The sequence below is a fragment of the Jiangella ureilytica genome (assembly GCF_004348545.1).
GTDB classification, from domain to species: domain Bacteria; phylum Actinomycetota; class Actinomycetes; order Jiangellales; family Jiangellaceae; genus Jiangella; species Jiangella ureilytica.
Genome location: NZ_SMKL01000043.1, coordinates 1 through 48658, shown reverse-complemented (window position 1 = coordinate 48658; position 48658 = coordinate 1). Strand labels below are relative to the sequence as shown.

The following is a 48658-nucleotide window of genomic DNA, read 5'->3' as shown; positions in this document are numbered from 1 at the left end:
GGGGAGGGGACCGTTCGGGGGAACGCTCGTCCGGCATGTAGTGAGCGTGACCGGGCGGGCCGTCCGGTGTGGCAGGATCTCGGCATGGCGATGACAGCATCCGTGAAGGACGAGCTGGCTCGCCTCGAGGTGACAAGGACGTGCTGCCGCAAGGCTGAGGTGTCGTCGCTGCTGCGCTTTGCCGGCGGCCTGCACATCGTCAGTGGGAAGATCGTCATCGAGGCCGAGTTGGATACGGGGGTCGCGGCCCGCAGGCTGCGACGTGACATAGCGGAGGTGTTCGGCCACGAGAGCGATCTCGCCATGGTGGCCGCCGGGGGGTTGCGCAAGGGGAGCCGTTACGTCGTGCGCGTGGTGCGCGACGGCGAGCGGCTGGCGCGGCAGACGGGGCTGATCGACGGCAGCGGGCGGCCGGTCCGCGGGCTGCCGCCCCAAGTGGTGAACGGGGCCGACCACGACGCCGAGGCGGCCTGGCGGGGCGCGTTCCTCGCGCACGGGTCGCTGACCGAGCCGGGACGCAGCTCCGCACTCGAGGTGACCTGCCCGGGGCCCGAGGCGGCGCTCGCGCTGGTCGGCGCGGCGCGGCGGCTCGAGATCTCGGCCAAGGCGCGCGACGTGCGCGGGACCGACCGCGTGGTGGTGCGCGACGGCGATGCCATCGGCGCGCTGCTCACCCGGCTCGGCGCGCACGACAGCGTGCTGGCCTGGGAGGAGCGGCGCATGCGCCGCGAGGTGCGGGCCACGGCGAACCGGCTGGCCAACTTCGACGACGCCAACCTGCGCCGGTCGGCGCGGGCGGCCGTCGCCGCCGGGGCCCGGGTCGAGCGGGCGCTCGAGATCCTGGGCGATGACGTCCCGGAGCACCTGCGCCAGGCCGGCGTCCTGCGGCTCGAGAACAAGCAGGCCAGCCTCGAGGAGCTCGGCCAGCTGTCCGACCCGCCCATGACCAAGGACGCCGTGGCCGGCCGCATCCGCCGGCTGCTCGCCATGGCCGACCGCAAGGCGGCCGACGAGGGCATCCCCGACACCGAGGCGAGCCTCACCCCGGACATGCTCGCGCCGTGACCGAGCCCGCCGCCGACGGCGGGTGGGCGATGCAGATCGTCGTCCACCTGCCCCGGCCCGGCTCGCCCGAGGGCGACCCGCCCACCCGGCGGGCGCTGCTCGAGGCGGTCGCGACGGCGGTCGGCCGGCTGGTCGGCGCCGCCTGTGCCGACGACGCCGATCCGGAGTGGACGGCCGCTTTCCGGGCCTACGAGGACGACCGGATCCGCAAGGTGGTCCGGCGCGCCCGCGGCATCGCCTGGCGCCGCGTGCAGGACCTGCCCGGCGTCGGCGTGGTGCACGACGGCGCGAGCGTGCGGGCGCTGCTGCCGGGGCCGCTGAGCGAGCTCTCCGGCGACGTCCGGAAGCTGCAGGTCGGGGGCACGGAGGTGACCGACGACGGTGACGACGGCGCCCCGGGCGGCCCCGCGGTCGCCGCAGCGCTCGCCGTCGTCGTCAACCCGGGTGTCACCATGACGGCGGGCAAGACGGCGGCGCAGGCGGGGCACGCCGCCCAGCTCAGTTGGCACGCGATGCCGGCCGGTCGGCGCCACGACTGGACGGCGGCCGGCTGCCCGGTACGCCTCGTCAGCGTCTCGGAGGACGGCTGGCCGGCGGCGCTGGGCCGGGCCGCCGTCGTGGTCCGCGACGGCGGCCTCACCGAGGTCACCCCCGGAACGACGACCGCCGTCGCCTGGTGGTGACTCAGGGGCGGGGCGCGGCGCTCCCGTTCCCGTCGGGCGCTGTCGCGGCGCCGTCGCGCGGGCTGCCGTCCAGCCGCCCGACCGCGCCGGACGCCGCGCGCTTGATCAGCTCGTCGAGGTCGAGGCCGGTCGCGTTCTTCAGCATCTCGATGGTCTGCACGATGTTGTCGGTGACCTGCCGCGGCAGCGCGTTGATGCCGTCGGTCGACACCACCGTCAGCTTGTCGATCGCGCCGAGAGGGGCGGACACCTCGCGGGCGATGCTCGGCAGCACCTCCATGAGCATCTGCAGCACCGCCGCCTCGTTGTACTGGGCGAACGCCTCGGCCCGCTTGTCCATGGCCTCGGCCTCGGCGTGCCCGCGGGCGAGGATCGAGGACGCCTCGGCCTCGCCCTCGGCGCGCAGCGCCTCGGCCTCGGCGACGCGGCGGGCCTTCTCGGCCTCACCGCGCTTGGCGCCCTCGATGGCGTCGGCCTCGGCCAGCGCGGCCCGCCGGGCCTTCTCCGACTCACCGACCAGGCGGGCCTCCTCGGCGCGGCCCTCGGCGGCGGCGATGGCGGCGGCCTTGCGCGCCTCGGCCTCGGCGATGTCGGAGTTGCGCTTGGCCTCGGCCGCCTGCTCGACGCGGTAGCGCTCGGCGTCGGCGGGCTTGCGCACCTGGGTGTCGAGCTGGCGCTCCGTCAGCGCGGCCTGGCGGACGGCGACCTTCTCCTGCTCCGCGAGGATCGCCTGGTCCTGGTCGGCCTGGGCCAGCGGACCGGCGGCGGCCGCCTTCGCCGAGGCCGCGTCGGTCTCGGCCTTGATCTCGGCCTGCCGCAGCGCGAGCCCGCGCTGGGCGACGGCGATCTCCTCCTCGGCCAGGATGCGCGCCTGCTCGGCGGCCCGCCGGGCGTTGGCCTCGGCGATGGCCGCCTCCTGCCCGATGCGCGCGGCCTCGGGGCGGCCCAGGTCGGACAGGTAGCTGCCGTCGTCGGTGATGTCCTGGATCTGGAAGGTGTCGAGGACCAGGCCCTGGCCGGTGAGCGAGTTCTCGGACTCGTCGGCGACGCGCTGGGCGAACGCGGCGCGGTCGCGGATGATCTGCTCGACGCTGAGGCCGCCGACGATGGAGCGCAGCGCGCCGGCCAGCACCTCCTGGGTGAACGTCTCGACCTCCTCCTGCTGGGTGAGGAAGCGCTGCGCGGCGGCGCGGATCTGGTCCTCGTTGCCGCCGACCTTCACGATGGCGACGCCCTCGACGTTGAGCTTGACGCCCTGGCCCGACACGGCGCCGCGGATCTGCACCGACAGCCGGCGGCTGGAGAGGTCGAGGATGTGCAGCTTCTGCACGAACGGGATGACGAACGTGCCGCCGCCCATGACCACGCGCTGCCCCGACAGGTCGGTGGAGACGATGCCGGTCTCGGGGTTGCGCACCGCCTTGCCGCGCCGGCCGGTGACGATGTACGCCTCGTTGGGACCGGCCACCTTGTAGCGGCTGGTGATCAGCAGGACGATCAGGACCAGCAGGACCACGAGTCCGATGACGGTGATGGTCGTCTCGTTCATGTGTGGATCTCCCCGTTGACGCAGCGGCTACAGGCGGGCGACGGACACGGCGGTGGGTGACAGCACGCCGACGACGGTGACCGCGGCACCGCTCTCGATCGTCTCGGCGGCGCGGGCGTTCAGCCGGGTGAGGTGGCCGCCGACGCTCACGCTGACCACGCCGAACCCGGACTCCGGGATGGTCGAGAGCACGACGCCGTCGTAGCCGACGATGTCGCTGGTGCGTGGCGTCTGGTCGGTGGCGCCGTTCTTGAGCGTGCGGGTCAGCCACGCGGTGAGCGCGGCCACGAGCGCACCGGCCACCGCGCCCAGCCCCAGCGTGGCCGGCGTGCCGAGGTCGGCGGACTGCGCCAGCGAGGCGCAGAAGCCGAACGCCGACACGAACGCGGCCACGGCGGCACTGGAGAACCAGTCGCCGCCGACCGGGAGGACGCCGTCCAGGAACTCGCCGGCCAGCAGCGACACCAAGAGGAAGGCGAGCCCGGCGAAGCCCAGGACGAGATAGATGGTCACTCAGAGCTCCCCCTGCCGGCCGCGCGGACGGCCCGATGGTAGCGGGCGCCGGTCGCGGTGCCACGCCGGGTACTAGCATGCGGATGACGGGCCACTCAACGTTTCCGGCAGCGATGCCCTAATGTTTCGTCTGGGTCACCACGACGGGGTGGACGACCGTTTCTGTACGCCCCTGAACCGTGAGGAGTACCTCCTGATGACCGTTCGTGTAGGCATCAACGGCTTCGGCCGCATCGGGCGCAACTTCGCTCGCGCGGTCTTCGCGCAGGGCGGCGGCGACATCGAGATCGTCGGCGCCAACGACCTCACCGACACCAAGACGCTGGCGCACCTGCTCAAGTACGACTCCATCCTCGGCACGCTGGCCGACGTCTCCTACGACGGCGACACCATCAGCGCCGGCGGCCAGTCGTTCAAGGTGCTCACCGAGCGCGACCCCGCCCAGCTCCCCTGGAAGGACCTCGGCGCCGACGTCGTGCTCGAGTCCACCGGCTTCTTCACCGACGCCGCCAAGGCCAAGGCGCACGTCGAGGCCGGCGCGCAGAAGGTCGTCATCTCCGCCCCGGCGAAGAACGAGGACGTCACCGTCGTCATGGGCGTCAACGAGAACGAGTACGACGCCGCCGCGCACACCATCATCTCGAACGCCTCGTGCACCACGAACTGCCTGGCCCCGCTGGCCAAGGTGCTGCACGACACGTTCACCATCGAGCGTGGCCTGATGACGACGGTGCACGCCTACACCGCCGACCAGAACCTGCAGGACGGCCCGCACAAGGACCTGCGCCGCGCCCGCGCCGCCGCGCTGAGCATCGTCCCGACCAGCACGGGCGCCGCGAAGGCCATCGGCCTGGTGCTCCCGGAGCTCAAGGGCAAGCTCGACGGCTTCGCCCTGCGCGTCCCGGTGCCCACCGGCTCGGCCACGGACCTCACCGTCACGCTGTCGCGCGAGGTCACCCTCGACGAGGTCAACGCCGCGTACAAGGCCGCCGCCGAGGGCGCGCTGGCCGGCTACCTGCGCTACACCGAGGACGAGATCGTCTCCGCCGACATCGTCACCGACCCCGCGTCGTGCATCTACGACGCCGGCCTGACCCGCGTCAACGGCGACCAGGTCAAGGTCGTCGGCTGGTACGACAACGAGTGGGGCTACTCCAACCGGCTGGTGGACCTGGTCCGCTACGTCGGCACCTCGCTCTGAGCGCGATGAGGGGAATCGACGAGCTGGGGGACCTGCGCGGTCAGCGGGTCCTCCTGCGCTCCGACCTCAACGTCCCGCTCGATGGTGAGGCCATCACCGACGACGGCCGGGTCCGCGCGTCGGTGCCGACCATCCAGCAGCTGACGGCCGCGGGCGCCCGGGTCGTCGTCATGGCGCACCTGGGCCGGCCCAAGGGCGCGCCGGACCCGCAGTACTCCCTGGCGCCGGTGGCCAAGCGGCTCGGCGAGCTGCTCGGCGCCGACGTCGCGTTCGCCACCGACGTCGTCGGCGAGAGCGCGCGGAAGACGGTGGCCGCGCTGGCCGACGGCGAGGTCGCCGTGCTCGAGAACGTGCGCTTCGACGCGCGCGAGACCAGCAAGGACGACGCCGAGCGTCAGGCCTTCGCGGCCGAGCTGGCCGAGCTGGGCGACCTGTTCGTGTCCGACGGCTTCGGCGTCGTGCACCGCAAGCAGGCCAGCGTCTACGACCTGGCGCAGCGGCTGCCGCACGCGGCCGGCCTGCTGGTGCGGGCCGAGGTGCAGGCGTTCTCGAAGGTCCTCGACGACCCCGAGCGCCCGTACGTCGTGGTGCTCGGCGGCTCGAAGGTGTCCGACAAGCTGGGCGTCATCGACAACCTGCTCGACAAGGTCGACCGCCTGCTCATCGGCGGCGGCATGGCGTTCACGTTCCTCAAGGCCCAGGGCTACGAGGTCGGCGGCTCGCTGCTCGAGGACGACCAGGTCGACACCGTGCGGGGCTACCTCTCACGGGCCGAGGAGCGCGGCGTCGAGCTGGTGCTGCCGGTCGACGTCGTCGTCGCGGCCGACATCAGCGAGGACGCGGCCACCGCCGTGGTGGCGGCGTCGGCCATCCCGGCCGACCAGAAGGGCCTCGACATCGGCCCCGCCACCATCGAGCTGTTCCGCGGCAAGCTGTCCGACGCCAAGACGGTGGTCTGGAACGGCCCCATGGGCGTGTTCGAGCTGGCCCCGTTCGCCGAGGGCACCCGCCAGGTCGCTGTCGCCGTCTCCGAGGTCCAGGGCACCAGCGTCGTCGGCGGCGGAGACTCCGCGGCCGCCGTCCGCCGGCTCGATCTCGACGAGGGCGCGTTCACGCACATCTCCACCGGCGGTGGCGCCTCGCTCGAGCTGCTCGAGGGCAAGGAACTGCCCGGCCTGACCGTACTGGAGTCCTGATGGCGACGACGCCGCGCCGGCCGCTCATGGCCGGCAACTGGAAGATGAACCTCACCCACCTCGAGGCCATCGCGCTGGTGCAGAAGCTCGCCTTCTCCCTCAACGACGACGACCTCGAGAAGGTCGAGGTGGCGGTGCTGCCGCCGTTCACCGACATCCGCTCGGTGCAGACGCTCATCGACGCCGACCGCTACAACATCGCCTACGGCGGCCAGGACCTCTCGCCGCACGACTCCGGCGCCTACACCGGCGACATCTCCGGGGCCATGCTGGCGAAGCTGGGCTGCACGTACGCGGTCGTCGGCCACTCCGAGCGCCGGCAGTACCACGCCGAGACCGACGAGCAGGTCGCCGCCAAGATCAAGGCCGCCTACCGGCATGGGCTCACCCCCATCCTGTGCATCGGCGAGCCGCTCGAGGTGCGGCAGGAGAGCCGGCACGTCGAGCACACGCTGGCACAGCTCGACGGCGGCCTCGACGGGCTGGGCGCGGAGCAGGCGGCGAGCATCGTCGTCGCGTACGAGCCGGTCTGGGCCATCGGCACCGGCGAGGTCGCCACGCCCGACGACGCCCAGGAGATGGCCGCGGCCATCCGCGAGCGGCTGGCGAAGCTGTACAGCGCCGATGTCGCCGCGGCGGTCCGGGTGCTCTACGGCGGCTCCGTGAAGGCCTCGAACGTCAAGCCGATCATGGAGCAGCCCGACGTCGACGGTGCTCTGGTGGGCGGCGCGAGCATCAATGCCGACGAGTTCGCGCTCATCGCCCGCTACCACCGCAACCCCTGAGATCCACCTCGATCGTGTCCCCGTCACCGGGCTGGTTTCGACCGCCGGGGGCGGGGACATGATCATGTACGGCGGCGAGGTACCATTCGGCACGACAGGCTCGAACGCGTAGTCTTGGACCGTGCGGCCGGCGCTCTGCCGGCCCGCCGATCCGGAAGGACATAGGCACACCACCGTGGAACTGGCATTCTCGATCCTGCTGGTCATCACCAGCGCGTTGCTGATCCTGCTGGTGCTCATGCACAAGGGCAAGGGTGGCGGTCTGTCCGACATGTTCGGCGGCGGTGTCTCGTCCTCGGTGGGCGGCTCCTCGGTCGCCGAGCGCAACCTCGACCGGCTCACGATCGCCCTGGGTCTGGTCTGGGCGGCCGCCATCGTCGCGCTCGGCCTGCTGAACGCCAGCTAGCAACGTCAGGGAGGACGCACCGTGGTCGGAGGCAACGCGATCCGTGGCAGCCGGGTGGGCGCCGGGCCCATGGGCGAGGCAGAACGAGGCGATTCCGCACCCCGCCGCAGGGTCACGTACTACTGCGAGCATGGCCACGAGAGCTCGCCCAGCTTCGCCGCCGAGGCCGTCATCCCCGAGTCCTGGGACTGCATCCGCTGCGGCCTGCCGGCCAGCCAGGACCGCGACCACCCGCCGGCCGCTCCGCGCACCGAGCCGTACAAGACGCACCTGGCGTACGTGAAAGAGCGGCGCAGCGACGAGGACGGCGCGGCCATCCTCGAAGAGGCGCTGCAGGCGCTGCGCAAGCGCCGCTCGCTCTGAGTCAGTTCTGCTCCAGGAACGCCGCCGCCGCGCGGCGCATGTCGTCGCGCAGGTCCGCCGGCTCGAGCACGATGACCGCGCCGGCCAGTCCCAGCAGGTAGATCCTCGTCTCGAGGGCCGACTCGAACGTCATCGCGACCTCCGCCCAGCCGTCCTCGTCCGGCGCCGTCTCGGTGTCGACGACGGCGTTGGGCGCCCAGCGCAGCCGGGTGGCGGCGTCAGCGCGGATCCGCAGCCGCACGGGGTAGCGGCGCAGCCCGGCGAAGTACCGCTCGCCGGCCCGGCGCCAGTGCTCGGCGAGGTCGAAGCCGTCGGGCCGGTCGAAGCGCTCGTCCGTCGCGTCGGCGCCGGTGATGCGGCCGAGCCGGTAGGTGCGCAGGCCGTCTCCGTCGTCGGTGGTCTTCCGGGCGACGAGGTACCAGGCGCGCTTCTTCGCCACCAGTCCCAGCGGCTCGACGACGACGGCGTCCGTGGCGCTCCCGTACGTGAGGCGGACCCGGGTGCTGTCCCAGACGGCTCGCTGGAGCAGCGGCAGCCATGGTGACGGCTCGCGGTGCTCCTGCCAGTCGGCGTGGTCGACCAGCACCCGCTCGCGGGCGAGGTCGGCGTGCGGGCGGGCGTGTGCGGGCACCGTCGCCAGCAGCTTGGCGGTGGCCGTGCCGGCGGCCGCGTCGAGGCCCAGGTCGGCCAGCACGTGCGCCGTCGACGCGACGAACAATGCGGCGGTCTCGGCGGGGGAGAGGCCGGTCAGCCGGGTGCGGTAGTCGGCCGCCAGCGACCACCCGCCGGCACGGCCACGGTCGGCGTAGACGGGGAAGCCGGCCACGCTGAGCGCGTCGAGGTCGCGCTGCACCGTCCGGGCCGAGACCTCGAGCCGCCGGGCCAGCTCACCCGCCGTCAGCCGCCCATGCGTCTGCAGCAGCAGGACGATCTGGACCAGGCGTTCGGCGCGCACGCCTCTTAATATGACAGACGGTGTCCTATTAGGGCTCTACGGTGGTCCGTATGACGTGGAGTGCGGACCTGCTCGAGCAGCTCGAGTTCTATTGGACCTTCCATTTCCGGCCCCGGCTGGCCGGCCTGACCGACGACGAATACCTGTGGGAGCCGGTCGACGGGGCGTGGAGCCTGCGACCGGTGGGGCCGGGCGGCGCGCTGGAGCCGGAGTTCCTGCAGCCCGAGCCGCCGATCCCGCCGGTCACGACCATCGCCTGGCGTGCGGTGCACATCGGCCGCGACGTGCTCGGCAAGCGGGCGCGGGCGTTCTTCGACCCTGACGCCGCCGACGCGGACATGTACGACGCCCGGCACTGGCCGGCCGCTCTGCCCGGCGACGCGGCCGGGGCGCTGGCGATGTTGGACGAGGGGTACCGGCTGTGGCACGAGGGCGTCGCGGCGCTGGACGACGAGGCGTTGCTGCGGCCGCTCGGCCCGCGCGGCGCCGCGTACGCCGAGGACACCATGGCGAAGCTGGTGCTGCACGTCAACCGTGAGGTCATGGCCCACGGGGCGGAGATCTGCCTGCTCCGCGACCTGTACCGGGCCTACGCCGACCGCCGCGACCCGGTGGTGGCGGCCGCCCTGCGCGGCGACGCGCCCGCGGTGGCGCGGGCGACGGCGGACGGCGGGGCGGTGCGGCCGACTCTCGTGGCCGAGGCCGCCGGCCTGCACCACTGGGACGTCGTGCGGGCACTGGTCGCCGCCGGCGCGCCGGCCGACGGTGCCCTGCACTATGCGGCCGGCGCGGGTGAGCTGGAGGTCGTGACGCTGCTGGTCGAGCACGGCGCCGACACCGGCGCCGTCGACGACCGGTTCCGCCTGACACCCGCCGCCTGGGCCGACTACTTCCAGCACCCCGAGGTGGCCGCCTACCTCTCCAGGTAGACACTCCGACGATCATCGGTCGGTCAGGACGTCGCCGCGGGTGGTCCTGCGGTAGAGCACCGTTCTGGTGGTGCGGGTGCGCGACACGAGCCCGGCGGCGCGCAGCACGGTCAGGTGCTGGCTGATGGCGCCGGCGGTGAGCCCGAGCCGGCGGGCCAGCGCCGTCGTCGTCGTGGGTTCGGCGAGTGCCGTCAGAATCGTGGCGCGCGTGCGGCCGATCAGGGCGGCGAGCGCGTCGGGCGGCGGCGGTGGCGTGGTCTCCCAGAGGGTGGCGACGCCACGGACCGGGTAGGCGATCATCGGCTTGTAGCGGTCGTTCCGGCCGGTCATCTTGTGCACCCGCGGCCAGCCCATCGCGTGCGGCACCAGGGTCAGCCCGGTGCCGCCCAGGGGCCCGGACCAGTTGAAGGGATCGGCCGCGGTCAGCCGGTTCCCGTCGAGGGCGACCGTCTCGTGCAGGTCCGCGAACAGCGCCTCGAACCCGCCGTCGGCCAGTCGTCGTGACCGCCACAGGACGTCGGCCTCGAGCAGTCGCAGGATGCGAGGCCAATGCTCGGCCAGCGCCGCGTCCCAGTACGCCTCGAGCGCGTCGGCGATGCGGACGAGCGCGGCCGCGGGATCGGCGCGGATCCGGCCGGCCACCCGCGACGGAACGTCCGGGACGTCGGCGAGGTCGGCGACGACGCGCTCCGGCTCGGTGCGCCGGACCGCCTCGAGCTCGGTGGCGATGTCGGGCTGCGGCTCGACCGGCGTCGGCGAGATGAAGTCGGCGATGAACCCGTGCACGGGAGCGATCGCGAACAGCTCGCTGAGATCGAGATCGGCGACCAGCGTCCGCGTCGTCCGCACCCAGGGCAGGTGCAGCGTGTGCTCGTCCGGCGCCCGCAGCGCCACCAGGCTGTAGGCGAGCTCCAGCAGCGGCGAGAACGCGAACCTCATGCGGGCCACGTCCTCGGGCAGCAGGCGCCACTCGATCACCCGAGCCCCTCCCGCCGCCGCCGGGTTTTAGTCCACGCTAAAAGTCTCGCGCTTTCGCGGGGACTTGGCCAGAGTCGTCGACCATGCGTGAACCGACCACCGTCCCGTCCGCACCTGCGGCGGCGTGGGAACGTCTCGAGGCAGCCCTCACGGGCACGTTGCTGCTCCCCGGCTCCGCGGCCTACGAGTCCGCCCGGCACCCGGCGCGGCTGCAGCCGGTCGACCAGCGGCCGGTCGGCATCGTCCGGGCCGCCGACGGCGCCGACGTCGCGGCGGCGATCGCGTTCGGGCGTGAGCACGGCGTCGCCACGGTGCCGCGCAGCGGCGGGCACTGCTACGCGGGCCGGTCGTCGACCTCCGGGCTGCTGGTCGACGTCACGCCGATGGACCGGATCGAGGTCGCGGACGGGCGCGTCACCGTCGGCGCGGGCGTGCGGCTCGGACCGCTCTACGACACGCTGGAGCCCCACGGCCGGACCGTTCCGATGGGCACCTGCCCGACGGTGGGTGTCGCCGGTCACGTGCTCGGCGGCGGCCTGGGGTTCCTCGGCCGGGCCCACGGGCTGGCCAGTGACCGTCTGGTCGCGGCCGAGGTGGTGCTGGCCGACGGGCGCCTGGTCTGGTGCGACGAGGCCCACGACGCCGACCTGCTCTGGGCGCTGCGGGGCTCCGGCGGCGGGCAGTTCGGCGTCGTCACCAGCCTCGTCCTCGAGACCGTTCCGACGCCGGCGACCACGTCCGCGTTCCACCTGACGTGGCCCTACGAGCACGCCGCCGCGGTCATCGGCGCGTGGCAGGCGTGGGCGCCGCAGGCGCCGGACGAGGTCGTCCCCGAGCTGCGCCTGGTCGTGCCCGGCGACCGGCGCACGGCGCCCGAGGTGAGCCTGTTCGGGATGGTGCTCGACGCGGACGCGCAGGCCACGACCGGGCTGCTGGCGAACATCCTCGACGCGGTCGAGGCGGAGCCGACGTGGGTGTTCCACGAGCAGGGCCCGTACCTGCCGGCCGTACGCCGGCTCAACCTGCTCGGGTCGGACCTGCCGCCGGGGGCCGTGCCCACCGACCTCAAGGCCGGCCGGTCGGAGTTCTTCCGGCAGGCCTTGCCGTCCCCGGCGGTGTCAGCCCTGGTGGAGCGGCTGCTCACCGACCGGATGCCCGGCTACGCCCGCGAGTGCACCTTCTTCGCCTGGGGCGGCGCCTACGATCGCGTGCCCGTCGATGCCACCGCGTTCGCGCACCGCGAGGAGTCGTTCCTGCTCGACGTCACCACCGTCGCCGACGACCCGACGCCGCAGGTCCGCTCGGCGGCGCAGACCTGGCTCGCCGGCACCTGGGACGTGCTGCATCCGTGGGGGGCCGGCGGCGCCTACACGAACTTTCCCGCTCCCGGCCTGGAGGACTGGGCGGCGGCTTACCACGGCACCAACCTGGCGCGGCTGCGGGCGGTCAAACGCCGCTACGACCCCGGCGACTGGTTCCGGTTCCCCCAGTCCGTCGCTCCCGCCGAGGCGTGATCAGGCGGCGCGGGCCTGGGCGACGGCGGCCTTCGGGGGCTTCGCGTCGAACGAGTACCTCCGCTTGCTCTTCCGCTCGAGCAGGCCGGCGTCGGCCAGCCGCATGAGCACGACCGGGCACACCTTGCACCGCGGCCGATCGCGGCAGCACTTCTTCTTCGCCTTCACCGACGCCATGCCGGGAAGGATAGGCGTCCCTTCCCGGGCGCGTCACCTTCCGGTCAATGCAGCTCAGGGCGACGAGAGACGGCCCAGGCCGGGCGGAAGCTCCGCCGCGGCCGTCCGGTCGAGCAGCCAGCGGGTCGCTCGCCGGCCCTGGGCGCCGGCCGCCGGGATCTGAACGGGGCCGGACCCGCCGAGCGCCATGCGCACCGCCGGGGCCTTGTCGGCGCCCGCCACCACGAGCCAGACCTCGTCGGCGGAGCGGATGACCGGCATGCTGAGGCTGACCCGCTCCGGCGGCGGCTTGGGGGCGCCGCGCACGCCGACGACAGCGCGGTCGTCGTGCAGGGCGGGGTGTTCGGGGAAGAGCGACGCGACGTGGCCGTCGGGGCCGACGCCCAGCAGCAGGACGTCGAAGGCCGGTGCTCCCGAGTGCGCCCGCTTCTCGGTCTCGCGCGCCAGAGTCTCCGCATACTGCGCGGCCGCGTCCTCGGGCGTCAGGTCACCGGAGCGGGCCGGCATCGCGAACACCCGCGACGGGTCGACGGGGACGTGGTCGAGCAGCGCCTCGCGGGCCTGCGTCTCGTTGCGCTCCGCGTCGCCGGTGGGCAGGAACCGCTCGTCGCCCCACCAGATCGACAGCGACGACCAGTCGACGGCCGCGCAGGCCGGCGAGGCCGCCACCGCGCGCAGTGTCGCGATGCCCGCCGTGCCGCCGGTGAGCACGAGGGACGCGTCGCCGTGGGTGGCCTGCGCGTCGACGAGCCGCGTGATGAGGCGGGCCGCCACGGCCTGCACGAGCACGTCGGTGTCGCGGTGGATCACGATCGTCGGAGTGGTCATCGCCTGGCCTTCGCCTTGGTCCGGGTGATCTTGCCGGTCTCGTGGAGCTCGTCCAGTCCTTCCTGGATGACCTCGCCGTACACCTCGTCGGGGTCGAGCCGGCGCAGTTCCTCGGCCAGCGACTCGCCCGCCGAGCGGCGGGGAAGGGCGACCCGGCGGTCGGCCCGGCCGGGCACCGTCAGCGTCGCGACCTCGTCGTCGGGCCGCTCGATGCCGATGGCGCCGGACGGCCGCTCCAGCTTGACGCTCAGGAGCCCGTCGACGCCGCTCGCCTTCGTGCGCGTGACCGGGACCCGCAGCGTGTGCGCCAGCCAGCCGGCCAGCAGGTCGGCGCTCGGGTTGTCGGGCCCGCCCACCACGCGGGCCGCGGTGACCTCGTCGTGCGGCGGCTGGTCGAGGGCGGCCGCCAGCAGCGCCCGCCACAGCGTGAGCCGGGTCCACGCGAGGTCGGTGTCGCCGGGCCGGTAGCTCTCGGCCCGCTCCTGCAGCGCGGCGAGCGGCCGCTTGCAGGCGGCGGCGTCGGTGATGCGGCGCTGCGCCAGCCTGCCGACGGGGTCGTCGGCCGGCACCGCGGGCGACTCCGCCGGCCACCAGGCGACGACGGGGTTGTCCGGCAGCAGCAGCGGGACGACCACGGACTCCGCGTGCGACGTCAGCGGCCCGAAGAGCCGCAGCACCAGCACCTCGCTGGCGCCGGCGTCGCCGCCGACCCGGATCTGGGCGTCCAGCCGGGCCGATCCGCGCGACGTGCCGCGGATGACGGCGATGATGCGGCAGGGGTGCTCGTGGCTGGCCTGGTTGGCCGACTCGATGGCGTCCTCGGCGTCGGTCTCCTCGGTCACGAGGACCAGGGTGAGGACCCGGCCGAGCGCCACGGCGCCGTGCTTCTCGCGCAGGTCGACCAGCCGCTTGCCGACGGCGCCGGCAGTGGTCGAGGGCATGTCGATGATCATGGACGCCTCCAGGCGCGACCGTCGCGCGCCAGCATCTGGTCGCTCGACGCCGGGCCCCAGCCGCCAGGCGCGTACCGCTCCGGCCGGCCGCCGTTCGCGGCCCAGTACTCCTCGATGGGGTCGAGGATCTGCCAGGACAGCTCGACCTCCTCGTGCCGCGGGAACAGCGGCGGGTCGCCGAGCAGGACGTCGAGGATGAGCCGCTCGTAGGCCTCGGGGCTCTCTTCGGTGAACGAGCCGCCGTAGCCGAAGTCCATGGTGACGTCGCGGACCTCCATGGCCGTGCCCGGCACCTTCGAGCCGAACCGGATGGTGGTGCCCTCGTCCGGCTGCACCCGGATGACCAGAGCGTTCTGGCCCAGCTCCTCGGTGGCGGTGGACTCGAACGGCAGGTGCGGCGCCCGCTTGAAGACGATGGCGACCTCGGTGACGCGGCGGCCCAGCCGCTTGCCGGTGCGCAGGTAGAACGGGACGCCGGCCCAGCGGCGGGTGTCGATGTCGAGGCGGACGGCGGCGTAGGTCTCCGTGGTGGAGCCCTCGGGGATGCCGTCCTCGTCGAGGAAGCCGTTGACCTTGAGCCCGCCGGCCCAGCCCGCCGCGTACTGCCCGCGTGCGGTGTACTCGGAGAGGTCCTCGGGCAGCCGGACGGCGGAGAGGATCTTCTCCTTCTCCGCGCGCAGGTCCGAGGCGTTGAACGAGACCGGCTCCTCCATGGCCACCAGCGCCAGCAGCTGCAGCAGGTGGTTCTGGATGACGTCGCGGGCCGCGCCGATGCCGTCGTAGTAGCCGGCCCGGCCCTCGATGCCGATGTCCTCGGCCATGGTGATCTGCACGTGGTCGACGTAGTGGGCGTTCCAGATCGGCTCGAACAGCTGGTTCGCGAAGCGCAGCGCCAGGATGTTCTGAACCGTCTCCTTGCCCAGGTAATGGTCGATGCGGAAGATCGAGTCGGGCGGGAAGATGCTCTCGACGGTGGCGTTGAGCTGCCGGGCGCTCTCGAGGTCGTGGCCGAACGGCTTCTCGATGATCACCCGGCGCCACTGGTCCGGCTCGTCCGGGTGCGCCAGGCCCGAGCGGTCCAGCTGCTTGCTGACGATGTCGAAGAACGACGGCGGGATCGACAGGTAGAACGCGTAGTTCCCGCCGGTGCCCTGCTGCTGGTCCAGCTCGCGGACGGTGTCGGCCAGCCGGTCGAACGCGTCGTCGTCGGAGAAGTCGCCCGGCACGAACCGGAACCCCTGCGCCAACTGCCGCCACGTGGCCTCGCGAAAGGGCGTGCGCGCGTGCTGCTTGACGGCGTCGTGCACGATCTTGTCGAAGTCCTGCGCGGCCCAGTCGCGCCGGGCGAAGCCCACGAGCGAGAAGCCCGGCGGCAGCAGACCGCGGTTGGCGAGGTCGTAGACGGCCGGCATGAGCTTCTTGCGTGCGAGATCGCCGGTCACGCCGAAGATCACCAGGCCCGAGGGCCCGGCGATCCGCGGCAGCCGCTTGTCGCGTTTGTCGCGCAGCGGGTTCTGGTAGCTCACCTCAGGATGCCCCTCAGGGTGTCGATGCCTGCCTTGCGGTCGGTCAGGTGCAGCCGCAGCACCGGGCGGCCGTGGTCGGCGAGCACCTGGGCGTCGCCGGCGGCCTGTGCGGCGATGAGCTGCCCGAAGGTGAACGGCCGGTCCGGGATCGCGAGGTCCTCGGCGGGCGCGCCGGTGATCTGCAGGTACACGCCCTGCGCCGGCCCGCCCTTGTGGTACTGGCCGGTGGAGTGCAGGAAGCGCGGGCCCCAGCCGAACGTCGCCGGCCGCTCGGTGCGCCGCTCGAGCGGCACCCGCACGTCGGCCAGCCCCGCGTCGGGGCCCTCGCGGTCGAGGTAGGCCATGACGGCGAGGTAGCCGTGGGGCGCCAGCTGTCCGAGCAGCGCGTCGACGGCGCCGTCCAGCGACGTCACCCCGTCGAGGAGCCCGGCCGAGCCGCGGACCTCGATGCCGCCGTCGGTGAACGCGGCCGGTTCCGGCTCCGGCGTGGCGTCGAGCAGCCCGCGGGCGGCGACCTTCGCGCTCTCGACGTCGGGCTGGTCGAACGGGTTGATGCCCAGCAGCTTGCCGGCGACGGCGGTGGCGTACTCCCAGAGCAGGAACTGCGCGCCCAGCTCACCGGCGACGACGACACCCTTGGCGGGCGGGTCGGCGGGGGAGCCGACGATCGCGGGAAGGACGTCGTCGGCCGGGTGCGCCACCTCGGGGTCGCCGAGCGAGCCCGACGCGATCGGCAGGATGCCGGTGCCTTGCTTGCCGGTGGACTCGGCGATCAGCTGCTCGGCCCAGTCGGCGAGGCCCACGATGCCGGAGCCGGCGTCGGCGATGGCCACCTTGTCGCGGCCCTGCTCGTGCGCGCCCGCGAGCGCGGCGCCCAGCCGCAGCGCCGGGTTGTCGGTGACGTCGCCGGCCAGGTGCTCGGCGACGGCGGCCGCCTCGTCCAGCAGCGCGGCGATGTCGGCGCCGGCCAGCCCGCTCGGGACCAGGCCGAACGCCGTCAGGGCGGAGTAGCGGCCGCCCACGTTCGGGTCGGCGAGGAACACCTTGCGGTAGCCCTGCTCGTCCGCCAGGTCGGCGAGGCCTGAGCCGGGGTCGGTCACGACGACGATGCGGCTGGCGGCGTCGATGCCGGCCGCCTCGAACGCCGCGGCGAAGACCCGCCGCTGGCTGTCGGTCTCGACCGTCGAGCCGGACTTGCTCGACACGACGATGACGGTGCGGTCGAGCCGGTCGGCCAGTGCCCGCGCGACCGAGCCCGGGTCGGTGGTGTCGAGCACGGTCAGCTCGACCCCGGCCGATCGGGTGATGACCTCGGGCGCCAGCGACGAGCCGCCCATGCCGGCCAGCACGATGCGGTCGAGGCCCTCGGCCCGCAGCTCTGCCTGCAGCGCCTCGATCTCGGCCAGCAGCGGCCGCGACGTCTCGTGCAGGTCGGTCCAGCCGAGCCGGATGGACGCCTCGGACTCCGCCTCGGGACCCCACAGGGTGGCGTCCTTCGCCGCGATGCGCGAGGCGACCTTCTCGCCGACCAGGCCGTCGACGACGGTGTCGGCGTCGACGCCGTACGTCATGACGGAGAGAGCGGTCACTTGGCGGCCTCCAGCTTGGCGTTGACGGACTCGAGCAGGTCGTTCCAGCTCGTCTCGAACTTCTCGACGCCCTCGCGCTCGAGCACGGCGCTGACGTCGTCGAGGTCGACGCCGGCGGCGCTCACCGCGGCCAGGGTCTCACGGGCGTTGTCGATGTTCGGGGTGACGGTGTCGCCGGCGATGCTGCCGTGGTCGGCGACCGCCTCGATGGTGGCCTCGGGCATCGTGTTGACGGTCTCGGGGGCGACGAGGTCGTCGACGTAGAGGGTGTCCGGGTAGTCCGGGTTCTTCGTCGATGTCGACGCCCACAGCGGCCGCTGCCGCTGGGCGCCGGCCTGCTCGAGCCTCTGCCACCGCTCTTGCCCGACGACCTCGAGGTAGGCCGCGTAGGCGAGCCGGGCGTTGGCGACGGCGGACTTGCCGCGCAGGGCCAGCGCCTCGTCGGTGCCGACGGCCTCGAGGCGCTTGTCGATCTCGGAGTCGACCCGGCTGACGAAGAAGGACGCGACCGAGGCGATGCCGTCGATGGACTCACCGGCGGCGAGTCGCTGCTCGAGCCCCGCCTGGTAGGCGTCCATGACCTCACGGTAGCGGTCGATGGAGAAGATCAGCGTGACGTTGACGCTGATTCCCGCCGCGATGGTCGCGGTGATGGCCGGCAGTCCGGCCTTCGTCGCGGGGATCTTGACGTAGACGTTCGGCCGGTCGACCTCGGACCAGAGCTCGCGGGCCTGGGCGATGGTGCCCTCGGTGTCGTGCGCCAGCCGCGGGTCGACCTCGATGGACACCCGGCCGTCACCGTTGCTGCTGCGCTCGGCGACCGGGGTGAACAGGTCGGCGGCCGCGCGGACGTCGTCGGTCGTGAGGTCGCGCACCGCGGCGTCGGCGTCGGAGCCGAGGCCCGCGTGGCGACGCAGGTCGTCGTCGTACAGGCTGCTCTTGGTGATGGCGGCCTGGAAGATCGACGGGTTGGTGGTGACGCCCACCACGTGCTTCTCGTCGACGAGCGTCTGCAGGTTGCCGGTGGTCAGGCGGTCGCGCGAGAGGTCGTCGAGCCAGACGGCGACACCTTCCTCGGAGAGCCGGCCGAGCGGATCGTTGGTGGTCATGAGTTGTCCCCTCACGCGTTGGAGATGGAGTCGCGGGCGGCGGCCACCACGGCGTCGACCGTGATGCCGAACTCGCGGTACAGGGTCTGGTAGTCGGCCGAGGCGCCGTAGTGCTCGAGGCTGATCGCGCGGCCGGCGTCGCCGAGGTAGCGATACCAGCTCATGGCGGTACCGGCCTCGACGGAGACGCGGGCGCGGACCGCCGCCGGGAGCACCGACTCGCGGTACTCGGCGTCCTGCTCCTCGAACCACTCCTGCGACGGCACCGAGACGACGCGCGTGGCGACGCCGTCGGCCTGCAGCCGCTCGCGCGCCTCGACGGCGAGCTGCAGCTCCGAGCCGGTGGCCATGATGATGACCTGCGGCCGGCCACTGCCGTCGTCTGTGGCGGCCTCGGCGAACACGTAGGCGCCGCGGGCGGTGCCCTCGGCGCTGGCGTAGACGCTCCGGTCGAAGGTGGGCACGTTCTGCCGGGTCAGCGCGAGGCCGGCCGTGTGCCGGCGCTCGAGGATGGTGCGCCAGGCGACGGCGGTCTCGTTGGCGTCGGCCGGGCGGACGACGTCGAGACCCGGGATGGCCCGCAGCGCCGACAGGTGCTCCACCGGCTGGTGCGTGGGGCCGTCCTCGCCGAGGCCGATGGAGTCGTGCGTCCACACGAACGTCACCGGCAGCTGCTGCAGCGAGGCCAGCCGGACGGCGGCACGCTGGTAGTCGCTGAACACGAGGAACGTCGCGGCGTACGGGCGGGTCAGGCCGTTGAGCGCGATGCCGTTGATGATGAGGCCCGACGCGAACTCGCGGACGCCGAAGTGCATCGTGCGGCCGTAGGGGTCGCCGGGGAACATCTTGCTGGAGCGCTTCTCCGGCAGGAAGCTCGGCTCGCCCTCGATGGTGGTGTTGTTCGAGCCGGCGAGATCGGCCGAGCCGCCCCACAGCTCCGGCAGCACCGGCGCGATGGCGTTGAGCACCTTGCCCGACGCGGCCCGGGTGGCGATGCCCTTCTCGGACGGCTCGAAGACCGGCAGGGTCTGCGTCCAGCCCTCGGGCAGCTCCCGCTTCTGGATGCGGTCGAGGAGGGCGGCGCGGTCGGGGTTGGCCTCGCGCCAGGCGGCGTAGCGCTCGTCCCAGGCGGCGCGGGCCCGCTTGCCGCGGGCCGCGACCTCGCGGGCGTGCGCCAGGACGTCGTCGGCAACGTCGAAGTGCTTCTCGGGGTCGGCGCCCATGATCCGCTTGGTGGCGGCGACCTCGTCGGCGCCCAGCGCGGAGCCGTGGATGGCGCCGGTGTTCTGCTTGTTCGGCGCCGGCCAGCCGATGATCGTGCGGACGGCGATGAACGACGGCCGGTCGGTGACGGCCTTCGCGTTCTGCAGCGCCTCGAAGACGGCCCGCGGGTTCTCCTTGTACTCGCCGTCGGCGGTGAAGTCGACCACCTGGGTGTGCCAGCCGTACGCCTCGTAGCGGGCGACGGTGTCCTCGGTGAAGGCGATGTTGGTGTCGTCCTCGATGGAGATGTGGTTGTCGTCCCACAGCACGACGAGGTTGCCCAGCTCCTGCGTGCCCGCCAGCGAGCTGGCCTCGTGCGACACGCCCTCCTCGAGGTCGCCGTCGGAGGCGATGACGAAGACGTGGTGGTCGAAGACGCTCTCGCCCGGCAGCGCGTCGGGGTCGAGCAGGCCGCGGACCCGGCGCTGCGCGAACGCCATGCCGACCGCCGTCCCGAACCCGGACCCGAGCGGGCCGGTGGTGACCTCGACGCCGTCGGTGTGCCGGTACTCGGGGTGGCCCGGCGTGGACGAGCCCCAGGTGCGGAACGCCTTGAGGTCGTCGAGGCCGACCTTGTAGCCGGACAGGTAGAGCTGGATGTACTGCGTCAGGCTGCTGTGTCCGGCCGACAGCACGAACCGGTCGCGGCCCAGCCAGTGCTGGTCGGACGGGTCGTGCCGGAGCACCCGCTGATAGAGCGTGTAGGCGACGGGCGCGAGGCTCATCGCGGTGCCGGGGTGCCCGTTGCCCGCCTTCTCGACGGCGTCCATGGCCAGCAGCCGCACGGTGTCGACCGCCCGGTCGTCGAGCTCCGTCCACTCGAAGTCTGCGCTGTTCTCGGGTGTGGTGTTCACCGGCGTGACGTTCCTCTCAGGCGGATGGGTCCCTACGTCTCACTACCTGCGCCGTCTGCGAGACGGCGGTTCACGGGTCGAGCGTATCGACGTCACTCCGACGCGTGCCCGGCCGCTCGGCGGATTGGGCGCACCGTTAGACTCAACAGGTCATGCTGGCGGATGTTCCCACTCCCGCCTGTCTCTTCGACCACACGAAGGTGAACGTTGACGTCCGTCGAGCCGAGCCCCGCGGCGACCCGGCGTGCGCCGGAGCCGCGTGGGCGGCTGAGTCGGCTGGGCGCCGTCGCCGGCGCCTACGTGTCGCTCATGAAGCTGCGCGTCGTCGAGCTGCTCCTCGTCACCACCCTCCCGGCCATGGTGCTCGCCGAGCGCGGGCTGCCGCCGTGGGGTCTGGTCGTCGCCACCCTGGTCGCCGGCACGCTCGCCGGCGGCAGCGCCCACGCGTTCAACCAGGTGCTCGAGCGCGACATCGACGCCGTCATGCACCGCACCCGCCGCCGGCCGCTCGCGCGCGCCGTGGTCGGCCCGTACCCCGCGTTCGCGTTCGCATCCGTCCTGCTGGCGGCCTCGGTCGCGATCATGCTGGTGTGGGTCAACGCGCTGGCCGCGGCGCTGACCATCGCCGCCAACCTGTTCTACGTGCTCGTCTACACCATGCTGCTCAAGCGGCGGACGTCGCAGAACATCGTGTGGGGCGGCGTGGCCGGCTGCGTGCCGACGCTCATCGGCTGGGCCGCCGTCACCGGGTCGCTCGACTGGCCGCCGGTGCTGCTGTTCCTGGTGGTGTTCTTCTGGACGCCGCCGCACTACTGGCCGCTGGCCATGCGCTACCGCGACGACTACGCGCGGGCCGGCGTGCCCATGCTGCCGGTCGTGGCGTCGCCGCGCGTGGTGGCGCTGCAGATCCTGCTGTACTCGTGGGCCATGGTGGCCACCACGTTCGTGCTGTGGCCGGTGGCCGGGCTGGGGTGGATCTTCGGGCTGGCGTGCGTGCTGGCCGGTGCCTGGTTCATGGCCGAGGCGCACCGGCTGTACGGCCGGGCGCGGCGCATGCCCGACGGCGCGGGGCTGACGGCCATGCGGCTCTTCCACGGCTCCATCACGTACCTGACCGTGGTGTTCGCGGCCGTCATGGCCGACGTGCTGATCCTGGGTTGACTCTCCCGTCGCTGGAGACTCCACGGTGGTGGGTGTGAACGACGACGGCTCCTTCCTGAGCATCGGCGACCTGGCCCGGCGCACCGGACTCCCGGTGAAGACGATCAGGTACTACGCCGACATCGGGCTGGTGCCGCCCACCGACCGATCCCCGGCGGGCTACCGCCGCTACGACGCCGTCGCCCTGGCCCGGCTGGACCTCGTCCGCACGCTGCGGGAGCTCGGCGTCGACCTCGCAACCGTGCGGCGGGTCCTCGACCGGTCCCTGTCGCTGGCCGAGATGGCGACGGCGCACGCCGCCGCCCTCGACGCGCAGATCCGGCTGCTCCGGACCCGGCGCTCGGTGCTGCGCGCGGTCGCCGCGCTGGGGATCGACGACCACGAGGAGCTGGAGCTCATGAACCGCCTGGCCCACCTGTCCGCCGCCGAGCGGCAGCAGATCATCGACGACTACTGGGCGTCCACGTTCGACGGGCTGGAAACCGACGCGGCGTTCGTGTCGCGGATGCGATCGGTCCGTGTCGATCTGCCCGACGACCCCACGCCCGCCCAGGTCGAGGCCTGGGTCGAGCTGGCCGAGCTGGTGCAGGACCCGTCCTACCGGGCACGGGTGCGGCAGATGGCGGAGGCGGGGTCGGGCTCGCCGTCCTCGGGGCCGTCGCCCTCGGAGATCGCCCTGTACGAGAGCGTGACGGAGCTGGTGACGCCCTTGCTCACGGCTGGTGTCGCACCCGCGTCCCCGGAGGGCCGGCTGGTGGCCGACCAGCTGGCGCCGCGGTTCGCCCACGCCCGAGGGGCCGACGACGGCGCCGGCTTCCGCCGCGAGCTGGGGGAGCAGATCGCCCTCTTCTCCGACCGCCGGGTCGAGCGCTACTGGGAGCTGGTCGGCGTCATCAACGACTGGCCCGCCGGCCCGGTCCGCTCCGGCAGCGTCGCGACGATGGAGTGGTTCGCCCAGGCGCTCCTGGCAGCCGCGGACGCCTGACCGGCGGCAGGCGGAGCGGGTCGCCGCTTCCGGACTGCTCGATGGGTGCTGGAGGTCTGCTGTCGTGTCCGACGGCAGACCTCTAACGCGCGCGTGGTGGGGCTGTGCTGTCGGGTCCGACGGCAGAGCTCTCGCGCGTGTGTCGGGGCTCTGCTGTCGTCTCCGACGGCAGAGCTCTCTCGCGTGTGGTGGAGGTCTGCTGTCGGGTCTGACGGCAGACCTCTCACGCGCGCGCATGGTGGGGCTGTGCTGTCGGGTCCGACGGCAGACCGCTAGCGGCGCGCAGCATCTGTCCGGACGTGCGTGAGAGCATCGTCGCCGTGACTCCGCTGCCGTGGCCGCCGGAGTGGCGCCGTCCACCTCTCGGCGGCTGGCTCGGCGCGGTCGTGTTCGGCCTTCTCGCGCTCGTCCTGGTGCCGGTCGGCATCCTCGCGCTGACGGCGGGCCACCGGGTCGGCGCGGCGGTGATCGCGGCGATGCTGCTGGTCCTCGCGCCCGTCGCCGCCGGCACCCGGCCGCGCCGCCGCGAATATGCCGTCGAGGAGGTCTCGCTCGAGGTCGCCGGAGTACGGCAGACCGGCGTGCGGGTTCCCGTGCGACCGGCGTCGCCGCTGGTGAGCCTGGCGCTGGCGATCCTGGGGTTGGCGATCACCGGGCTCGGGGTGGCGGCGTTCGTCATCGCGGCGGTGCGCGGCGAGTGGTCGGCGCTGCTCGGGTTCGTGGTCCTGCTGGTCATCGGATCGGTGCTGCTGCTCGGCGGCATCGTCGGGCTGGTCACCTCGCGCAGGCGGCTCGGACTGGACCTGACGCCGTCGCACCTCGTGGTGGGGCTCGGCGGCGACCCCGTCGTGTTGACGTGGGAGCAGGTGGCGCGCATCGGCACGTCGTCGGTCCGGTACGGGCTGGGCGCTGCGGCTCGGCCGGTGCAGAACTGGCTGACGGTGGTGACGCGCGAGCCCGTGGACGTGGCCGCGGCGATCCCGGCCGATCGGCTCGGCGCCGACCCGGTGCTGGTCTACCACACGCTGCGGTACTACCTCGACAACGCCGACGCCCGCCCCGAGTTCGGGACGGGCGCGGCGGTTCGCCGGCTGGCGGCCGGCGAGGTCGTGGTGCAGCCGGGACGCTGATCCTGCGGGATCAGAGGGGGTCGATGTCGTTGCGACGCTCGCGACGCTCGACATACTCCGTGGTGGGCGGGCGCTCGACGTACTCCGTGCTGCGCGTGCGGCCGCGCGTACGCATCGACGTGACCATCACAGATACCACGATGGCCAGGGCACCGACGCCGGTGAGCACCCAGCCGATCATGCTGAGATCGAAGTCGGACAGCCGATCTCGAACACCGAGCGCCAGGATCAGGCCCAGTGCCATCAGGAAGACTCCAAGGCCGATACTCATGTTCGACACTCCTCCGAAGGGGCAGCATTGTGCCTGGGAGGTACCCGGCCGCCGGATCAGCAAACGGGACGTCGCAACCTGGTCAGCGCGAGGGCAGCCAGCGTGTCGCGAGCCAGGCGTCGGTCGCGGCCATCACCAAGAGCGCCGCCCCGAGCATGTGCAGGCCGACCAGCAGTTCCGGCAGCTCCAGGCGATACTGCACCAGCCCGATGAGGCCCTGCCCGAACTCCACGGCCAGCAGGACGGCGGCAGCGGTGGCCGCGCGGCCCGGGGAGCCGACCGCCCGGGCGGTGAACCAGAACCCGACCGAGATGCCGATGAGCACCAGGACGGAGTCGGCGTGCACCTGCGTCACGACGGCGACGTCGAGTCCGGTGCGCTTCGAGTCGGGGTCGCCGGCGTGCGGGCCGCTGCCGGTGACCACGGCGCCCAGGTAGACCGCGATCGCGGTGACGACGAGCGTGAGCAGGCCGAGCCGCTCCAGCCACGGCTGGCCGACCCGGCCGGGCACGGCGCCCAGCGGCCGCTGCGTACGTCTGACCAGCACGGTCGCGACGCCGACCAGCGCGGCCGACACCAGGAAGTGGAACATCACGACCCACGGGTTCAGGTCGGTCCAGACGGTGATGCCGCCGATGACCGCCTGCGCCGGCACGACGCCGAGCAGCACCGCCGACAGGACGACCAGGTCGCGGCGCGGCCGGTCCGAGGTCAGCGTGCGCAGGACGGCGACCAGCATGAGGAACGCGACCGCGCCCACGACGAACGTGAGCATCCGGTTGCCGAACTCGAGGGCCCCGTGCATCCCCATCTCGGGCGTCGCGGTCAGCGAGCCCGCCGTGCAGTGCGGCCAGTCCGGGCAGCCGAGCCCCGAGTCGGTGAGCCGCACGGCCCCGCCGGTCACGATGATGCCGGCCTGCGTGACCAGCGAGGCGACGGCCAGCTTGCGCAGCGTCGCCTCCGACGGCAGCGGCAGCCACCGCACGAGCCGCGCGGCTCGGCCCGGCTGCCGGCCGGGCGCCGGCGCCGGGCTCGTGGGGACGGTCGTGGTCACCACGTCATGGTAGGGACCCGGCACCGGCCGACGATCTCGGGGGCGGGTCGGTTCCCCACAGGTGGGGGGTTCTGTCAAGGCTCAGGCGTAAGCCCGTTCGCGGTCGGCGTTAGCCCGCTGGTTAGCCCTGAGCCGTCTTCGGCCGATCTCGCGGGTAGCCCTGATGCGGGCAAACGCCCTCCTCGTGCGGGCAAAGCCGGAATCGGTCGCGGCGGGTCGATTCCGTTCTAGCGTCCGGTCCATGACCTCTCGATCCGCTCGTCCCCGCACTGCCGTGGCGTCGGCGGCCGCCGCACGGGCGCCTGTCGCGCTGGCGGCCACCGCAGTGCTCGCTGCCGCGCTCGTGTTGGTGGGCGCGGCGCCGCTCGGCGGCAAGCGCTCCGCCGCGCGAGGGCCGGCGCAGGAGGTGGCGCTGGAGGCGACGCCGGGGGCGGTACAGCCGTCGGCGTCGGCGGAGATGATCGTCGGCGCGGAGTCGCGGCCCCAGGCGGGGGAGCGGGTCGCCGTCGCCGTCGCGCTCGCGGAACGTGAGGCCGCTGGCCGCGGCGTGTGCCGCTGCTACGACGGTCGCGAGCCCGCGCCCGCCGCCGGGCCAGGGGCCCGGGACGTCGGGCCACGGGCCGCGGGGCCACGGGCCGCCGGGCCGGGGGCCGCCGGGCCAGGGGCCGCCGGGCCACCGGCTGCGGGCCACCCTCGTCACCTCGCATGGGGAGTGGTCAGGCCCGGGGTCCTGCCGCCCGCCGCGACCGCGTGGTTCGCCCCAGTTCGGTCGCCTCGGCGTGACGGCTCGGATAACGTGCGACTGCGGGCCGGTCATGATCGCCGCGAGTGTCGCCGCGGGCGCGCCGGCGAGCTCCGGCGCCGGGCCTGCTCACTGCGACGACCTGCGGGAGGCTACGGACATGAGCGGCGGCACTCGGCTGCGACCGCCCCGGCACTGGCTCGACCAGCGCGTGAGGGCCTGGTGGCGCGCCCAGGTGGCGGTGCTGACGGCCGTCGTGGTGGTCCCGTTGCTGATCCTCGGCCTGCTCATCGCGCCGGCCCGGCCGTGGTTCCTGGTGCCGGCGGCGGTGCTCGCGGTCCTCGGCATGGCGGGGCTCGTGCTGCTGCCACCGTGGTGGTACCGCATCCACCGCTGGGAGGTCACCGACCAGGCCGTCTACACCCGCGGCGGGGTCCTGTGGCAGGTCTGGCGGGTGGCGCCGATGTCGCGCATCCAGACCGTCGACACCGCGCGCGGCCCGCTGCAGCGGGCGTTCGGGCTGTCGACCGTCACCGTGACCACGGCGTCGTCGGCGGGGGCGGTCAAGATCGAGGGGCTCGACCACGAGCAGGCGGCCGACCTCGCCGAGGAGCTCACCCGCATCACGCACGAGACTCCGGGCGACGCGACATGAGCGAGCCCCCTCCGGCCCACGATCACCCGGCCGGCTCCGCCGCCACCCACGAGCCCGGCTCCGTCGCGGGCCGCGCGCCCGACTGGCTGACGCTGCACCGCGACACCGTGAAGGTCACCGCCATCTGGGTGCTCGGCATCGCGCTGGCCACCGGCGTCCCCGTCGTCATCGGGGTCGGTTCCGGCGTGTCGTACGGCATCGCGCTCGCCTTCGTCCTTCCGGCGGTCGTCCTGGCGGTGGCCGGCGGCGCCGTCGCCGACTACGTGCGCTGGCGGCACACGCGATACCGCGTCACGCCGACGCGCATGGAACTCCACAAGGGCTGGCTCTTCACGTCGAAGCGCTCCCTGGCGCGCGAACGCATCCGCACCGTCGACCTCTCCGCTGAACCGGTGCAGCGGATGTTCGGGCTGGTGAAGGTCAGCATCGGGACCGGCGAAGGCCTCGAGGCCACCGGGCCGGGGCAAGCGCGGCAGACGCTCGTGCTCGATCCCGTGGGCCGCGACGAGGGCGAACGGCTGCGGGCGCTGCTGCTCGATCGGGCCGCCGCTCCCGCCGACGGCACCGCGCCCGGGGTGCGCACCCTGGCGAGCTGGAACCCGGCCTGGCTGCGGTTCGCGCCGCTGTCGTTCTGGACGTTCGCGGTGGCCGGCGCCGCGGTCGGCGGCATCTTCCAGGTGCTCGACTGGTCGGGCCGCGAGAACCTCCCGGTCGACGTCACCCGCGACGTCGTCGAGCGCATCGGCGCCACGCAGACCCTGCTGCTGTTCGCCGGGGTGTTCGTGCTGGTCGGAATGGTCGCAATGCTGGCGCTCACGCTCGAGGCGTGGTGGAACTACCGGCTCGAGCGCGAGCCCGGCGGCACTCTGCGGGTCCGGCGCGGCCTGCTGACGACCAGGTCGGTCAGTCTCGAGGAGCGGCGGGTCCGCGGTGTCGAGATCGTCGAGCCGCTGGGGGTCCGGTCCGCAGGCGCCGCCCGCGTCGACGTCGTGACGACGGGCCTGCGCACCGACGCGAAGTCCGAGGCGAAGACGCTGCTGCCGGCGGCGCCGGTGACGGTGGCAGCCTCGGTCGCGGCGGCGGTCGCCGGCGTTCGGCCCGGCGGCCGTCTGACTCCGCACCCGCTGGCGGCACGGAGCCGGCGGCTGCGCTGGGCGTTCTCGGCCGACGTCGTGCTGGCGGGCATCATCGTCTGGCTGGCGTCGGGCTCGCCGGTGCGGACCTTCTGGGCGGTCGTGCTGACGATGCTCGCGGCCGGTCTGTGCGTCGCGCTGGTCATGCTGGCGCACGACTCCTACCGCTCGCTCGGCCACGATCTCGACGACGACTACCTGGTCGCCCGCAAGGGCAGCGTCCGCAAGGCGACGGTCTACCTGCAGCGGCAGGGCATCATCGGCTGGCGGGTGAGCCAGTCCGTGTTCCAGCGCCGAGCGGGGCTCATGACCCTCACCGCGACCACGGCCGCCCATGCCGCCAGTACGGCGACCGACCCCCACGGCAGGCCGTCGCCGTCGGCGAGCACCGAGCGCAGGCCGTCCGCCAGCGCCCCCGTCGGCGTCAGCTCGACGACCGCCCGCACACCGGACGGGAAGCCGGACAGCGGGATCACCACGCCACCCAGCACCAGCAGCAACAGGTACACGAGGTTCGCCGCCGCCAGCGTCGCCTCCGCGCGCAGCGTCCCCGCCATCAGCAGGCCCAGTCCGGCGAAGGCCAGCGTCCCCGCGATCAGCAGCACCACCACCGGCACGGCCGACCCCGACGGCCGCCAGCCCAGCGCCAGCCCGAGCCCGCACACCAGCGCCACCTGCAGCGCCTCGACCACCAGCACCGTCAGCGCCTTGGCCAGCAGCAACGCCCACCGGGGGAGCGGCGACGCCGCCAGCCGCTTCAGGGCGCCGTACCGGCGCTCGTAACCGGTCGCGATCGCCAGCGACGTGAACGCCGTCGACATCACGCACAGCGCCAGGATCCCCGGCACCAGGAAGTCCACCCGCGAGTACGACCCCGTGTCGAACACCGGCGCGGCCGTCAGCAGCCACAACAGCACCACCGGGATCGCGGCCGTCAGCAGCAGTTGCTCGCCGTTGCGCAGCAGCAGCCGGATCTCGAACAGCGCCTGTGCGACCAGCATCCGCCCGACCGGCGCGGCACCCGGCGCCGGCGCGAACACCGACGGCGACGACTCGCTCACGGCGCCGACCTGCCCGCGCCGATCAGCTCCAGGTACACGTCCTCCAGCGACCGGTGCCCGACCTGCAGGCCCTCGGCCAGGATGTCGTTGGCCGCGCACCAGGACGTCAGCGTCGCCAGCAGCCGCGGATCCACGACGGCCGCCACCTCGTACGCGCCCGGCGTCACCTCGCGCACCACCGCGCCGTCCGGCAGCGCCGCCCGCAGCGACGCGACGTCCAGCCGCGGCGGCCCGCCGAACCGGATGACGTCGTCGGAGACGCCGCTGGTCAGCTCCGCGGGCGTCCCCTCGGCCAGCACCCGGCCGGCGTCGACGATCACCACGTGGTCGGCCAGCCGCTCGGCCTCGTCGATGAGGTGCGTCGTCAGCACGACGGTGACGCCGGCCGACCGCAGCTCGGCGAGCAGCGCCCAGGTGGACCGGCGGGCGGCGGGGTCGAGCCCGGCCGTCGGCTCGTCCAGGAACACCAGCTCCGGCCGGCCGACCAGCGCCGCCGCCAGCGCGACCCGCTGCCGCTCACCGCCGGAGAGCCGCCGCAGCGGCGCCCGCAGGTCGCCCAGCCCCACCCGCGACATCAGCATCGCGACGTCCAGCGGGTGCGCATGCAGCCGGGCCAGGTGCGTGAGCAGCTCGGCCGGCCGCGCGCCGGGGTAGAAGCCGGCCCCCTCCTGCAGCATCACGCCGACCCGCGGCCGCAGCGCGGCACCGTCGCGCGACGGGTCGAGACCCAGGACGCGCACCACCCCGGAGTCGGGGCGGCGGAAGCCCTCGCAGATCTCGATGGTGGTGGTCTTGCCGGCGCCGTTGGGCCCGATGACGGCGGTGATGCTCCCGGCCGCGACCCGCAGCGACAGCCCGTCGACGGCGCTGACCGTGCCGTAGCGCTTGACCAGAGAGGAGATCTCCACGGCCGGTGCTGCGCTCATCCCGCGATCCTCGCACGACCAGGGCACCCGGCCGACAACCGGTCAGACCTCGCCCACGTCGTCCTGCTCGTCGACGACCTCGGGCTCGCGCGCCGCCCGCGCCGGGCCCACGACGAACGCCAGGGAGAAGATCAGCAGGCCGACGCCGGTCAGGATCCAGCCGATGACGCTCAGGTCGAACGTGCCCACGCGATCGCGCACGCCGAGCGCCAGGATCAGCCCCAGCGTCATGAGGAAGATGCCACGGCCAAGGGTCATGCCCGACGACATACCCCCACCCGACCCGCACAAACGACGGCTCAGGAGGCGGCCGGCCCAGTGCGCGGGGCGTCGCGCGGCCCGCCGTGGCGCCAGGCCTCCGCCGGCACCCGGTCGAGCACGTCCGCGATTGCGTCGAGCCTGGTCAGCAACCGGTCGGGGGTGAGGTGCCCGCCGTCCCACGCGATCATGTCGGTGCCGCTCAGGCGCCACTCCCAGACCGGCCCCTCGACCAGGCGCTGGACGACGAGCGGCTGCAGCACCGTCGCCGCGAACAGCGGGTCGGCGCAGGCCACGTGGAAGCGCCGCCCGAACTCGCTCCCTGCGGGCCCGGCGCCCCCGGCGGTCTCGGGCACCTCCGCACCCGGCAGGTCCAGCACCCGCGCCAGCGCTCCGGCGACGGCGTTCTGCCTGGTCACGGCGAAGTCCGGTACCGCGCCGGGCAACGGAACCACCACCACCAGGTGCCGGTGCGGGATCGCGGTCTTCGCCGAGGCCGACGGCGTGACCTCGTAGAGGTACTCGAACCCGGTGAACTCGCGGCCCCGGTGTGTCCCGCGGACGACGGGGCGCGCGACCCCGCCCCCGGGGTGGAACGGGGGACCGGGCCAGCGCCGCGTCAGCCCGCCGTCGGACGCGGTCAGCTGCCAGCCGCGCGAGCGGACGAACCCGCGCAGGTCGGCCACGCGCCGGCGGGCGGCGAACCGCGCGTACTGCACGACGACGAGCACGCCCGCGGCCAGCGCGGCGAAGAGCAGGACGACCAAGGCCTCCACGAAACGATCACCACCTCGACGACGGCATACCCGTCCGCTTCGCATCCAACCGGGTCCGACCGTGAAGGTAAGGCTGGCCTGCGTGACGCATCGCACGGCGAGGAGGTTGTGACGGCGCATGAAAAAGAGCACGATGGTGTTGTGAAATACGTGCGCGACGCTGCCCGGGCACCGGGGGACGACCCCGGCGTCCAGGAGGCGCATGCGCGCACCCGCGAGCGGGTCGCTCGCTCCATCCTCGAGAACGGCCCGTCGACGGCGGCCGCCCTGGGCGAGCGCCTCGGGCTGACCCCGGCAGCGGTGCGGCGCCACCTCGACACACTGCTGGCCGAGGGCGTCATCGAGTCCCGCGAGGAGCGAGTCTACGGCCACCGCGGGCGGGGGCGTCCGGCGAAGGTCTTCGTCCTCACCCCGGCCGGTCGCGACGCGTTCGAGCAGGCCTACGACGACCTCGCGGTCGGCGCGCTGAGGTTCCTCGCCGAGACCGGGGGCGAGCACCTGGTCGCCGAGTTCGCGCGTCGCCGGATCGCCGACCTCGAGGACCGGTACCGGCCTATCATCGAATCGGTACCTCCGGAGCAGCGCGCGGCCGCGCTCGCCGGCGCCCTCAGCGCCGACGGCTATGCCGCCTCGGCTCAGGCCTCGCCGGTCACCGGCGAGCAGCTGTGCCAGCACCACTGCCCGGTGGCGCACGTCGCCGAGCAGTTCCCGCAGTTGTGCGAGGCCGAGACTGAGGCGTTCGCCCGGCTGCTCGACACCCACGTCCAGCGCATCGCCACCATCGCGCACGGCGAAGGGGTCTGCACCACGCACATCCCCCGCAGCGGCAGCGCCGCGGGAACCACAGGAAAGCAGAACGAGTCCGCGGAGAGGATCTCCCACATATGACCACCACCGCTCACCCCGAGCTCGAGGGCCTGGGTCGTTACGAGTACGGCTGGGCCGACAGCGACACCGCCGGCGCGGCCGCGAAGCGCGGGCTGAACGAGGACGTGGTCCGTGGGATCTCCGCCCTCAAGAACGAGCCCGAGTGGATGCTCGAGACCCGGCTCAAGGCGCTGCGGCTGTTCGACAAGAAGCCGATGCCGACGTGGGGCGCCGACCTCTCGACCATCGACTTCGACAACATCAAGTACTTCGTCCGGTCGACGGAGAAGCAGGCGGCCTCGTGGGAGGACCTCCCCGAGGACATCAAGAACACCTACGACAAGCTCGGCATCCCCGAGGCCGAGAAGCAGCGTCTGGTGTCCGGCGTCGCCGCGCAGTACGAGTCCGAGGTCGTCTACCACAAGATCCGTGAAGACCTCGAGGAGCAGGGCGTCATCTTCCTCGACACCGACACCGGTCTCAGGGAGCACCCCGAGCTGTTCAAGGAGTACTTCGCCTCGGTCATCCCGGCCGGCGACAACAAGTTCTCCGCGCTGAACACCGCGGTCTGGTCCGGCGGCAGCTTCATCTACGTGCCGAAGGGCGTGCACGTCGACATCCCGCTGCAGGCCTACTTCCGCATCAACACCGAGAACATGGGTCAGTTCGAGCGGACGCTGATCATCGCCGACGAAGACTCCTACATCCACTACGTCGAGGGCTGCACCGCCCCCATCTACACGTCCGACTCCCTGCACAGCGCGGTCGTCGAGATCGTGGTGAAGAAGGGCGCGCGGGTTCGCTACACGACCATCCAGAACTGGTCGAACAACGTGTACAACCTGGTCACCAAGCGCGCCACGGCCGCCGAGGGCGCCACCATGGAGTGGATCGACGGCAACATCGGCTCCAAGATCACCATGAAGTATCCGGCCATCTACCTCATGGGCGAGCACGCCAAGGGCGAGACCCTGTCGCTGGCGTTCGCCGGCGAGGGCCAGCACCAGGACTCCGGGTCGAAGATGGTGCACATGGCGCCGAACACCTCGAGCTCCATCGTGTCGAAGTCGGTGGCCCGGGGCGGCGGCCGCACCTCGTACCGCGGCCTGGTGCAGGTCATGCCGCGTGCCAGCCACTCCGCCAGCACGGTGCGCTGCGACGCGCTGCTGGTCGACACCATCTCGCGGTCGGACACCTACCCGTACGTCGACATCCGCAACGACGACGTCTCCATGGGCCACGAGGCCACCGTCTCCAAGGTCAGCGAGGACCAGCTCTTCTACCTGATGAGCCGCGGCCTGACCGAGGAGGAGGCCATGGCCATGATCGTGCGCGGCTTCATCGAGCCCATCGCGCGCGAGCTGCCCATGGAGTACGCGCTGGAGCTGAACCGGCTGATCGAGCTGCAGATGGAGGGCGCGGTCGGCTGACGCCGCCGCCCGAAGCCAGCAGCCCGAGACCCCACGAGAGAGAGCAGATGACCACCGCTAACATTCCGGCCTCGACGGAGGAGCGTGCCTCGGCCGGTACAGCTCAGCAGGCCCAGCACGGCCTCACCGAGCACTCGCACGGCGCCGGTGCGCCGGACCACGGCGGGAGCGCCTTCGACACCGTCGCCTCCTTCGACGTCGCCGACCACGTCGTGCCGCGCGGCCGCGAAGAGGAGTGGCGCTTCACGCCCATGGCGCGGCTGCGCGGCCTGCACGACGACGCCCCGCTCGACGGCCACGACTACGAGGTCAGCGTCGATGCCGACCCGCGCGTCGTCGTCGAGACCGTCGAGGCCACCGACCCGCGCCGCGGCTCGTCCGGCTACGTGCCGAACGACCGCCCCAGTGCCCGGGCCTGGGCCGAGGCGGACAAGGTGCTGGCCATCACGGTCCCGGCCGACGTCGTCGCCGAGAAGCCGACCGTCGTGCGGCTGCGCGGCCTCAGTGCCGAGAAGGCCGCCGCCGGCCACGTCGTCATCACCGCCGAGCGGTTCAGCCAGAGCGTCGTCGTCCTCGAGCACGAGGGCTCGGCGGCCTTCGCCGACAACATCGAGATCGTCACGCACGACGGCGCCAGGCTCACCCTGGTCAGCCTGCAGGACTGGGCCGACGACTCCGTGCACCTGTCGCACCACCACGTCAGCGTTGGCCGCGACGCCGTCGTCAAGCACGCCGTGGTGAGCTTCGGCGGCGACCTCGTGCGCACGTCGGTCACCCTCGACTACGCCGCTCCCGGCGGCGACGCCGAACTGCTCGGCCTGTACTTCGCCGACAGCGGCCAGCACCTCGAGAAGCGCCTGTTCGTCGACCACAACCAGCCCAACTGCCGCAGCAACGTCCTCTACAAGGGCGCGCTGCAGGGCGCGAAGGCGCACACGGTGTGGATCGGCAACGTGCTCATCCGGCCCGCTGCCGAGGGCATCAGCACCTACGAGCTCAACCGCAACCTGGTGCTGACCGACGGCGCCCGCGCCGACTCCGTCCCGAACCTCGAGATCGAGACCGGCGAGATCGAGGGCGCCGGCCACGCCAGCGCCACCGGCCGGTTCGACGACGAGCAGCTGTTCTACCTGATGGCCCGGGGCATCCCGGCCGACGAGGCCCGCCGGCTGGTCGTGCGCGGCTTCTTCACCGAGCTGATCAACAAGATCGGCGTACCGGAGATCGCCGAGCGGCTGACCGCCACCGTCGAGCGCGAGCTCGCACTGGGCGAGGGCCTGCCGGCCGCCACGTCGACGACGCACTGACCACCGAGAACACCCGAGAGGCATCGAGAGAATGAGCACCCTGGAGATCCGCGACCTGCACGTCTCCGTCGAGACCGAGGCTGGCCCCAAGGAGATCCTGCGCGGCGTCGACCTCACCGTGAACAGCGGCCAGACGCACGCCATCATGGGCCCCAACGGCTCGGGCAAGTCGACCCTGGCATACTCCCTGGCCGGGCACCCGAAGTACACCGTCACCAGCGGCGAGGTGCTGCTCGACGGCGAGGACGTGCTGGCCATGTCGGTCGACGAGCGGGCCCGCGCCGGCCTGTTCCTGGCCATGCAGTACCCGGTCGAGGTGCCGGGCGTGTCGGTGTCGAACTTCCTGCGCACCGCCAAGACCGCGGTCGACGGCGAGGCCCCGAAGCTGCGTACCTGGGTCAAGGACGTCAAGGAGGCCATGGACAAGCTGGCCATCGCCGACGACTTCGCCGAGCGCGACCTCAACACCGGCTTCTCCGGCGGCGAGAAGAAGCGCCACGAGATCCTGCAGCTGGAGCTGCTCAACCCGAAGTTCGCCGTGCTCGACGAGACCGACTCCGGCCTCGACATCGACGCGCTGCGGGTCGTGTCCGACGGCGTCAACCGCTTCACCGCGGGCGGCGACAAGGGCGTCCTGCTGATCACGCACTACACGCGGATCCTGCGCTACATCAAGCCCGACTTCGTGCACGTCTTCGTCGCCGGCCGGGTCGCCGAGGAGGGCGGCTCGGAGCTGGCGGAGAAGCTGGAGGAGAAGGGCTACGTCGACTACGTCGGCACCCCTGCCTGAGCCGCCAGCACCGACATCGAGGAGCCACCGTGAGTACACCGCACAGCCCGCTGGACGTGGATCGGGTCCGCAAGGACTTCCCGATCCTCGAACGGCGGCTCGCCGGTGACCGGCCGCTGGTCTACCTCGACTCCGCGAACACCTCGCAGAAGCCGATGGCCGTCCTCGACACCCTCGCCGAGCACTACACGCGGCACAACGCCAACGTGGCGCGTGCCGTGCACCAGCTCGGCGAGGAGTCGACAGCGGCCTACGAGGGCGCCCGCGACAAGCTCGCCGCGCTGATCAAGGCGCCGAGCCGCGACGAGATCATCTTCACCAAGAACGCCTCCGAGGCGCTCAACCTGGTGGCGCACACGCTGGCCAGCGGCCTGGCCGACGACCCGCGCTACCGCCTCGGGCCGGGCGACGAGATCGTCGTCACCGAGATGGAGCACCACTCGAACATCGTGCCGTGGCAGCTGGCGGCGAAGCGGACCGGCGCGGCGTTCCGCTGGTTCGGTCTGACCGACGACGGCCGCCTCGACCTGTCGACCATCGGCGAGCTGATCAACGAGCGGACGAAGATCGTCTCGCTGGTGCACCAGTCGAACAGCCTCGGGACGGTCAACGACGTCGCGACGGTGGTCGCGCGGGCCCGCGAGGTGGGCGCGCTGGTGCTGCTCGACGCCTCGCAGTCGGTGCCGCACCAGAGTGTCGACGTCAACGAGCTGGGCATCGACCTGCTCGCCTTCACCGGCCACAAGATGGTCGGCCCCACGGGCATCGGCGTCCTGTGGGGGCGCCGCGAGGTGCTCGACGGGCTGCCCCCGTTCCTCGGCGGCGGCGAGATGATCGAAACCGTCGCCATGACGGGGTCGACGTTCGCCCCCATCCCGCACAAGTTCGAGGCCGGCACGCCGCCGATCGCGCAGGCCATCGGCCTGGGCGCGGCGGTCGACTACCTGACCGGCATCGGCCTGGACCGCATCCACGCCCACGAGCAGGCCGTCACCGCGTACGCGCTGGAGCGACTGCGTGGTGTCGACGGCGTGCGCATCATCGGCCCCGACTCCATGGAGTCGCGCGGCGGGACGGTGTCGTTCGTCGTCGACGGCGTCCACCCGCACGACGTCGGCCAGCTCCTCGACGAGCAGGGCGTCGCCGTCCGCGTCGGACACCACTGCGCGCGGCCGGTCTGCGTCCGGTACGGAATACCCGCGACCACCCGAGCGTCGTTCTACCTGTACACGACGTTCGACGAGATCGACGCGCTCGCCGACGGTCTCCATCAGGTGAAGAGGTTCTTCGGGTGAGCGACAGTCTGTACCAGGAGATCATCCTGGACCACTACAAGCACCCGCACGGGCGCGGGCTGCGCGAGCCGTTCGGCGGCGAGGCGCACCACGTCAACCCCACGTGCGGCGACGAGATCACCGTCCGGGTCGCGCTCGACGGCTCGACCATCACTGACGTGTCCTACGAGGGGCAGGGCTGCTCCATCAGCCAGGCCTCGGCGAGCGTGCTGCACGAGCTGCTGACCGGGTCCTCGGTCTCGGACGCGTTCGCCGTCGAGCAGACGTTCGTCGAGCTGATGCAGGGCAAGGGGCAGATCGAGCCCGACGAGGACGTGCTCGGCGACGGCATCGCCTTCGCCGGCGTCGCCAAGTACCCGGCCCGGGTCAAGTGCGCGCTGCTGAGCTGGATGGCTTTCAAGGACGCGACGGCGCGGGCCATGGCCGGCCCCGTCACCGTTGAGGAGGATGCACGATGACCACCACCGTCGACCTCGAGGACCTCAAGGAGGCCCTCCGCGACGTCGTCGACCCCGAGCTGGGCATCAACGTCGTCGACCTCGGCCTCATCTACGGCGTCACCGTCGACGAGCAGAACGTCGCCACCGTCGACATGACGCTCACCAGCGCCGCCTGCCCGCTGACCGACCTCATCGAGGAGCAGGCCGCGGCCGCGACCGACGGGCTGGTCAGCGAGCTGCGCATCAACTGGGTATGGATGCCGCCGTGGGGGCCGGACAAGATCACCGACGAGGGACGGGAGCAGCTCCGAGCGCTCGGCTTCAACGTATGAGCACGCCCGAGGCGGTCGTCTTCGATCTCGGTGGCGTCCTGGTCGACTGGGACCCGCGGTACCTGTACCGGACGCTGCTGCCGTCGGAGGAGTCGGTCGAGCGGTTCCTGGCCGAGGTCACGACGCCGTCGTGGAACGCTGAGCAGGACGCGGGCCGGACGTGGGCCGATGCGGTGGCGTCGCTGTCGGCCTCGTTTCCGGAGCACGCTGAGCTGATCGCCGCCTACGACGAGCGGTGGATCGAGACCATCGGCGGGCCCATCGAGGGCACCGTCGAGCTGCTGCGCGAGCTGCGCTCCGGTGGCTCGGTGGGACTGTACGCGCTGACCAACTGGTCGGCGGAGAAGTTCCCGCTGGCCCTGGAGCGGTTCGAGTTCCTGTCCTGGTTCGAGGGCATCGTGGTATCGGGGACCGAGCGGCTGGTGAAGCCCGACCCGCGGATCTTCCAGCTGCTGCTCGACCGCTACGGCCTCGACGCGTCGTCGACCGTCTACATCGACGACAACCCGCCCAACGTCGACGCCGCCACGGAGCTGGGCATGACCAGCCTGCACTTCACCGGCCCCGACCGGCTGCGCGACGAGCTGTCGCAGCTGGGGCTGGTCGCATCTGATCGTTCATCCGAGGAGTAAGAGATGGCCGTCCGCCCGATCCGCCTGTTCGGCGACCCGGTCCTGCGCACCAAGGCCGAACCCGTGGTCGACTTCGACCGCGAGGTCCAGCAGCTGGTCAACGACCTGATCGACACCATGCGGGCCGCACCGGGCGCCGGCCTCGCCGCCCCGCAGATCGGCGTCTCCCTCCGCGTCTTCACCTACGACGTCGACGACGTGGTGGGTCACCTCATCAACCCGTCGCTCGAGCTGTCCGAGGAGGAGCAGTTCGGCCCCGAGGGCTGCCTCTCCCTCCCCGGCCTCGAGTACGACTGCCGCCGCGCGTTGCGCGTGGTGGCGCACGGCTTCAACATGTACGGCGACCCGGTCGCCATCGAGGGCTCCGACCGCCTGGCTCGCGCCATCCAGCACGAGACCGACCACCTCGACGGTGTGCTGTTCATCGACAAGCTCGACCGCGAGGCCCGCAAGGCCGCCATGAAGGTCATCCGCGAGGCCGACTGGGCGGGGGAGCCGGAGCCGGTCATCAAGGACTCGCCGCACGCCACCTTCGGCCACGCCATCTGATCGGGCTGGCGCGAGTCTCACGCCGTCGGGCGGGCGTCGTAGCGCAGCAGCACGAGCTGGGACTCGCCGAGTCGCCGCACGTCCAGGAGCCGCAACGGCGTCCGCTGCCCGCCGTCCCAGATGGGGGTCCCGCCGCCGAGGAACGCCGACCCCACCAGCAGGTGGACCTCGTCGACCAGGCCGGCCCGCAACAGTGACGTCCACAGCGTGCGGCTACCGAACGTGAGGATGTCGCCGCCCTCCTGCTCCTTCAGCGCCGCGACGACGGCGGGCGCCTCGGCCCGCGGCACGAACCGGGAATCGCCCCAGGGTGACGACGGCGCCGGGGCCGGCCGGTCGGACACGACGACCTTGTCGACCGCCGTCATCCGCCGCGAGATCTCCCGCTCCACCTCCCGCACCTCCGGCTGCGACGCCACCGGGGGCCAGTACGAGCGGAACCCGTCGTACGAGGTGCGACCGAGCAGGACGGTCGACGCCGCCCGCAGGCGCAGGGCGTTGTAGTCGTCGAAGGTGTCGTCGAACGGCATGGCCATCACGTCCTTGCCGGGTCCGTCGTAGTAGCCGTCGGCCGAGACGATGTTCGTGACGATGAGCGGGCGCATGAGGTGCTCCTTCCACGTAGTGACACAGTCACCAGGGCAGAGACACCCGATGCGCCGGATTCATCGGTCCGCCGCGGAGAAGCCGTACGAGCCGTCCACTGCCAGGTGTGTACGAAGGCGCACGCGGCGAGCCAGGCGCTGCCTTGGTTGCGTTCGTTGGTTCGCCGGTGTTACGGTTCATTAGTGAAGTAAAGAACCTAGGAACCGGAGGGGGTGCGCATGTTCGACGACCGGAGCCCGATCTATCACCAGATCGCGGAGTCCATCAAGAACGACATCCTCAGCGGCGAGTTGGGAGCTGACGAGCAGGTGATGTCCACCAACCAGTACGCGGCGTACTACCGCATCAACCCGGCGACCGCCGCCAAGGGGTTCCAGCAGCTGGTCGACGAGGGCGTCCTCTACAAGCGGCGGGGGATCGGGATGTTCGTCAGCCCCGACGCCCGCGACATGCTCCTGGCGCAGCGGCGCGAGCACTTCTTCGCCGACGTGGTCGAGCCGATGGTGGCCGAGGCCCGCGTCATCGGCATCCCGCTCGACGACGTCGTCGCGCGCATCCACTCGTTGAAGGCCGAGGAGTCCGCATGAGCGGCATCGAGATCCAGAACCTCACGGTCCGGTACCCCGGCGACGTCACGGCGATCGACGACCTCACGCTGAAGCTCGAGGGCGGCAAGATCTACGGCCTGCTCGGCCGCAACGGCTCGGGCAAGACCACGCTGATGTCGCTCATCGCCGCGTACCGCCGGGTCACCGAGGGGACCATCCTCGTCGACGGCCAGGAGCCGTTCGAGAACGAGGAGCTCACCCAGCACATCTGCCTGGTCCGCGACAGCGGCGACGTCGTCGTCGACGGCGACAGCGTCAAGGGCACCCTGCGCCGGGCGCGCCGGTTCCGGCCGTACTGGGACGAGGAGTTCGCGCAGCGGCTGCTCGACACGTTCCAGCTGCCGTCGAAGCGCGGCGTCGCCAAGCTCTCGCGCGGGCAGAAGTCGGCGCTCGGGATCACGGTCGGGCTCGCGTCGCGGGCACCGCTGACCATGCTCGACGAGGCCTACCTCGGCATGGACGCGCCGTCGCGGTACGCGTTCTACGACATCCTGCTCGAGGACTACATCGAGAACCCGCGCACGATCATCCTGTCGACCCACCTCATCGAAGAGGTCGGGCGGCTGTTCGAGCAGGTCGTCATCATCGACCGCGGCCGGCTGGTGGTCCACGACGACACCGACTCGCTGCGCATGCGCGGCGCCGCCGTCGTCGGACCCGCCGTCGCCGTCGACGACTTCACCACCGGCATGACGATCCTCGGCGAGCAGCGGCTCGGCGGGACGAAGTCGGTCACCGTCTACGGCGAGATCGACCCGGACGCGCGCGCCGTCGCCGCCGACTGGGGCCTGGAGCTATCGCCGGTCGCGCTGCAGGACCTGTTCGTCCACCTCACGAAGGGAGACCCGGCATGAGCTCGTCGCTCACGTACCGCCGCGCCCGGGCGTCGTTCCAGGACCTGGCGAAAGGCCTGTCGGTGTCTGTCCTGTGGTTCGTCGTGATCGTCGCCGTGATCTTCCTGGTCATCGGCATGCTCGTGCAGCTGACGACGAACGGGGGCGGCGAGGCCAGCGAGAGCATCTGGGAGAACTCCGCCTACGCGACGCGGTACTTCCCGCTCTCGATGGGCATCGTCATCACCGCCGCCTACCTGCCGGTGGCCATCGCGTCCGGCGTGACGCGGCGCAGCTTCGGCTGGGCCGGCACGGCCACCGTCATCGCACTGGCCGGCGTCATGGCGCTGCTCGAGGCGGGCGGCTACCTGATCGAGTACGGGCTGTACCGGCTGGCCGACGAGGTGCCGACGTTCACCACGCCGCACCTGTTCACCGAGGGCTACCAGTTCTGGATCATCGTCCCCGAGGTCTGGATCGTCGTCGCCGCCAACGTCGCCGCCGGCTGGCTCATCGGCTCGGCCTACTACAAGTGGAGCTGGTTCTGGCCGACGATCTGCCTGCCGCTCCTGCTGCTCCCGATGCTGGCCGTCGAGGCGGTCATGTCGGTCGGCTGGGCCGGCGCGGTCATGGAGAACCTCGACATCGAGCGGCTGCCCGACGGTGTCGCGGTCCTCGTCGCGCTCGGGTTGCTGGCGCTCACCCTCGCGGGCATCCAGCGCTTCGTCCGCACCATCGACCTCCGGCCGCAGAAGGCCTGACGGCGTCACCGTCACCCACCGACTCCACCCACTCTCCGCAGTTCCGCAGGAAGGACGGCTTTGCCATGCCCATCATCGAGGTGCGCAACCTGCACAAGGCGTACGGCTCCACCGTCGCCGTCGACGACGTCTCGTTCGAGGTCGAGGAGGGCGAGATCTTCGGGATCCTCGGCCCCAACGGCGCCGGCAAGACCACCACCGTCGAGTGCATCGAAGGACTGCGGCGGCCCGACGGCGGCAGCGTGAGCGTGCTGGGCCTCGACCCGATTCGCGACCGGATGGACGTGCGCCGGGTGCTGGGCGCGCAGCTGCAGGAGAGCGAGCTGCCCGAGAAGCTCACCGCCGCCGAGGCGCTGGACCTCTACGCCTCGTTCTACCCGTCGCCTGCGAACCCGGCCGAGCTGCTCGACGACCTCGGGCTCGCCGACAAGGCCGGCACCCGGTTCGAGAAGCTGTCCGGCGGCCAGAAGCAGCGGCTCTCCATCGCGCTGGCGCTGGTCGGCAACCCGCGCATCGCCGTGCTCGACGAGCTCACCACCGGTCTCGACCCGCAAGCACGGCGCGACACCTGGCAGTTGATCGAGCAGGTCCGGGCGCGCGGCGTCACGATCATCCTGGTCACCCACTTCATGGACGAGGCGGAACGGCTCTGCGACCGGCTCGCGCTGATCGACGGCGGCCGGGTGGCGGCCATCGACAGCCCGGCCGGGCTGATCTCCCGGGTGTCGACGGAGCAGACGCTGCGGTTCCGCCCGTCGGCGCCGCTGGACGAGGCCGTCCTCACCGCCCTGCCCGACGTCACCGCCGTCAGCCGCGAGGGCGCCCACTACGTCGTCACCGGCACCGGCAACCTGCCGTACACCGTCATCACCACCCTGGCCGCGCACGACGTCGTCGCCGCCGAGCTGCGCATGGACCAGGCCAGCCTCGAGGACGCCTTCGTCGCGATGACCGGCCGCTCGTTCGAGCCGCAGATCGCGGCCTGACACCGTCGGCCCCTCGCGTCGCGAACCGGATCGGAGACCTCTGATGTCCACCCTGACCAAGATCACTACCGTCGAGTCCAAGCTGTTCCTGCGTGACTCCACGTCGGCCGTCATGACTTTCGCCGTCCCCATCGGCATCCTGGTCGTCTTCGGCTCGATCGGCTTCACCGAGGGCGACGACGAGAACAACGTGAGCGCCGGCTTCCTGCCGGTCCTGTCGCTGGCCCTGGCGGCGGCGATGCTCGGGCTGAGCGTGTTGCCGACCGTGCTCGCGACCTACCGCGAGAAGGGCATCCTGCGGCGGCTGTCGACGACGCCGGTGCACCCGGTCAACGTGCTGGCGGCGCAGCTGCTGGTCAACCTGGTCGCGGCGGTCGGCGCGGCGGTCGTCGTGCTGGCGCTCGGCGCGGTCTCGTTCGACATCGGCATGCCGGAGAACCCGGTCGGGTTCCTGCTCGCCTTCCTGCTGATGGCGTCGTCGCTGTTCGGGCTCGGCCTGCTGGTCGCGGCCCTGGCGCCGACCGGCAAGGCGGCGACGTCGATCGGCATGCTGCTGTTCTTCCCGAGCATGTTCTTCGCCGGCGTCTGGACGCCCGGCGACCTGATGCCCGAATGGGCGCGGCCCGTGCGCGACGTGTCACCGCTGGGCGCCGGCATGGAGGCCATGCAGTCCGCGTGGGACGGCCACTGGCCCGGCGCGACGAACATCATCGCGCTGCTGGTCGTGACGGTGGTCGCGGCGGCGGTGTCGGCGAAGGTGTTCCGCTGGGAGTGAGCTGTCTCGTCGGGTGTGCCCGGCCGGCGTCGTCTCAGACGACGTCGGCCAGGTGCGGTGCCGCCCGTCCCGCCGGGAGCGCGGGGAGTGACTGCGCGGTGTCCGCGAGCAGGTGGACGCCGCGGGTCAGCTGGTCGACGGGGCCCGTGTAGGGGATGCGGATGAACCGCTCGAACGCGCCGTCGACGCCGAACCTGGGTCCCGCGATGATGCTGACGCCCCTGGTCAGGCCGAACAACGCGAGCGCGGAGCTGATGGGTGCGCCGAGCCCCAACCAGAGCGAGGTGCCGCCGTCGGGCACGGGGACATCCCACTGCGGCAGCCGCTCTCTCAGCTCCCGGGTCAGGACGTCGCGGTGGTGGCGCAGCTGGGCGATGCGCCGCTGGACGAGGGCGTCGTAGTCCTCGAACACCTCGGCGGCCACGAGCTGCTCGAGCTCCGGCGTCCCGAGGTCGCCGGCCGCCCGCGCCGCGTGCAGCGAGCCGATGACGTCGTCGTCCGCCCTGATCCACCCGATGCGCAACCCGCCCCAGACACTCTTCCCGAGCGACCCGACGGTGAGTGTCCTGACGCCATCGGCGCGTGCGGCGAAGGGGACGTCCGTCCAGCCGCGCCCGAGGTCGAGGTCCGCGGTCGTCTCGTCGATGACGAGGACGGTGCCGGCTCGTCTCGCTCGTTCCACGACGTCGCTTCTGACGTCGGGGGGCATGGAGGCGCCGGTCGGGTTGTGGAAGTCGGGGATCAGGTAGGCGAGTGACGGCCGCACCCGCTCGAATGTGTCGCGCAGCCGGTCCGGATCCCATCCCGCGCTGGTCACGGGCGTGGTGACGAGCCGCCCACCGGACAGCCGGAACGCGTCGAGCGCGTGCGGGTAGGTCGGCGACTCGACGAGGACGCGGTCGGCCTGGCGCACGAACGTCCGCGCGATGAGGGCGAGCGCATGCTGCCCGCCGAGGGTGATCATGATCTGGCCGGGTGTCGTCGGCAGGTTCCTGCTCGAGTAGTGCTGCGCGATGCGGTCGCGCAGTGCCGGGCTGCCGATGAGGTCGAATCCGGTCTTGCTGAGGACCTGCGGCAGGTGCTGTGTCGCCCGCTGGATGATGGTCTCGAGACCGCTGATCGCGGCCGGTGCCGCCCGCGCGAAGTCGACGAGGTGCGTCTGCGGACTGGTGGTGGGCGGGTTCGCATGATGGGGGAGCGCGACGACGCTGCCCGACCCGCGCTGGCTGACGAGGTGGCCGGTGTTCTTGAGCGCCCCATAGGCCGAGACGATCGTGGTGCGGCTCTTCTCGAGCGTGTCGGCGAGTTCTCTCTCGGCGGGCAGCTTCGTACGGCTCGGGATGCGGCCGTCGATGATGAGCAGCCGGATGCGGTCGGCGAGCGCCTGGTAGGCGCTCTGACCGCTCGTCTCCCACTCGCCGAGCAGCGTCTTGAGGTCCTTGGGGCCGAGCCTGCCGCCGTCCATCGGTCCAGTCTTCCACGATTGGCCTCTTGTTGAGAAGAGTGGACTGGTGTTCTGTGGAAGTGGATTCGTGATTGGTCTGCTTGTGTCGTGCGTTCCGGGGTGACGAGGTGTTGGTCGTGGGTGTGGTTCTGGTCGTGACGCTGCTGCTTCTGGCGTGGGCGCTGGCCGCCGGCATGTGGGCCGCTCAGCACGGGGACGTGCGGGCGCAGCCCTTCCGGTCCGATTACGACAGCCGGCGGCCCCGGCCCTAGCTCGGGTCGGGTCGGTGGGTGTCCGGAGCGGTGGTTCGGAGGCGGTACACTGTTCATCGCTCCGCAGCACGCAGGCGGAGCGGCCACGGGCTGTGGCGCAGCTTGGTAGCGCACTTGACTGGGGGTCAAGGGGTCGCAGGTTCAAATCCTGTCAGCCCGACTGGAATTGGAGCCTCGTTGACGCAGGTCAGCGGGGCTTTTTTCACGCCCGGAGCTGCCGCCCACCACGCGGAGCTGCGGCGGCTTTGGACCAGGCTTGGACCACCAGGCCGAGAACGACTCCCCAGCGGCCCGCAACGCGGACAGGTCCGGGTGCAGGTAGCGCGAGGTCACGTCGGGGGACTAGGTGCCCCGCGACCTTCTGCAAAACGTCGAGCGAGACCCCGGCGTCGGCCATCCACGTGAGCGCGGTGTGCCGCAACCCGTGCCGGACCAACGTCGGGTGCCCGAGCCGCGTCGCCAGCTCCGACCACTTGGTGGCGTCCGCGGAGGGTCGCGGTGGTGATGACGCCGCCACGAGGGACACCGCCCGACCGAATCGTTGCAGGACCGGCTGCAATCTGCGGGTCACGAGCCGATGTGACCTGTCCCGCTCCAAGCGGCTGGCTTGTCCGCAAGCCAGCCGTCCTCACAGCGCCTGACCACCTCATCCCGCCCCGGCCCGGTGCCGTGAGTGGCTTGTCGCGGGTGATGCGTGACCCGTCGTGTGTCGGTAGATCCTTGACACTGCCGCCGCGCGCATCGCGGCCGAGCGTGGGAGCAATTGGGCGGCACGGGACGCTGACCACAGCGACAATCGACACGTGACAGAGCAGTTGCCCTCCTGGCCGACCACGCCACCGGCCTACGGTTCAGTCGTCTTGCGTGAATTCACCGACAAGGACGCACACCTCGCTATCGAGCTGGGGGACGACCCTTACATCCCCCTCATCGGCAGCCTGCCCGCGCTCCCGACAGCCCAGCAGGCTCTGGAGTGGATCCATCGGCAGCGCGATCGGCTCACCGAAGGAATCGGACTGTCCTTCGCCATCGCCGAGGCCGAGTCCGACAACGCCGTCGGCGCGATCGGATTGTGGCTTCAGAACCTGTCGGCTGGCCGCGCGACAGCGGGCTACTCGGTGGTTGCCGCGCACCGGGGCCGCGGCATCGGCAGCAGCGCATTGAGGGCGCTCACCACGTTCGCTTGGACCATTCCCGCCCTGCACCGGATCGAGCTGTACATCGAACCGTGGAACAACAGCTCAATCCACGTTGCCGAGGCGTCGGGATATCAGCGAGAGGGACTGCTCCGCAGCCACCAGGAGATCGGAGGGATCCGGCGCGACATGCTCCTCTACGCGACAACGCGGCCTTGACGCCTCTTGGCAGGTCCGTGCGCTTCTGGGCGTCAACCATCAGCTGACACAGATCCGTCAAGAATCAGGTCAGTCAAAGCAGCCCGGTGCGGTGAGTGTTCCCCGACATCTGATGCGCGACAGTTTCCTGCCAGCTGATCTGCGACAGGCTAGGTGTCTGGCGACCTACTTGAAAGCGCCGGCCACCGCACGGATCTGCCGATGTGAGCGAGTCGGCTGAGGGGCCCGCCTATGAGCGGGATTCGTCCCCCGATGCCAAGGGACGCGGGTTCTCTACCCCGTCAGCGGTCGGTGACGTGCAGGAAGTACGCCGGGCAGCGGGTCGCGGTCGCTGCGCGCGGTCGCACGCGACAAATCCCGGTGAGGTTGATGGTCATCCGCGCAATAATCGCCGACGTGGATGAGGTCGAGGTCGTCGTCGCGCATAGCCAGCGCGCGACCTTGCGCGTTGGTGACGTGTTCCTGAAGGTCGACGCTGATCAGACCAACACCGACGTCGAGGTCGAGGCGATGGCTTTGGCGCCGATCCCGACTCCGGAGGTGCTGTGGCGAGAGCCGCCCGTACTCGCGCTCGCCGCCCTCCCGGGGACGGCACTCGGTCGCCTCGGCGAGCCGTCGACTGCGTCGCCGGCGGCGTGGGCCGCAGCGGGTGCCGCCGTACGGATGCTGCACGACGCGCCGCTGCCGCCATGGTCCGGTGAGAGCGTCGACGAGATCGCATCGCACCTCGACGCCGAGTGCGAGTGGCTCATCGCGAGCGGCACCCTTCCGAGCGACCTGGTCACGCGCAACCGCCAGGTTGCCCAGGCCGCGCTCCGGCCGTGGACACCGGTGTTCACGCACGGGGACCTGCAGATCACCCACGTATTCGTCGACGGTGACAATCTCACCGGCGTGATCGACTGGTCCGAGGCGAACCAGGGCGACGCGATGTACGACCTCGCCATCCTAACGCTCGGACACGAGGAGCGCCTTGACGACCTCCTCGCCGGCTACGGCACCGACGTCGACCTCGACGTGATCCGCGGATGGTGGTCGTTGCGAAGCCTCGGAGCGTCCCGCTGGCTGGTCGAGCACGGCTTCGACCCATCCTCCCCAGGCTGCGAGTTCGACGTACTGAGATCCCGCATGTAAGACATCCGGCCAGCTGCGATCGGCGCGATCGTGCCGATCGCGCGGAGCTGTCGCACGCAGCGGGATTGGTCCTACTCGTTTCAACCTGTGAGGACACGAATCTCCCAGTCGTGACCGGGTCAGGGGTCTATTGCGCGGCGAGCAGCCGGCGCACCGTCAGGCGGGTGGATCACTTCTCGCCCGCTCATGCCGCATCCGCGCGCTTCCGACTGTCGCACATCACCTGGCGGACGACCGTCGCGCATCACCCGACGGAGGACAGCCCGGTGCCGTGAGTGCCTTGACGCGGTTGATGGTTGACGGTTCTGTGTCGGCTGATCCTTGACGGTCGGCCTTGGTCTCTGGGTGGTGGTCCGCGGCCACCTGGTTGTGATGCTAGGGAGTGGGACCGCTGAGGGCCAGATCGACTTGTGGGTGTTGGACTGTGATCGCGCCCCACTCGCCGCGGAGTTCCCAGCTCGATGGCCCGGCCGGTTGGAAGGTGTCGATGTTGCCCAGGTCGGGGGTTGCGGAGAGGTTGACAGCGGGTCGGGCACCGCTGAGCTGATAGTCGATGGGAGCGGTGCTGCGGATCTGGAGATCTGCGAGGGCGTAGCAGTACTGCTCGCCCGGCTTCGGCGGTTGGTGGTTGGGATGTTCGGCGGTGAGGACGGCCTCGATCCTGAAGGTCACGTCGTGTTCGGCGGGGAAGATGCTCAGGACCCACGAATCTTCCAGGTAGACGTCACGCAGTGACGGGAAGGCCGCGTAGTAGTGAGGTGTCACCGGTTCCTGGTCCTCTGGGTTGTCGGTGCTGGTCATCGGTTGCTCGCGGTGCTGCGTGGCGATTGGCCTTTGATGCTACGCACGGCCTGTGTGGTGGTGCGGCGCACGACGCGGGTGTCGCCGTCGTCGAGCTCCGCTTCGCACCCACCGCGGATGCTCTCGCCTCATCTCCGCGACCGCGATCTCCACCACCGAGGTGACCTGATGCGGACACTCCTTCGGCCGGTGCGACCGATCCGCCAACCCGGCGATCCCCTCGGACAGATACCACCCGATCCAGGTATGCACCGACTGCCGCGACACCCCGGCCCGCACGGCCACCTCGACCACGCTCGCCCCGCCAGCACCGCCCGGACCGCGTCCAACCGCTGCTCGACAACCGACAACGCAACCAGCGCCAATCCCGGCCTCCCGCCACGACGATGCCCGCGGAACATCGTCGACAAGGACGGCCGATCTCGCGGCCGGGTGTCAAGCATCAACCGATACGCGACTGTTAAGCATCACCCGCGACAGCACAGCCCGGTGCCGTGAGGCGCTGTGAGAACTTACTTTACTTCGTTTCAAGGCGGCTCGCTGGCGCTCGCCGCAGCGCCCTCCCGGCTGCGTCGGGCGTGCGGCCTAGCGGCCGTTCCGGGCGCACCGTACGGGCGGCGCAACGCGACCGGGCCGGTGACAAAGCACGAGCATGTCTCACTGTCACCGGCCTGGTGATCCAACGACCGGTACGACCGGTGACGTCCCGCGGAGTGGTGGAGTTGGTCAACACCGTGCGGGTCAGTGGGTTAGATCATGCCGTCATGAGCTCGGGTTTGGCCACCACCTCTTCTGTCGTGGGCGGGGTGAGTAGTGCCATGGAGGTCTCGGAGAGATAGCGACGCTCGGCGGC

Annotated in this window: 51 protein-coding genes, 1 tRNA gene and 2 pseudogenes; 32 read left to right on the top strand and 22 right to left on the bottom strand. The window is 71.8% G+C overall.

Features of this window, described 5'->3' with window-relative positions; translation table 11 throughout:
- Positions 1-84 precede the first annotated feature (84 nt).
- Positions 85-1065 carry a DNA-binding protein WhiA gene (gene whiA, locus E1212_RS18695; RefSeq protein WP_131985183.1) on the top strand — a complete coding sequence of 327 codons (981 nt, stop codon included), beginning with the start codon at positions 85-87 and terminating at the stop codon, positions 1063-1065.
- On the top strand, positions 1062-1748 hold the full coding sequence (locus E1212_RS18690; protein ID WP_203416993.1) for a peptidyl-tRNA hydrolase: 687 nt from the start codon (positions 1062-1064) through the stop codon (positions 1746-1748). Before whiA ends, E1212_RS18690 begins: the two co-directional genes overlap by 4 nt.
- Before the next feature lies 1 nt (position 1749).
- On the opposite strand, the gene E1212_RS18685 is transcribed toward E1212_RS18690, so the two are convergent.
- Positions 1750-3297: a flotillin family protein gene (locus E1212_RS18685; protein ID WP_131985181.1), complete on the bottom strand. Its 1548-nt coding sequence runs from the start codon at positions 3295-3297 to the stop codon at positions 1750-1752.
- Positions 3298-3324: 27 nt separating this feature from the next.
- Entirely contained in the window at positions 3325-3810 is a 486-nt protein-coding gene (locus tag E1212_RS18680) for an NfeD family protein (protein WP_131985179.1), read from the bottom strand.
- Positions 3811-4006: 196 nt separating this feature from the next.
- Here E1212_RS18680 and gap point away from each other — a divergent pair, with 196 nt between their 5' ends.
- The 5 genes from gap to E1212_RS18655 all read left to right on the top strand — a co-directional run bounded on the left by gap (position 4007) and on the right by E1212_RS18655 (position 7761).
- Entirely contained in the window at positions 4007-5011 is a 1005-nt protein-coding gene (gap, locus tag E1212_RS18675) for a type I glyceraldehyde-3-phosphate dehydrogenase (RefSeq protein ID WP_131985177.1), read from the top strand.
- A 5-nt stretch (positions 5012-5016) separates the two neighbouring features.
- Positions 5017-6207 carry a phosphoglycerate kinase gene (locus E1212_RS18670; protein WP_131985175.1) on the top strand — a complete coding sequence of 397 codons (1191 nt, stop codon included), beginning with the start codon at positions 5017-5019 and terminating at the stop codon, positions 6205-6207.
- Positions 6207-6992: a triose-phosphate isomerase gene (gene tpiA, locus E1212_RS18665; protein ID WP_131985173.1), complete on the top strand. Its 786-nt coding sequence runs from the start codon at positions 6207-6209 to the stop codon at positions 6990-6992. Before E1212_RS18670 ends, tpiA begins: the two co-directional genes overlap by 1 nt.
- Before the next feature lie 175 nt (positions 6993-7167).
- On the top strand, positions 7168-7398 hold the full coding sequence (gene secG / locus E1212_RS18660) for a preprotein translocase subunit SecG (protein WP_131985195.1): 231 nt from the start codon (positions 7168-7170) through the stop codon (positions 7396-7398).
- A 21-nt stretch (positions 7399-7419) separates the two neighbouring features.
- Positions 7420-7761: an RNA polymerase-binding protein RbpA gene (locus E1212_RS18655; RefSeq protein ID WP_131985171.1), complete on the top strand. Its 342-nt coding sequence runs from the start codon at positions 7420-7422 to the stop codon at positions 7759-7761.
- 1 nt (position 7762) lies between these two features.
- Here E1212_RS18655 and E1212_RS18650 read toward each other — a convergent pair whose 3' ends face one another.
- Complete coding sequence (locus E1212_RS18650) at positions 7763-8716, bottom strand: helix-turn-helix transcriptional regulator (protein ID WP_131985170.1); 954 nt, start codon at positions 8714-8716, stop codon at positions 7763-7765.
- Between the two features lie 50 nt (positions 8717-8766).
- On the opposite strand from E1212_RS18650, the gene E1212_RS18645 reads away from it, so the two are divergent.
- Positions 8767-9645: a DinB family protein gene (locus E1212_RS18645; protein ID WP_131985168.1), complete on the top strand. Its 879-nt coding sequence runs from the start codon at positions 8767-8769 to the stop codon at positions 9643-9645.
- Between the two features lie 12 nt (positions 9646-9657).
- Here E1212_RS18645 and E1212_RS18640 read toward each other — a convergent pair whose 3' ends face one another.
- Entirely contained in the window at positions 9658-10623 is a 966-nt protein-coding gene (locus E1212_RS18640) for an ArsR/SmtB family transcription factor (RefSeq protein ID WP_203416992.1), read from the bottom strand.
- An 83-nt stretch (positions 10624-10706) separates the two neighbouring features.
- Here E1212_RS18640 and E1212_RS18635 point away from each other — a divergent pair, with 83 nt between their 5' ends.
- On the top strand, positions 10707-12137 hold the full coding sequence (locus E1212_RS18635) for an FAD-binding oxidoreductase (protein ID WP_131985166.1): 1431 nt from the start codon (positions 10707-10709) through the stop codon (positions 12135-12137).
- On the opposite strand, the gene E1212_RS30060 is transcribed toward E1212_RS18635, so the two are convergent.
- The 7 genes from E1212_RS30060 to tkt are packed head-to-tail and all read right to left on the bottom strand — an operon-like array spanning position 12138 to position 20436.
- Positions 12138-12314, bottom strand: a complete 177-nt coding sequence (locus tag E1212_RS30060) for a hypothetical protein (RefSeq protein WP_203416991.1) — start codon at positions 12312-12314, stop codon at positions 12138-12140. It abuts the gene before it with no gap.
- Positions 12315-12368: 54 nt separating this feature from the next.
- On the bottom strand, positions 12369-13142 hold the full coding sequence (pgl, locus tag E1212_RS18630; protein WP_131985164.1) for a 6-phosphogluconolactonase: 774 nt from the start codon (positions 13140-13142) through the stop codon (positions 12369-12371).
- Entirely contained in the window at positions 13139-14083 is a 945-nt protein-coding gene (gene opcA / locus E1212_RS18625) for a glucose-6-phosphate dehydrogenase assembly protein OpcA (protein ID WP_238992403.1), read from the bottom strand. Before opcA ends, pgl begins: the two co-directional genes overlap by 4 nt.
- 8 nt (positions 14084-14091) lie before the next feature.
- Complete coding sequence (gene zwf, locus E1212_RS18620) at positions 14092-15621, bottom strand: glucose-6-phosphate dehydrogenase (RefSeq protein ID WP_203416990.1); 1530 nt, start codon at positions 15619-15621, stop codon at positions 14092-14094.
- A complete protein-coding gene (locus tag E1212_RS18615) occupies positions 15618-17192 on the bottom strand; it encodes a glucose-6-phosphate isomerase (RefSeq protein WP_420814395.1) in 1575 nt (524 codons plus the stop codon). Before E1212_RS18615 ends, zwf begins: the two co-directional genes overlap by 4 nt.
- A 14-nt stretch (positions 17193-17206) precedes the next feature.
- The gene (gene tal / locus E1212_RS18610) at positions 17207-18319 is read right to left on the bottom strand and encodes a transaldolase (RefSeq protein WP_131985156.1); all 1113 of its coding nucleotides are present in this window, start codon (positions 18317-18319) and stop codon (positions 17207-17209) included.
- An 11-nt stretch (positions 18320-18330) separates the two neighbouring features.
- Positions 18331-20436 carry a transketolase gene (tkt, locus tag E1212_RS18605; protein ID WP_131985154.1) on the bottom strand — a complete coding sequence of 702 codons (2106 nt, stop codon included), beginning with the start codon at positions 20434-20436 and terminating at the stop codon, positions 18331-18333.
- A 207-nt stretch (positions 20437-20643) separates the two neighbouring features.
- On the opposite strand from tkt, the gene E1212_RS18600 reads away from it, so the two are divergent.
- From E1212_RS18600 to E1212_RS18590, 3 genes are all read left to right on the top strand, one after another.
- Entirely contained in the window at positions 20644-21597 is a 954-nt protein-coding gene (locus tag E1212_RS18600; protein ID WP_203416989.1) for a heme o synthase, read from the top strand.
- Positions 21598-21631: 34 nt separating this feature from the next.
- Positions 21632-22582, top strand: coding sequence for a MerR family transcriptional regulator (locus tag E1212_RS30820; protein ID WP_131985152.1), 951 nt, complete (start codon positions 21632-21634; stop codon positions 22580-22582).
- Between the two features lie 299 nt (positions 22583-22881).
- Positions 22882-23712: a hypothetical protein gene (locus E1212_RS18590; protein ID WP_131985150.1), complete on the top strand. Its 831-nt coding sequence runs from the start codon at positions 22882-22884 to the stop codon at positions 23710-23712.
- A 10-nt stretch (positions 23713-23722) separates the two neighbouring features.
- Here E1212_RS18590 and E1212_RS18585 read toward each other — a convergent pair whose 3' ends face one another.
- Positions 23723-23983 carry a DUF6458 family protein gene (locus E1212_RS18585; protein ID WP_275296188.1) on the bottom strand — a complete coding sequence of 87 codons (261 nt, stop codon included), beginning with the start codon at positions 23981-23983 and terminating at the stop codon, positions 23723-23725.
- Positions 23984-24065: 82 nt separating this feature from the next.
- Positions 24066-25037, bottom strand: coding sequence for a COX15/CtaA family protein (locus tag E1212_RS18580; RefSeq protein ID WP_203416987.1), 972 nt, complete (start codon positions 25035-25037; stop codon positions 24066-24068).
- Positions 25038-25939: 902 nt separating this feature from the next.
- Here E1212_RS18580 and E1212_RS18575 point away from each other — a divergent pair.
- Entirely contained in the window at positions 25940-26434 is a 495-nt protein-coding gene (locus E1212_RS18575) for a PH domain-containing protein (protein WP_131985144.1), read from the top strand.
- Positions 26431-27849 (top strand): annotated as a pseudogene (locus tag E1212_RS30505) (PH domain-containing protein); the annotation flags it as partial. The gene E1212_RS18575 and the pseudogene E1212_RS30505, both read left to right, overlap by 4 nt.
- Here E1212_RS30505 and E1212_RS31170 read toward each other — a convergent pair.
- The 4 genes from E1212_RS31170 to E1212_RS18550 are packed head-to-tail and all read right to left on the bottom strand — an operon-like array spanning position 27804 to position 30588.
- The gene (locus E1212_RS31170) at positions 27804-28568 is read right to left on the bottom strand and encodes an ABC transporter permease (RefSeq protein ID WP_131985189.1); all 765 of its coding nucleotides are present in this window, start codon (positions 28566-28568) and stop codon (positions 27804-27806) included. The pseudogene E1212_RS30505 and the gene E1212_RS31170 sit on opposite strands and share 46 nt — an antisense overlap.
- A 56-nt stretch (positions 28569-28624) precedes the next feature.
- Positions 28625-29554, bottom strand: coding sequence for an ABC transporter ATP-binding protein (locus tag E1212_RS30815; protein WP_131985140.1), 930 nt, complete (start codon positions 29552-29554; stop codon positions 28625-28627).
- A 42-nt stretch (positions 29555-29596) separates the two neighbouring features.
- The gene (locus E1212_RS18555; protein WP_131985138.1) at positions 29597-29812 is read right to left on the bottom strand and encodes a DUF6458 family protein; all 216 of its coding nucleotides are present in this window, start codon (positions 29810-29812) and stop codon (positions 29597-29599) included.
- A 41-nt stretch (positions 29813-29853) separates the two neighbouring features.
- Complete coding sequence (locus E1212_RS18550) at positions 29854-30588, bottom strand: hypothetical protein (protein ID WP_131985136.1); 735 nt, start codon at positions 30586-30588, stop codon at positions 29854-29856.
- A gap of 141 nt (positions 30589-30729) precedes the next feature.
- Here E1212_RS18550 and E1212_RS18545 point away from each other — a divergent pair, with 141 nt between their 5' ends.
- The 9 genes from E1212_RS18545 to def are packed head-to-tail and all read left to right on the top strand — an operon-like array spanning position 30730 to position 38230.
- Positions 30730-31476: a helix-turn-helix transcriptional regulator gene (locus E1212_RS18545; protein WP_131985134.1), complete on the top strand. Its 747-nt coding sequence runs from the start codon at positions 30730-30732 to the stop codon at positions 31474-31476.
- Entirely contained in the window at positions 31473-32885 is a 1413-nt protein-coding gene (gene sufB, locus E1212_RS18540; RefSeq protein ID WP_131985132.1) for a Fe-S cluster assembly protein SufB, read from the top strand. The genes E1212_RS18545 and sufB overlap by 4 nt, the downstream gene beginning before the upstream one ends.
- Positions 32886-32932: 47 nt before the next feature.
- Positions 32933-34192 carry a Fe-S cluster assembly protein SufD gene (sufD, locus tag E1212_RS18535; RefSeq protein WP_131985131.1) on the top strand — a complete coding sequence of 420 codons (1260 nt, stop codon included), beginning with the start codon at positions 32933-32935 and terminating at the stop codon, positions 34190-34192.
- Positions 34193-34223: 31 nt separating this feature from the next.
- Positions 34224-34982, top strand: a complete 759-nt coding sequence (sufC, locus tag E1212_RS18530) for a Fe-S cluster assembly ATPase SufC (RefSeq protein ID WP_131985129.1) — start codon at positions 34224-34226, stop codon at positions 34980-34982.
- Positions 34983-35011: 29 nt separating this feature from the next.
- On the top strand, positions 35012-36277 hold the full coding sequence (locus tag E1212_RS18525) for a cysteine desulfurase (protein WP_275296186.1): 1266 nt from the start codon (positions 35012-35014) through the stop codon (positions 36275-36277).
- Positions 36274-36735, top strand: a complete 462-nt coding sequence (sufU, locus tag E1212_RS18520; RefSeq protein WP_131985127.1) for a Fe-S cluster assembly sulfur transfer protein SufU — start codon at positions 36274-36276, stop codon at positions 36733-36735. Before E1212_RS18525 ends, sufU begins: the two co-directional genes overlap by 4 nt.
- Positions 36732-37049, top strand: coding sequence for a metal-sulfur cluster assembly factor (locus E1212_RS18515; protein WP_131985125.1), 318 nt, complete (start codon positions 36732-36734; stop codon positions 37047-37049). The genes sufU and E1212_RS18515 overlap by 4 nt, the downstream gene beginning before the upstream one ends.
- Positions 37046-37681: an HAD family hydrolase gene (locus E1212_RS18510; RefSeq protein ID WP_131985123.1), complete on the top strand. Its 636-nt coding sequence runs from the start codon at positions 37046-37048 to the stop codon at positions 37679-37681. Before E1212_RS18515 ends, E1212_RS18510 begins: the two co-directional genes overlap by 4 nt.
- A 3-nt stretch (positions 37682-37684) precedes the next feature.
- A complete protein-coding gene (gene def, locus E1212_RS18505; protein ID WP_131985121.1) occupies positions 37685-38230 on the top strand; it encodes a peptide deformylase in 546 nt (181 codons plus the stop codon).
- Positions 38231-38247: 17 nt separating this feature from the next.
- Here def and E1212_RS18500 read toward each other — a convergent pair whose 3' ends face one another.
- Positions 38248-38835, bottom strand: a complete 588-nt coding sequence (locus E1212_RS18500) for a dihydrofolate reductase family protein (protein ID WP_131985119.1) — start codon at positions 38833-38835, stop codon at positions 38248-38250.
- A gap of 219 nt (positions 38836-39054) precedes the next feature.
- Here E1212_RS18500 and E1212_RS18495 point away from each other — a divergent pair, with 219 nt between their 5' ends.
- The 5 genes from E1212_RS18495 to E1212_RS18475 all read left to right on the top strand — a co-directional run bounded on the left by E1212_RS18495 (position 39055) and on the right by E1212_RS18475 (position 42799).
- A complete protein-coding gene (locus E1212_RS18495; RefSeq protein ID WP_131985117.1) occupies positions 39055-39423 on the top strand; it encodes a GntR family transcriptional regulator in 369 nt (122 codons plus the stop codon).
- Entirely contained in the window at positions 39420-40298 is an 879-nt protein-coding gene (locus tag E1212_RS18490; protein ID WP_131985115.1) for an ATP-binding cassette domain-containing protein, read from the top strand. Before E1212_RS18495 ends, E1212_RS18490 begins: the two co-directional genes overlap by 4 nt.
- Entirely contained in the window at positions 40295-41038 is a 744-nt protein-coding gene (locus tag E1212_RS18485) for a hypothetical protein (RefSeq protein ID WP_131985113.1), read from the top strand. Before E1212_RS18490 ends, E1212_RS18485 begins: the two co-directional genes overlap by 4 nt.
- A 65-nt stretch (positions 41039-41103) precedes the next feature.
- Positions 41104-42024 (top strand): ABC transporter ATP-binding protein, encoded by a 921-nt coding sequence (locus E1212_RS18480; RefSeq protein WP_131985111.1) that lies wholly within the window; start codon positions 41104-41106, stop codon positions 42022-42024.
- Between the two features lie 43 nt (positions 42025-42067).
- Positions 42068-42799: an ABC transporter permease gene (locus E1212_RS18475; RefSeq protein WP_131985109.1), complete on the top strand. Its 732-nt coding sequence runs from the start codon at positions 42068-42070 to the stop codon at positions 42797-42799.
- A gap of 34 nt (positions 42800-42833) precedes the next feature.
- Here the strand turns inward: E1212_RS18475 and yczR are convergent, their stop codons facing one another.
- On the bottom strand, positions 42834-44264 hold the full coding sequence (gene yczR, locus E1212_RS18470) for a MocR-like transcription factor YczR (protein WP_131985107.1): 1431 nt from the start codon (positions 44262-44264) through the stop codon (positions 42834-42836).
- Between the two features lie 116 nt (positions 44265-44380).
- Here yczR and E1212_RS30810 point away from each other — a divergent pair, with 116 nt between their 5' ends.
- Positions 44381-44515, top strand: coding sequence for a hypothetical protein (locus E1212_RS30810; RefSeq protein ID WP_275296185.1), 135 nt, complete (start codon positions 44381-44383; stop codon positions 44513-44515).
- A gap of 86 nt (positions 44516-44601) precedes the next feature.
- Positions 44602-44675, top strand: a tRNA-Pro gene (locus tag E1212_RS18465).
- 42 nt (positions 44676-44717) lie between these two features.
- On the opposite strand, the gene E1212_RS31165 is transcribed toward E1212_RS18465, so the two are convergent.
- Entirely contained in the window at positions 44718-45032 is a 315-nt protein-coding gene (locus tag E1212_RS31165; RefSeq protein ID WP_420814394.1) for a tyrosine-type recombinase/integrase, read from the bottom strand.
- Between the two features lie 286 nt (positions 45033-45318).
- On the opposite strand from E1212_RS31165, the gene E1212_RS18455 reads away from it, so the two are divergent.
- Together E1212_RS18455 and E1212_RS18450 are read left to right on the top strand one after the other, a co-directional pair.
- On the top strand, positions 45319-45870 hold the full coding sequence (locus E1212_RS18455) for a GNAT family N-acetyltransferase (protein WP_131985105.1): 552 nt from the start codon (positions 45319-45321) through the stop codon (positions 45868-45870).
- A gap of 396 nt (positions 45871-46266) precedes the next feature.
- Positions 46267-47004 carry a phosphotransferase family protein gene (locus tag E1212_RS18450; RefSeq protein WP_131985103.1) on the top strand — a complete coding sequence of 246 codons (738 nt, stop codon included), beginning with the start codon at positions 46267-46269 and terminating at the stop codon, positions 47002-47004.
- Positions 47005-47379: 375 nt separating this feature from the next.
- Here the strand turns inward: E1212_RS18450 and E1212_RS18445 are convergent, their stop codons facing one another.
- Complete coding sequence (locus E1212_RS18445) at positions 47380-47805, bottom strand: hypothetical protein (RefSeq protein ID WP_131985101.1); 426 nt, start codon at positions 47803-47805, stop codon at positions 47380-47382.
- A gap of 81 nt (positions 47806-47886) precedes the next feature.
- Positions 47887-48170, bottom strand: a pseudogene (locus E1212_RS31160) (helix-turn-helix domain-containing protein); the annotation flags it as partial.
- Positions 48171-48658: the final 488 nt, after the last annotated feature.

Bases quoted from the DNA above. Each gene is read 5' to 3' on its own strand.
- whiA (WP_131985183.1), top strand. From the start codon at position 85: ATGGCGATGACAGCATCCGTGAAGGACGAGCTGGCTCGCCTCGAGGTG.
- E1212_RS18685 (WP_131985181.1), bottom strand. From the start codon at position 3,297: ATGAACGAGACGACCATCACCGTCATCGGACTCGTGGTCCTGCTGGTC.
- gap (WP_131985177.1), top strand. From the start codon at position 4,007: ATGACCGTTCGTGTAGGCATCAACGGCTTCGGCCGCATCGGGCGCAAC.
- E1212_RS18670 (WP_131985175.1), top strand. From the start codon at position 5,017: ATGAGGGGAATCGACGAGCTGGGGGACCTGCGCGGTCAGCGGGTCCTC.
- tpiA (WP_131985173.1), top strand. From the start codon at position 6,207: ATGGCGACGACGCCGCGCCGGCCGCTCATGGCCGGCAACTGGAAGATG.
- E1212_RS18645 (WP_131985168.1), top strand. From the start codon at position 8,767: ATGACGTGGAGTGCGGACCTGCTCGAGCAGCTCGAGTTCTATTGGACC.
- E1212_RS18635 (WP_131985166.1), top strand. From the start codon at position 10,707: ATGCGTGAACCGACCACCGTCCCGTCCGCACCTGCGGCGGCGTGGGAA.
- E1212_RS30060 (WP_203416991.1), bottom strand. From the start codon at position 12,314: ATGGCGTCGGTGAAGGCGAAGAAGAAGTGCTGCCGCGATCGGCCGCGG.
- pgl (WP_131985164.1), bottom strand. From the start codon at position 13,142: ATGACCACTCCGACGATCGTGATCCACCGCGACACCGACGTGCTCGTG.
- opcA (WP_238992403.1), bottom strand. From the start codon at position 14,083: ATGCCCTCGACCACTGCCGGCGCCGTCGGCAAGCGGCTGGTCGACCTG.
- E1212_RS18615 (WP_420814395.1), bottom strand. From the start codon at position 17,192: ATGACGTACGGCGTCGACGCCGACACCGTCGTCGACGGCCTGGTCGGC.
- tal (WP_131985156.1), bottom strand. From the start codon at position 18,319: ATGACCACCAACGATCCGCTCGGCCGGCTCTCCGAGGAAGGTGTCGCC.
- E1212_RS18585 (WP_275296188.1), bottom strand. From the start codon at position 23,983: ATGAGTATCGGCCTTGGAGTCTTCCTGATGGCACTGGGCCTGATCCTG.
- E1212_RS18575 (WP_131985144.1), top strand. From the start codon at position 25,940: ATGAGCGGCGGCACTCGGCTGCGACCGCCCCGGCACTGGCTCGACCAG.
- E1212_RS31170 (WP_131985189.1), bottom strand. From the start codon at position 28,568: ATGCTGGTCGCACAGGCGCTGTTCGAGATCCGGCTGCTGCTGCGCAAC.
- E1212_RS30815 (WP_131985140.1), bottom strand. From the start codon at position 29,554: ATGAGCGCAGCACCGGCCGTGGAGATCTCCTCTCTGGTCAAGCGCTAC.
- E1212_RS18555 (WP_131985138.1), bottom strand. From the start codon at position 29,812: ATGACCCTTGGCCGTGGCATCTTCCTCATGACGCTGGGGCTGATCCTG.
- sufB (WP_131985132.1), top strand. From the start codon at position 31,473: ATGACCACCACCGCTCACCCCGAGCTCGAGGGCCTGGGTCGTTACGAG.
- sufD (WP_131985131.1), top strand. From the start codon at position 32,933: ATGACCACCGCTAACATTCCGGCCTCGACGGAGGAGCGTGCCTCGGCC.
- sufC (WP_131985129.1), top strand. From the start codon at position 34,224: ATGAGCACCCTGGAGATCCGCGACCTGCACGTCTCCGTCGAGACCGAG.
- E1212_RS18515 (WP_131985125.1), top strand. From the start codon at position 36,732: ATGACCACCACCGTCGACCTCGAGGACCTCAAGGAGGCCCTCCGCGAC.
- E1212_RS18510 (WP_131985123.1), top strand. From the start codon at position 37,046: ATGAGCACGCCCGAGGCGGTCGTCTTCGATCTCGGTGGCGTCCTGGTC.
- def (WP_131985121.1), top strand. From the start codon at position 37,685: ATGGCCGTCCGCCCGATCCGCCTGTTCGGCGACCCGGTCCTGCGCACC.
- E1212_RS18500 (WP_131985119.1), bottom strand. From the start codon at position 38,835: ATGCGCCCGCTCATCGTCACGAACATCGTCTCGGCCGACGGCTACTAC.
- E1212_RS18495 (WP_131985117.1), top strand. From the start codon at position 39,055: ATGTTCGACGACCGGAGCCCGATCTATCACCAGATCGCGGAGTCCATC.
- E1212_RS18490 (WP_131985115.1), top strand. From the start codon at position 39,420: ATGAGCGGCATCGAGATCCAGAACCTCACGGTCCGGTACCCCGGCGAC.
- E1212_RS18485 (WP_131985113.1), top strand. From the start codon at position 40,295: ATGAGCTCGTCGCTCACGTACCGCCGCGCCCGGGCGTCGTTCCAGGAC.
- E1212_RS18480 (WP_131985111.1), top strand. From the start codon at position 41,104: ATGCCCATCATCGAGGTGCGCAACCTGCACAAGGCGTACGGCTCCACC.
- E1212_RS18475 (WP_131985109.1), top strand. From the start codon at position 42,068: ATGTCCACCCTGACCAAGATCACTACCGTCGAGTCCAAGCTGTTCCTG.
- yczR (WP_131985107.1), bottom strand. From the start codon at position 44,264: ATGGACGGCGGCAGGCTCGGCCCCAAGGACCTCAAGACGCTGCTCGGC.
- E1212_RS18445 (WP_131985101.1), bottom strand. From the start codon at position 47,805: ATGACCAGCACCGACAACCCAGAGGACCAGGAACCGGTGACACCTCAC.